The sequence below is a fragment of the Nocardia lijiangensis NBRC 108240 genome (genome assembly GCF_001613045.1).
Taxonomy (GTDB): Bacteria; Actinomycetota; Actinomycetes; order Mycobacteriales; family Mycobacteriaceae; genus Nocardia; species Nocardia lijiangensis.
Map to the genome: position 1 here is coordinate 1 of NZ_BDBP01000083.1, position 47598 is coordinate 47598.

Here is a 47598-nt window from a genome sequence, read left to right on the forward strand (position 1 = left end):
GCCCACCACGCGCCCGCCCGCGTCGCGCAGCGGCGCCGCCACCGACGCTCGCTCGAAGGAGAACTCGGCGACGTCCTCGGCGTAGCCCTGCGCACGCACCCGCGCGATCTCGGCCTGCACCGCGCGCGGCGTCGTCACGGTGCGCCGGGTGTAGGCGGGCAGCGGTGCGCCCGTGATGCGTTCGGTCAGGCCCGGGGTGTAGGCCAGCAGCACCTTGCCGAGCGCGGTCGCGTGCAGCGGAAGTTCGATGCCGACGCGGAGGGTCTGCTCGGTGTCGTCGGGACGGAACACGTGGTGCACGATCGACACGCCCTCACCGCGCAGTGCTCCGATCCGCACCGATTCGCCGGAGCGCGCGGCCAGCGTGTCGGCCCAGTTCATCGCGTAGGAGCGCAACACGTTGGTGTCCAGCCGGGCGGCGGCGAGCCCGAGCGCCGTGGCGCCGATCAAGTATTTGCCGGTGCTGTCGTCCTGCTCGATGTAGCCGACCCGCTGCAGGGTGCGCAGCAGGCCGTGCGCCGTCGCCTTGGGCAGGCCGAGCGCGCCTGCGAGTTCGGCGACGCCGACGCCGAAGGGCGCCTCGGCCACCACGCGCAGGATCGCGGCGGCCCGTTCGATCGACTGAATCGGTCCCGGCACGAGGTCGACTCTACTGCGGAGGACTTGAAACGTTCGACAATGTCGAACGAGCACCGTTGTCCCGGCATCGCCCGCTGCTTACCTTCGGCATGGCGTACCGGTCGCCGCGTGCACCGGGCAACGGACAAATGGAGATACGCATGCCAGACCTCATCGGTGCGGTCGACCAGGGCACCACGAGCACCCGCTTCATGGTCTTCGACCACGCGGGCGCCGTCGTTGCCCAGCACCAGCTCGAACACGAGCAGATCCTGCCGCGGCCGGGCTGGGTCGAACACAACCCGGTCGAGATCTGGGAACGCACCTCGGCCGTCATCCAGACGGCGCTCAACGCGCACGGCCTGCGCGCCGCCGACCTGGCCGCGATCGGCGTGACCAACCAGCGCGAGACCACCGTCGTCTGGGACCGGCGCACCGGACGGCCGTACCACAACGCCATCGTCTGGCAGGACACGCGCACCGACCGGATCGCCGCCGAGCTGGAATCCCGTGCGGGCGAACTGATCCGGCACCGCACCGGGCTGCCGCCCGCCACCTACTTCGCGGGCGGCAAGATCCGGTGGCTGCTGGACAACGTCGACGGTCTGCGCGCCGCGGCCGAGCGCGGCGAGGCCCTGTTCGGCACCATCGACAGCTGGCTGCTGTGGAACCTCACCGGCGGCGTCCACGGCGGCGTGCACGTCACCGACGTGACCAATGCCAGCCGCACCATGCTGATGAACCTGGAAACGCTCGACTGGGACGACGAGCTGCTCGCCGTGTTCGACATTCCGCGGGCCATGCTGCCGTCCATCCGCCCCTCCTCGGAGCCCGAGGGCTACGGCCGCACCACCGCGCACGGCCCGCTGGCGGGCGAGGTCGCGGTCGCCGCGGCCGTCGGCGATCAACAGGCGGCGATGATCGGGCAGGTGTGCCTGTCGGCGGGGGAGGCCAAGAACACCTACGGCACCGGCAATTTCCTCCTGCTCAACACCGGGGGCACGCCGGTGCGGTCGAAGAACGGGCTGCTCACCACCGTCTGCTACCAGTTCGCCGGACAGGACCCGGTGTACGCGCTGGAGGGCTCCATCGCCGTCACCGGCTCGGCGGTGCAGTGGCTGCGCGACCAGCTCGGCATCATCCAGGGCGCGTCGCAGAGCGAGACGCTGGCGGGCGAGGTCGCCGACAACGGGGGCGTCTACTTCGTCCCGGCGTTCTCCGGTCTGTTCGCGCCGCACTGGCGCTCCGACGCGCGCGGCGCGATCGTCGGGCTGACCAGGTACGCCACCAACGCGCACATCGCAAGGGCCACCCTGGAGGCGATCTGCTACCAGACCCGCGATGTCGCCGACGCGATGTTCAAGGACTCGGGGGTGGCGCTGGAGGTACTGAAGGTGGACGGGGGAGTCACCGCCAACAACCTCTGCATGCAGATCCAAGCCGATGTGCTCGGCGTTCCGGTGAGCCGTCCTGTGGTGTCGGAGACCACGGCGCTCGGCGCCGCCTACGCCGCGGGCCTGGCCGTCGGATTCTGGGGCGGCACCGAGGAATTGCGGCAGAACTGGCGCGAATCCGCGCGCTGGCAACCGGACTGGACCGAGGAGCAGCGGTCCGCCGGATACGAGGGCTGGCGCAAGGCCATCGGCCGCACTCTCGACTGGGTGCCGACGCATTGATCGGCCCCGACGCACCGACTACTGCGCACGCGCGCACCACTTTTCGAACACAGAAGGAGACCGAGATGGTCGACCGTTCTCTCACCGCCCCGGTCGCGATGGGCCCGGCAGAGCGCGCCCGCGCGCTGGACGCCATGGCGAGCACCGAACTGGACGTGCTGGTCGTCGGCGCGGGCGTGGTCGGCGCGGGCGCCGCGCTCGACGCGGTGACCCGTGGACTCAGCGTCGGCTTGGTGGAGGCGCGCGACTACGCCTCCGGCACCTCCAGCCGATCGTCGAAGCTGGTCCACGGCGGCCTGCGTTACCTCAAGCAGCTCAACTTCGCGCTGGTCTTCGAGGCGCTGCGGGAGCGTTCGCTGATTCTGGAGACCTTGGCGCCGCACCTGGCCAAGCCGGTGGAGTTCGTCTATCCGCTGGAGCGTCCCGGCCTGGACCGGGTCTGGGTGGGCGCGGGCGTCGGCGTGTACGACGTGCTGGGCGCGGGACGCGGTGTGCCGCAGCATCATCGGCATCTGAGCAAGCGGGCCACGCTGGCGCGTTTCCCCGGGGCCAAGCGCGGCGCTGTGCGCGGCGGCGTGAGCTTCTACGAGGGCCAGCTCGACGACGCACGCCACACCATGATGCTGGCACGCACCGCCGCGAGCCACGGCGCGCTGGTCGCCTCCAGCGCCAAGGTGGTCGACTTCCTGCGCGAGGACGGCCGGATCGTCGGCGCGCTGGTGCACGACCTGGAGAGCGGCAGGCACATCCCGGTCCGCGCCAAGCGCACGGTCAACGCGGCCGGGCCGTGGACCGACGAGATCCAGGAGATGCTCGGCGGGACGGGCGACTTCCGGATCCGCACCTCCAAGGGCGTGCACATCGTCGTCCCGCGCGACCGGATCGACTCCGATACCGGCCTGATCACCGAGACCGAGAAGAGCCTGCTGTTCGTGATCCCGTGCCCGTGGAGCGAGGACCACTGGGTCATCGGCACCACCGACACCGACTGGGATCACGACCTGGCCCACCCCGCCGCCACCCGCGCCGACATCGATTACATTCTCGCCCAGGTGAATCGGCTGCTGGAGCAGCCGATCGACCACGACGACATCGTCGGCGTCTACGCCGGGCTGCGGCCCCTGCTCGCGGGCGCTTCCGAAGAGACGAGCGGGCTCTCGCGTGAGCACACCGTGGCGACGCCGGTGCCCGGTTTGGTGATCGTCGCGGGCGGCAAGTACACCACCTACCGGGTGATGGCCAAGGACGCCATCGACGCGGCCGTCGCGGGTCTGCCGGGACGGGTGGCTCGGTCCTGCACCGAGCGGGTGCCGCTGGTCGGCGCCCACGGGTACCGCGAGCTCTCGCTCTCCCGCGCCCGCTTGGCCGACGAGTTCGGCGTCGACCTCGCGACCGTGGAGCATCTGCTCGGCCGCTACGGCAGCGCCGTCGCGGAACTGCGCGAGCTCATCCTCGCGCAGCCGGAACTCGGTGCCCGGCTGGGCAATTCCCGCTACCTGCGTGCCGAGATCGTCTACGCGGTCACCCACGAGGGCGCCCTGCACCTCGACGACATCCTCACCCGCCGCACCCGCCTGTCGGTGGAGACCGGCGATCGCGGCGTCCTGGTCGCGACCGAGGTCGCGCGCCTGGTCGCTCCGTACCTCGGCTGGGACGCGGAGCGAGTCGAGCGCGAGATCGAGGCCTACCGGGTCCGCGTCGAGGCCGAGCTGCGCGCCAACGAGCAGCCCGACGACCGGACGGCCGACGTGGTCCGGCTCAGCGCGCCGGACTCGCGCGGGATCGCGGGGGCGCCGGAAGAGGATCGGGTGTCGGTGTAGTCGACCGTCCGCGGCCGTGCCGGGTGAAGTTCGTCGCACCCGGCGAAACGGGTCGAAGATGATTCGACCGGACGGCCGCGGTTGCCCGCTCTTCCGTGGATTGCGCGTGCATTGCGGTCAATCTGAGAATCATCTTCATAAATCTAGATCTGATCTCGCAGAATTTTCATACTAGGACCTGTGACGATCCCTTTCGATAGGGATTCGCTCTGGCTCGAACGCCTACGAGACGACAGGAGTGCTGATGAAAATCGGGATCCCCCGCGAGGTCAAGAATCACGAATACCGGGTGGCGTGCACGCCCGCCGGTGTGCGTGAGCTTGTCGCTCGCGGACATGAGGTGTTCCTCGAAGCAGGGGCGGGCGCCGGATCGGCGTTCGAGGACGCGGCCTACGGCTACGTCGGCGCGCGCGTGCTGGCGACGGCCGACGAGGTCTGGGGCACCGCGGATCTGGTGCTGAAGGTGAAAGAGCCAGTGGCCGAGGAGTATTCGCGGATGCGTGCCGGGCAGGTGCTGTTCACCTACCTGCATCTGGCCGCGTCCAAGGAGTGCACCGACGCACTGCTGGAATCCGGTGTCACCTCGCTCGCCTACGAGACGGTGACCGGCCGGGACGGCAGCCTGCCGCTGCTGGCCCCGATGAGCGAGGTCGCGGGCAGGCTCGCGCCGCAGGCGGGTGCGTACCACCTGATGCGCAGCGAGGGCGGTCGCGGCGTGCTGATGGGCGGGGTGCCCGGGGTACGGCCCGCGAAGGTCGTGGTGCTCGGCGCGGGGGTGGCGGGCCGCAATGCCATCGCCGTCGCGGTCGGGATGCGCGCGGACGTCACCGTGCTCGACCTGAACATCGACCGGTTGCGCGAGGTGGACGCGCAGTACCACGGCCACGTGCGCACCGTCGTCTCCAACGCGCTCGAGGTCGAGAACCTGGTGCGCGAGGCGGACCTGGTGATCGGCGCGGTGCTGGTGCCGGGAGCCAAGGCCCCCAAGCTCATTTCGCACGATCTGGTCGAACAGCTCAAGCCGGGTTCGGTGCTGGTCGACATCGCCATCGACCAGGGCGGCTGCTTCGCCGATTCCCGCCCGACCACCCATGCCGAACCCACCTACCGGGTGCACGATTCGGTGTTCTACTGCGTCGCGAACATGCCCGGCGCGGTGCCGAACACGTCCACGGTGGCGCTCACCAACGTCACCCTCCCGTACGTCATCGATCTGGCCGAGCGTGGCTGGCGCGACGCGGTCGCCGCCGATCCCGGTCTGGCCGCGGGGCTGAGCACCCACGAGGGCATGCTGCTGTCCGAATCCGTCGCCGCCGCACACGGTTACACCGCAGAGCGGCTCGTCGCCGCGTAAGAGGCGAACGGCGCGAGCAGCACGTTCGGCCGCCCGGCCGCTGTACTCAGCGGCCGGGCACCGGCGTCTGCGGACGCAGATGCTCGAAGATGAGGATCGTCTCCGTCGAGGACACCGCGGGGTGTGCGCTCAGATGCTCCAGCACGAAAGCGCGCAGCTCGTCGGTGCTCGCGGTGGCGACGTGGATGAGGTAGTCGTCGGCGCCCGCGATGAAGTACACATTGAGCACCTCCTGCAGCGCCGCGAGCCGCTTACCGAACTCGGCGAGATACTTGCGGGAATTCCCGTGCAGCCGTACCGCGATCATCGCCTGCAAGCCGCGCCCGAGCGCGGTCGGATCGATGTCGGCGTGGAAGCCGCGGATCACGCCGCGCTCCACCAGCGCCCGTACCCGCCCCAGGCAGGTCGAGGGCGCGATACCGGCCGCGGCGGCCAGCGCGTTGTTGGTGATGCGGCCGTCGCGCGCCAACTGGTCGAGCAGGACGCGGTCGACGTCGTCGAGGACGACCGGCGTGCGGGCCTTGCGTGGTGGGGCCTGCGGTGGTGGGGCCTGCGGTGGTGGTACGGGTGAATCCTTACTGGTCACTTGCTCACGGTAGCGAATTCGATTCGATCCGAGGGTCGTTCCTCCGAATAATCCTCGATCGAATTCTGGGCGCGGGACTGACGTTGCGCACGCTCGCGCCGGTCGACGTGGCGGGCTCGAATCGCAGAATTACGGGCCGGTCGGTTCGATTCGAGCGATAATGGCTAGCGCTTTGTGAGAAGGCGGAGAAGCTCTCTACTCCACAATGGAGGGTCTCTTGCGAATTCTTGTGGTGGCCAGTGCGTTCAACAGCCTCACCCAGCGTATCCACGCAGAACTGCGAGCCCGCGACCATCACGTCGGCGTCGAACTGGCGCTCGGCGACGAGCCGTTGCGCGCGGGGGTGGCGGCCTTCCGGCCGGACGTGATCCTCGCTCCGATGCTCACCACCGCGATCTCGAAGGACATCTGGTCCGCGTACCCCGTTCTCATCGTGCACCCCGGGCCGAAGGGTGACCGCGGGCCTTCCTCCCTCGATTGGGCCATTCACGACGGCGAACGCGAATGGGGTGTCACCGTGCTCCAGGCGGTCGAGGAGCTGGACGCCGGACCCGTCTGGGCTTCGGTGCCGTTCACCGTCGCGCCCTGCGGCAAGAGCGAGCTCTATCGCACCGAGGTCGCCGATGCCGCCGTGCGGGCCGTGCTGCTCGCGCTCGACCGGTTCGCCTGCGGTTTCGAGCCGGAACCGCTGGACTACCGCCGCCCCGACGTTTGGGGACGGCTTCGGCCCTATCACGATCAGCACCACCGCCGGATCGACTGGGCGGCCGACGACACGGCTGCCGTGCTGCGGAAGCTGCGCGCCGCCGATTCGCAACCGGGCGTCCTGGACGAGCTGTACGGGTGCGAGTTCTACCTGCACGGTGGCCACGGCGAGGATCGGCTGCGCGGCGCCCCCGGCACGGTCATCGCCCGTCGTGACGGCGCGATCTGCCTGGCCACCGTCGATGGCGCGGTGTGGGTGCCGCAGCTGCGTCCCCGCCGGAAGGCAGGCGGCCCGCCGACGTTCAAACTGCCCGCGACCGATGCGCTCGGCTCGCGGTTGCCCGCCTCGATTCCGGAAATATCGGTCACCCCCAAGGCGGCCGCCTTCCGCAACACTTGGTCGGAGCTGCGCTATCGCGAAGACGGCGCCGTCGGCCACCTCGAGTTCCGCTTTCCCGGCGGCGCGATGAGTACCCGCCAATGCCGCTCACTGCTGTCGGCCTACCGGCAGGCTTGTGCCCGACCGATCGATGTGCTCGTGCTCGGCCCGGCACGGGACACCTTCTCCAACGGCATCCACCTGAACGTGATCGAGGCTGCCGAGGACCCGGCCGCGGAGTCCTTGCTCAATATCAACGCGATGAACGACCTGGTGGAGGCGATACTCACCACCACGGACAAGCTGGTGATCTCGGCGCTGGCGGGAAACGCGGCGGCGGGTGGGGTGATGCTGGCACTGGCCGCGGACGAGGTGTGGTGTCGTGCGGCCGTGGTGCTGAATCCGCACTATCGGCTGATGGGCCTGCACGGTTCGGAGTACTGGACCTATCTGCTGCCCCGGCGCGTCGGCGCGACCGAGGCGGAGCGCCTGACCCGCGCGGCGCTCCCGGTCGGAGCGGGGAGCGCCGCGGCACTCGGACTGGTGGACCGCGTCGTACCGGGCAACGCCGAGATCTTCTGGGACTCGACACGACGCGAGGCGGCCCGACTGGCGGGCAGTACGGAGCTGGCGCAGCGCCTCGTGGCGAAGAAGCAACGCCGCGCCCTCGACGAGATGACCAAACCACTCGACGCCTATCGCGCCGAGGAGCTGGCCCGGATGCACCGCAACTTCTTCGCTCCGGGCGAGCCCTACCACGAGCTGCGGCGGGGCTTCGTCCGCAAGGTAGCTCCGACGAAGACCCCGCCGCATCTGCACGGCTGACCCACCTGTGGCAGCGTGCCGCGCACACCGGGACGGACTACGTCCGCGCGTGCTCACTGGCCGCGGGCGGTGCGGTCTGCTGGAGCTTGGAGTGGGTGCGCGAGTACCCGATGTAGATCACCAGGCCGATCACCAGCCAGGTCCCGAAGCGCGCCCAGGTCTCCCACGGCAGCGACAGGATCAGCCACACCGAGAACACCACGCCGACGATCGGGACGACCGGCATGAACGGCAGCCGGAAGGTGCGCGGCACCTCGGGCCGGGTGTAGCGGAAGACCAGCACCGCCACGCAGACCACCACGAACGCGCTGAGGATGCCGATGTTGGTGAGCTCGGCGACCAGGTCGATCGGCAGCAGTCCCGCGAGGACGGCCGAGCCGACGCCGACGATCCACGTCACGCGGGTCGGCACCTTGCGCTCGGGATGGGTCTTGGCGAACCATTCCGGCAGCAGACCGTCGCGGCTCATCGAGTACCACACCCGGGTCACGCCGAGCATGAAGGTGAGCACCACGGTGATGATGCCGACGATGGCGCCGACCGCGATGATATTGGCGATGCCCGGCATGCCGACGGACTCGAAGGCGGTGGAAAAGCCGCTCTCCGGGTCGATTTCGGTGTACTTCTGCATGCCGGTGAGCACCAGGGTGCACAGCACGTAGAGCACCATGGCGATGGCCAGCGAGTAGAGAATCGCCTTGGGCAGGTGCTTCTTGCCGTCGACCGACTCCTCGGCCGCGGTGCTCATCGCGTCGTAGCCGAACACGGCGAAGAACACGGTGGCCGCGCCGGTCATCACCGCGCCGGTGCCGTACGGGAAGTACGGGGTGTAGTTCGCGCTGTCGATCTGGAAGACGCCGAGCACGATGATCAGCAGCACGAGGGCGACCTTGATGCCGACGGCCACCGTCTCGAACCGGCCGACGCTGCGGATGCCGCGGGACAGCACCCACGCCGTGCCGAGGCAGAACACCATCGCGAACAAGTCGACCACGTGACCCTCACCGGTCCCGGACGCGCCGAGCATCCAGTTCGGCAGCGTGACGCCCACCTGATCGAGCAGGAACCCGAAGTATCCGGAGACGCCGATCGCGACGACCGCGGCGACGGCGATGTACTCCAGCAGCAGATCCCATCCGATGAACCAGCCGACGAACTCGCCGAGCGAGACGTAGCCGTAGGTGTAAGCCGACCCGGCCTTGGGCACCATGCCGGCGAACTCGGCGTAACACAGCGCCGCCGCCGCGCTGGCCAGACCCGCGACCAGGAAGGACAGCAGCACGGCCGGGCCGGTGGTCTTGTTGGCGACGCTGCCCGCGAGGGTGAAGATGCCCGCGCCGATGATGCCGCCGACGCCGATCGCGGTCAGCTGCCACACGCCGAGGTGTTTGGCCAACCGTTCGTCGCTCGGCGTCTCGTCCTCGACTTCGACGAGGGGTTTGCGGCGCAACATCTGGTGGCGCAACTCCGCGATGGACATGCGGCTTCCTTTCTCCGCTGCGTCCGGCGCACGCCCCGGATCGCGGGGCGTGCGCCGTAACGCAGATCACACTGGTGGCTGTCAGCTAATCGGACCACGAATGCGGTGTGATCGGCGAGTTGGATAAATATTGTTCGGCCCGAGTTGGCCGATCGGACAATGCCGGGCGGGCTGTGGCGCCTTCAGCGCCGGTTGGCAGGAGCGAGCGCGCGCAGGAAGAACGCCAGGTTGGCGGGCCTTTCGGCGAGCCTGCGCATGAAGTAGCCGTACCACTGGTCGCCGTAGGGCACATAGACCCGGATCTGGCGCCGGTCCGCGGCGAGGCGGCGCTGCTCGACGTCGCGGATGCCGTAGAGCATCTGGAACTCGAACTCGTCCGCCTTGCGCCCGGCCTCGTCGGCGTAGCGCTGTGCCGCCTCGATCATCGCCGGATCGTGGGTGGCCACCATCGGATAGCCCGCGCCGTCCATCAGGATGCGCAGGCACCGCAGGTACGCGGCGTCCACCTCCGCGGCCTGCTGGTACGCCACCGACTCCGGCTCCCGGTAGGCCCCCTTGCACAGCCGGATCCGGGAACCCGGCCCCGCGAACTCCCGGCAGTCGGCCTCGGTGCGCCGCAGGTAGGCCTGCATCACGGTGCCGGTGCCGGGGAAGTCCGCGCGCAGCTCCCGCACGATCGACAGCGTCGAGTCGGTGGTGGTGTGGTCCTCGGCGTCGACGGTGACCGCGACACCCGCCGCGGCCGCGGCCGCGCAGATCTCGCGGGCGTGGTCGAGGGCGATCAGGTGCCCGTCGTGCGGCAGGGATTGGCCGAGCGCCGAGAGTTTCAGCGAAACCTCCAGCGGCCGAACGGTTCCCGGCTCCACCGCGGCGGGCAGCTCGCCCAGCGCCGCGAGCAACTCCCGGTAGTGCGCGACGGTGTTGCGCGCCTGAGCCGGGTCGGTGGTGTCCTCGCCCAGATAGTCGATGGTGACGAACCGGCCGGAGTCTCGCAGCGCGCTCGCGGCGGTGATGGCCTGCGGTTCGGCCGACCCGGCCACGAACCGGTCGACCAGCGCGCGGGTGGCGCGCATCCGCGTGACGCCGCGTTCCAGCCGCGGCGAGCGGGCGGCCGCGAGCAGTGCGGGCCGCAGCAGTCCGGCGGGCATCACCGCACCTCCGTTCCGGTACCGGGCGTCGGAGCCTGGTGCGGGTAGCGGTGGTCGGTGGGCGGCACGAAGGTCTCCTTGATGGTGCGGGCCGAGGTCCAGCGCAGCAGGTTCTGCGGGGACCCCGCCTTGTCGTTGGTGCCCGACGCGCGGCCTCCGCCGAACGGTTGCTGGCCGACCACGGCGCCGGTGGGTTTGTCGTTGACGTAGAAGTTGCCCGCGGCGAAGCGCAGCCGGTCGGTGGCCGTGGCGACGGCGGCGCGGTCGTCGGCGACGATCGAACCCGTGAGGCCGTAGGCCGCGCCCTTGTCTACGAGTTCCATTGCCGCGTCGAAGGATCCGGGCCTCGCGTCGTCGTAGACGTGCACGGCCAGGATCGGTCCGAAGTACTCGGTGCGGAACGCCTCGTCGGTCGGATCGTCACCGAGCAGCACCGTCGGCTCGACGAAATAGCCGACGCTGTCGTCGGTTCGCCCGCCCGCCGCGATGGTCAGCCCCGCCGTCGCCTTCGCGCGGGCGATGGCGGCGGCGTTCTTGTCGAAGGCGCGACGGTCGATGAGCGCGCCGCCGAAATGGCCGAAATCGGTGACGTCGCCGTAGGTCAGCGCGCCGACCCGGTCGACGAAATCGGCGCCCATCTTCGCCCACACCGAGGCCGGGACGAACGCGCGCGAGGCGGCCGAGCACTTCTGGCCCTGGTAGTCGAACGCGCCGCGGATCAGCGCGGTGGTGAGCACGTCCGGATCGGCCGAGCTGTGGGCGAGCACGAAGTCCTTGCCGCCGGTCTCGCCGACCAGGCGCGGATATCCGTGGTAGCGGTCGAGATTCGTCGCCACGGTGCGCCACAGGTGCCGGAAGGTCGCGGTGGATCCGGTGAAATGCACGCCGGCGAGGCGCGCGTCGGCCAGCGCCACCTCCGAGACCTCCGGGCCCGCCCCGTGCACCAGGTTGATCACGCCGGGCGGCAGCCCGGCCGCTTCCAGGAGTTTCATGGTCCAGTACGCGGCCACCGCCTGGGTCGGCGCGGGCTTCCACAGCACGGTGTTGCCCATCAGCGCGGGCGCGGTGGGCAGATTGCCCGCGATGGCGGTGAAGTTGAACGGGGTGATCGCGTAGACGAAACCCTCCAGCGGCCGGTAGTCCAGCCGATTCCAGACGCCGGGCGTGGAGATCGGCTGCTCGGCCAGGATCTGGCGCGCGAAATGCACATTGAAGCGCCAGAAGTCCACCAACTCGCACGGTGTGTCGATCTCGGCCTGGTAGGCCGTCTTGGATTGGCCGAGCATCGTTGCGGCGGCGAGGGTTTCGCGCCACGGCCCGGCGAGCAGGTCGGCGGCGCGCAAGAACACCGCGGCCCGGTCCTCGAACGACAGCGCACGCCAGCCCGGCGCAGCCGCGGTGGCGGCTTCGATGGCGTCCTGCACGTCGCGGGGTTCGGCGAAGGTGAGGGTGCCGAGCACCGCGGCGTGCCGATGCGGTTGCACCACTTCGACGACCGGGCCCGCCGTCCGGCGGTGTCTGCCGCCGATGACGTGGTGCACCTCGGTCGGTATTGCCGCGAGTCGGGCCAGTTCGGCGCGCAGTCGCTCCCGTTCGGGTGTGCCGGGGGCGAAGCTGCCGACGGGTTCGTTGGCGGGCGTGGGTGTGGTCGCGATGGCGTCCATGGATCCTCCTGCCTGGTCGGAGCTGGTCAGCGCAGTCAACTCCGCGAAAGCTCAGCGCGGGATCGGCCGAGGGGACAAAGATGGACCCGAGTTGTTGTCCGATCGGCCGAAGCCGAGCCGAACGTAAGGTGTGAGCGTGGTCACCGAGGAACCGAGCCGCCCGGAGGGCGTGCCGCTGCGCGAGCTGCTCGACGCGCTCGACAGCGCCGTCATCGATCTGGTCGAGGCGCCCGACGGGGACGCGGTCGCGATTGGCTCGGTGGCGCTGCTGGACGGCGACGACCTTGCCGAGGCGCCCGCGGCGCCGGTGGACATGTCGCTGCTGGTCGGCGTGCGGGAGCCGGTGGTGCGGCGCTGGCTGGGTGAGCTTGCCGCCCGTCCTGCCGAACAGCGCCCGCGCGTGGTGCTGCTCAAGTCGAGCGCCGAATCCGCCGCGGTGCGCGGGGCCGCCCGCCGGTCGCGGGTCGCGGTGGTCGTGGTGCACCGCAGGGCTCGCTGGGACACGGTGCTGGCGCTGGTGCGCCGCGTGCTCGACCGGGCGGGCCGCGGCGGGCCGAGCGACGACCCGCTCGACACCGATCTGTTCGGGCTGGCTCAGATCGTCGCGCAGAACGCGGGCGGCATGGTCTCTATCGAGGATCCCCATTCGCACGTGCTCGCCTATTCGGCCTCCGACGAATCGGCCGACGAGCTGCGCATCCTGTCGATCCTCGGTCGCGAGGGCCCGCGCGACTACCTGCGGGTGCTCCAGGACTGGGGCGTGTTCGACCGGCTGCGCCGCAGCGACGAGGTGATCGACCTGCCGGCGCACGAGGAGCTGAACATCAAGCGCCGCTTGGTCGTCGGCATTCACGCGACGGCCGCCGACGGCGGGTCGCGCACGCTCGGCTCGATCTGGTTGCAACAGGGGGACCGGCCGTTCAAGCCGGACGCCGCGGAGGTGCTGCGCGGCGCGGCCGCCGTCGCCGCGCGGATCATCGCGCGCGCCTTGGATGCGCCATCTACCGAAACGCTTTTGCTCCAAAGACTTTTCGGTGTACATGGCGAGGGTGTCGACATTCCGTCCGTGGCGGGCGCGCTGCGCATCCCGGTGCGCGGACCGGCGGCCGTCGTCGGATTCGCCTTGAATGCGCCTGCGGGCGCGCAGCATTCGGCGCTCGGCAGTGTGATCCGGCTGCACGCGAGCTCGTTTCGGCCCGACTCGATCGCGACCGTGCTCGGCGACCGCATCTACGTGCTGTTGCCCGGGTACCGGTCCGCGTCCTCGGTCACCGCGTGGACGAGGCAGCTGGTGGACCAGCTGGAAGCCAGGCGCGGCGCGGTCCTGCGCGCGGGCATCGCCATTCCGGTCGCCGATCTCACCCAGGTGGCCGCCGCCCGCGCCGAGGTCGATCGGGTGCTGGACAGCACCGCGACCACCTTTCCGCGCGGCCGGGTGACCACCCTCGCCGAATCCCGCACCGCCGTGCTGCTCGGGGAGATCCTCGATCTGCTCGCCGCCCGCGACGAACTGCACGATCCCCGCCTGCGGGTGCTGTTCGACTACGACCGCGATCACGGGTCGCGACTCGGCGAGAGCCTCGAGGGCTATCTGCGCGAGCACGGCGACGTGCGCCGTGCCGCCGCCGCTTTGCGGGTGCACCCGAACACGTTGCGCTACCGGCTGCGCCGCGCGGAGGCCCTCACCGGTATCGGCCTGGCCGATCCCGCGGACCGCTTGCTGCTCGAACTCCAGCTCGCGCTGCACCGGCGCGGACATCGTCCGGCCTAGTCGGCACGCCGGTTTCTGCGCGGGTGCAGTCCCGCCGCGGTCGCCGCTTCGGCGAGCACCTGCTCCAGCATCGCCGGGGTCAAACGCCCGGTGAAGGTGTTCTGCTGGCTGACGTGGTAGCAGCCGAACAGCTCCAGTTCCGCGCGGCCTTCGACGGCAGGCGCCAGCGTGTAGTGCACGCCGTGCCCGAACTTCGGGCGCGGGCGCGGCACCACCCACCCCGCCTCGGCGAGCGCGGGCAGCGCCGCCTGCCACCCGAACGCGCCGAGCACCACGACGGCACGCACGGTCGGCGCCAGCAGACCGAGCTCGAGGTCCAGCCAGCCGCGGCACCGGTCGCGTTCGTCGGGAGCAGGTTTGTTGTCGGGCGGTGCGCAATGCACGGGCGCGGTGACGCGGGCGCCGAGCAGTTCCAGTCCGTCGCCGCGGCGCACGGAGGTCGGCTGGTTGGCGAGGCCGACAGCGTGCATGGCGGCGTAGAGCACGTCCCCGCTGCGGTCGCCGGTGAACATGCGCCCGGTGCGGTTGCCGCCGTGCGCGGCGGGGGCGAGCCCGATGATCAGCAGCCGGGCGTCTGCCGGGCCGAAGCCGGGAACCGGTCGGCCCCAGTAGGTTTCGTCGCGGAAGGCGGCGCGCTTCTCGCGTGCGACCTGTTCCCGCCATGCCACGAGGCGAGGGCAGGCGAAGCAATCGGCGACGGAGGCGTCGAGCTCGGCGAGGGTGCGGCACATGGGTACCACTCGATCACGACCGTCGCTCGGCCGTGGTGGAACAGGCCCGGTGCCGGGTGCCATGCCTGCAGGATAGGTCCGCCCGGATGGTAGCGACCGGTTAGCCCGTCTCGACTCGATCACGAACAGAATGGTTGCCACCCCGCGGGAAACGACGGTACGTTGCGAGGGAGCGGGAGGTCGATTTCCCGTGGTCGCACCGGCGTCGGCGACGTGAGGTGTACGAGTGTGAACCGTGAGCAATTCCGGCGCCGTCTCGTCCGGCACCGTCCGTGATCCCGTTGGCGCACACCGTGCGCCGTGACGCAGCGAGGTGGTCATGACCGAGGGTTGGCCGAGTTCGATGAGTTCCTTCGACGACATCTTCCAGCGGTTCTTCGGTTCGGGAATGATGTCCCACCCACCCGTGCAGCGCACCGATCTCGGGCGTCTGATGACCGACAACGCGAAGCTGCTGATCGGCACCGCGCGCGAGGCGGCCCGGGAGTGGGGCAATCACGAGGTCACCCCCGAGCACCTGCTGTACGCGGCCACCGAGGCCGAACCCGGCCGCAGCATCATCGCCGAACTCGGCCACGATCCCGACAAGGTTGCCAACCAGATGCGGGACGCCACCGACACCGGCGAGCCCGCCGCGGATGCCGACGAACCGGTGACCCTGAGCCCGGCCGCCAAGCTCGCCCTGCGAGCGGCGCAGCGCCGCGCGGCCGAAGCGGGCAGCAGCTACATCGGACCCGAGCACGTCCTGCTCGGCATCGCGTCCCTCACCGACAGCCCGGCGGCCCACGTGCTGCTGTCCGGCGCGAAGGCCGCCCCCACCGGCCGACCGGCGAAGAGCGGGACGCCGACGCTCGACGAATACAGCCGCGACCTGACCGCGGACGCGCGGGCGGGCAAGCTGGATCCGGTGGTCGGCCGCGCCGAGGAGATCGAGCAGACGGTCGAGATCCTGTCCCGGCGCCGCAAGAACAACCCGGTGCTGATCGGTGATCCCGGCGTCGGCAAGACCGCCATCGTGGAGGGCTTGGCCCAGCGGATCGTGAACGGTGACGTGCCGAGCACGCTCGCCGACCGCCGCGTGGTCGCCCTCGACGTCGGTTCGCTCGTGGCGGGCAGCAAGTACCGCGGCGAGTTCGAGGAGCGGCTGACCAAGATCCTGGACGAGGTGCGCGGGCACTCCGGCGAACTGGTGGTGTTCATCGACGAACTGCACACCATCGTCGGCGCGGGCGCCGGCTCGGAGGGCTCGATGGACGCGGGCAACCTGCTCAAACCAGCGCTGGCGCGCGGCGATCTGCACGCGATCGGCGCGACCACCATCGACGAGTACCGCCGCCATATCGAGAAGGACGCCGCACTGGAACGGCGGTTCCAGCCGGTCCTGGTGTCGGAGCCCTCGGTCGCCGACACCATCGAGATCCTGCGCGGCCTGGTCGACGTGTACGAGGAACACCACCAGGTGCGGTATCAGGACGAGGCGCTCGTCGCCGCGGCCGAACTGTCGGACCGCTACCTCACCGACCGGTTCATGCCGGACAAGGCGATCGACCTCCTCGACCAGGCGGGCGCGCGGGTGCGGCTGCGCACCCGCACCCCCGACGCGGACCTGCGTTCCCGGGAGGAGGAGCTGGCCAGGCTGCGCCGCGAGAAGGACGCCGCGGTGGCCGCCGAGGACTACGAGAAGGCCAACGAGCTCAAGGTGCAGATCTCGGCGGCCGGGGAACGCGTCGAGGAATCCGAGCACGGCGAGGAGCCGGAGGTGACGGTCACCGACATCGCCGAGGTGGTCTCGCGCCAGACCGGCATCCCGGTCGCCGACCTCACCGTCGAAGAACGCGAGCGGCTGCTGAAGCTCGAGGAAGTGCTGCACAAACGGGTGATCGGCCAGAACGAGGCGATCGTCGCGGTCGCCGAAGCGGTGCGCAGGGCCAGAGCCGGGCTGAAGGACCCGGACCGGCCCATCGGGTCGTTCCTGTTCCTCGGACCGACGGGCGTCGGCAAGACCGAACTCGCGAAAGCCTTGGCCGAGGCCGTCTTCGGTGACGAGGACCGGCTGATCCGCTTCGACATGAGCGAGTTCCAGGAGAAGCACACGGTCTCGCGCCTGGTGGGCGCGCCGCCCGGATACATCGGCTACGACGACGCGGCCCAGCTCACCGACCGGGTGCGCAGGCAACCGTATTCGGTGATCCTGTTCGACGAGGTGGAGAAGGCGCACCCGGACGTGTTCAACGTGCTGCTGCAACTGCTCGACGACGGCCGGGTCACCGACAGCAAGGGCCGCACCGTCGATTTCAAGAACACCATCGTCATCATGACCAGCAATATCGGGTCCGACCTGATCCTCTCCGCGCCCGAAGGCGACATCGACTTGATCACGCCGCAGCTGATGGATCGGCTGAGCGCGCACTTCCGTCCGGAGTTCCTCAACCGGATCGACGAGACCATCGTGTTCCACCGCCTCGACCGGCAGGAACTGCGCAACATCGTCGATCTGGTGCTGGACGGCACCCGCCGCCTGCTGCACGCCCAGGACATCGTGCTCGATATCACGGCCCCCGCCGTGGACTGGCTCGCCGAGCACGGCTACCAGCCCGAGTACGGCGCCCGTCCGCTGCGCCGCACGGTGCAGAAAGAGCTCGACAACAAGCTGTCGCGCCTGCTGCTGGACGGCAAGCTCGGCCCGGGTGACGCGGTGCACGTCGACGCCGACGACAGCGGGTTGATCCTCGGCTCGATCGAGCACCGAGGCGGGCACACCATCGAAGCCGGAGTCTGAGCGATGTTCTCTTCCGTGCGGTACTATCGCGACGCCTCTCCGGACATAGTCGGTGAGGCGGTGGAAACCGCTGGGGGAGTGGGGTATTGGGCGACTACGAGCCGATGGCGGCGCACGTGAATTCCCGCGAGGATCTGCTGCGCCGGATCAGGGACGCGCTGGTCGAGCTACCCGACGACGAACGGGTGGTGCCGGTGCCGCGCGCCAACGCCCGCCAGACCGCGGGCCCCGAGCGCGGCGAGCTGGCCGAGCTGGTCGATCTCTTCGCCGCGCGGTTGGCCGGCCACGGCGCGCAGCTGCGCCGGACAACCGGCTCGGCCATCCCGGATCAGGTGGCCGCCGCGCTGCGCGAGCACGGCGCGCGCTCGGCGATCGCGCCCGACGGATTGCCCGGCGAATGGCTGGCCTGGTGGGCGGCCGAGGAAGGTCATCGCATCGTGCCCGACAGTCCGCTGGCGACGTCCAGCGAGCTGGAGCAGGTCGACGCGGTGGTCACCACCTGCGCGGCCGCGGCGGCCGATCCCGGCATCCTGGTGCTCGACGGCGGCGAGGGACAGAGCCGCAGGCCCGCGACGCTGGCGCCCGACTGCCACGTCTGCGTGGTGCGGGTCCAACAGATCCAGCCGTCGTTGCCGGAGGTGATGGACCGGCTCGACCCGCGCCGCCAGACCATTCTGGTCGGCGGCCCGTCGGCCGACGCCGATGCCGTGACACCCGGCGTGCACGGACCGCGCAGGCTGATCGTGCTCGTCGTGGAGTGAACCGGGACCTGGCGGAAGGACGCGGACGTGGGTGAATTCCGGACCAAGCGGATCTATGACGACCCGAGCGACGACGACGGCCGCCGCGTGCTCGTCGACCGGCTCTGGCCGCGCGGCGTCAGCAAAGAGCGGGCTCGAATCGATCTGTGGGACAAGGAGATCACCCCCTCGAACGATTTGCGCACCTGGTTTCACCACGATTCCGCTGCCGATTTCGCCGAGTTCGCCCGGCGCTACGAGGCCGAACTATCCGGGGAGCAGCAGCGGCGCGGTCTCCGGGAACTGCGCGAGCTCGCGGCCGAGCATCCTGTCACCCTGGTGACCGCGGCGAAGGATCCGGAGCACAGTCACGTCGCGGTGTTGCTGGATCAGCTGCGCGACGAGTGACGCCGGTCGTCTTCGCGCGCGATCGCTCGGTGTCTCCGCGCTCGCTGACTCGGCGCCCGATCACTCCGCGTGGTTCGGTGGCGTCGGATCGTTGAGCGTGGTTCGGTGGGGTCGGATCACTCCGCGTGGTTCCGTGGCGTCGGATCGTTCAGTGCGGTTCCGTGGCGCCCGATTGCTCACCGAAGTTCCGCGGCCCCGGTGACCTCGTCGCCCTCGACGTGCGGTCGCGCGCCGAGTCCGGTGTGGATGATCCGCCGCGCGGCGATGTTGTCCGGTGTGGTGACGGCGGTGACGCGGCGCGCACCGGACCGAGCGGCGAGCTCGCGCAACCGCGCCGCGACGCGACCGCCGATGCCTTGCCCGCGGTGCGAGCGGCCGATCCATATGCCCGCCTCGACCTCCTCGCCGTGCGGTTCGAGCCGCGCGGCGCCGACGACCCGCCCCCCGACCGTGATAACGAAGGTGCGTTCGTTCGGGCAGGTGGGGTGCAGCGCGCGGTCGCGGTGAAAGGCGAGGAACGCCTCCTTGCGTCGTGCGGTCCAGCCCGGCGGACCCGCTACCGGCGCCATGACCTCGAGCGGGTCGGCGTCGGCGACCGCCGCGTCGAGCAGCAGCGAGAGGTTGTCCTCGCTGAGCTCGCTCAGCTCGACGACCGGTTCGGCGCGCTCGCGCAGGACGGCGTCGACGCGATCGAGATGGGTCGGCGACCAGAAAGCGGCCCAGTCGGCGGCCTGGCCGAGTGTGCGGCGAATCGCCAGCACCCGATCGATGAGAACGACCAGATCGGTGAGCGCCCGCTCGCTCTCGGCGCGGTCCACGAAGCCCATGTGGATGGCGGAGTCACGCACCGTGACGATCCGCGCGAGCAGCGCCTCCGGCAGGTGCACGTCGGCGGGTGTGGCGCGGTTGAGCACCTGCACCGCCTCGAGCCCGCCCACCGTCCACAGGTCGGGTAGCGGCCGGTCCGGATCCTCCGGTCGCCCGGCCAGCGTCAGCGTCGTCTCGAGACCCGCAGGCTGGCCGCGCACGAGGTGAATGTCGATCGCGGCGAGCACGGCCTTGAGCAATGCCTCGGCGCACGCGCCGATCGAGACGGCTTGATCGATCAGCGCGAGTGGTTCGCACGCCCCGGTGCAGGCCAGCGCTCGGCGCGCGTGCGCACGCGCGAGCTCCTCCAGCGCGGCGGGCAGCCGCTCGTAGTCGACCGCGCCGAAAGCGGTGGGCCACTTGCGAAGTGCCATCGGTCGGCTCCCGAAGATCGTCGGTGCGGATGTCGGGTTGTAGATTGCCACACCGCACCCGGACCGGCCCGGGCTTTCCACGGGCCCACAGACCATTTCGACGCCGCACAGCGCCACTGTCGCTGTGCGGCGTGTGGTCGTTGTGTGGAACCGCCCGGCCGCGTGGGTCAGGTGGGGGTGGAGGGTTGTGAGGTGAGGCCGAGCAGGACCGACTGGACTTCGCGCAGACGGTCGACGTCATTGCGGATGCCCGCGGCGGTGTCGGTGTAGAGGAACGCCTCGCCCAAGCGAACGAGCGTGTACGCCAACAGCTCTCGCTCCAGGGGCGGGCGGTAGCCGTCCTCCTCCTCGACGCGGGCGATGAGTTCGGCCACGGCCGCGACCGCGCGCGGCTGGACCGGCCCGTCGCTGGCGGTGAGGATGCGCAGGCCCGAGATCGGTTCGTTCTCGAAGTAGCGCCGGAAGGGCTCGTTCACCGTCTCCCAGCGGGCGACGCGGTCGAGCACGTCGAGGATGCGCGCCGCGCCACGGGTCCGCCGCTTGGCGTCGGCGCGAATGATCATCTGCTCGTATTCCTGGAGCAGCATGGCGCCGAGCAGACCGTCCCGCGAGCCGAACCAGCGGTAGACCGAGGCACGGCTGAGCCCTAGTTCGGCGGCGATGGCCTGCACGTCCACGCGTTCACCGGCCAGGAAGGCGCGGCGGGTGAGCTCGATGACCTGTTCGCGGGTAGCCGAAGCCGGGCGTCCGGGGGAGCGAGTGGCGGCGGGCCGCGGGGGAGTGGTCACCGGGTGAATCGTACAGCCGATGACTGGGGCGGATGTTCCCATTGGAGACGCAGTGGCTGAGTTGTATTTTATGGATGTCCCTCGAATCGGACCACCCTCGAGTCAGGAGAACCATGAGCGCCCCGACTTCTCGCACGGCCATCGTCACCGGTTCCGCCCGCGGCATCGGCGCCGCCACCGCCCGCAGGCTCGCCGCGGACGGCTTCGCGGTCGCGGTCCTCGATCTGGACGAGGCGGCGTGCAAGCCCGTCGTCGAGGAGATCGAGGCCGCGGGCGGCAAGGCGCTCGCGGTGGGCGTCGACGTCTCCGACGAGCAGTCCGCCGGGGCCGCGGTGCAGCGCGTCGCCGACGAGCTCGGCGCGCCGACGGTGCTGGTGAACAACGCTGGCATCACTCGCGACAACCTGCTGTTCAAGATGAGCGTCGCCGACTGGGACTCGGTGCTGAACGTGCACCTGCGCGGCTCTTTCCTGATGAGCCGTGCCACGCAGAAGTACATGACCGAGGCCAAGTGGGGGCGCATCGTCAACCTGTCGAGCACCTCCGCGCTCGGCAACCGCGGCCAGGCCAACTACTCCGCGGCCAAGGCGGGCATGCAGGGCTTCACCAAGACGCTGGCCATCGAGCTCGGCAAGTTCGGCGTGACGGTCAACGCCATCGCCCCCGGCTTCATCGAGACCGACATGACCGCGGCCACCGCCGAGCGGCTCGGCGTGAGCTTCGAGCAGTTCCGCGAGGCGGCCGCCAAGCAGATCCCGGTCGGGCGCACCGGCAGGCCGGAGGACATCGCCAACACCGTCTCCTTCCTGGTCGGTGAAGGCGCCGGATTCGTCTCCGGACAGGTCATCTACGTGGCGGGCGGACCCACCGACTGACCCACGGGGCCGCCGGGGCGCACACGGCCACCATGATCGCCGGATGGCTCAATCCGTCGCCGTGGGAGCGATACCATCGGGAGGGGTCGGCGTCCCGGAAGGGGTACAGGATGAGCGTTGACCGGACAACTCTTCGGCGGCCGATTCGCGCCATCGTGGCGGCGAGCGCCTGTGCGGGCGCCGCCGCGATCGCCCTGGCCGCCGCGCCCGCGGCGGGCGCCACGGCGACCGGGGTCGGTGTTCTGCCCGATCTCGGCTACGGCCTCGCGACCAACTACGGCACCGGCTGCAGTTACACGATCGAGGCCTTCCTCACCGACGCCGTCTCACCGGTGTCCTTCTACGACAACGGTATTCCGCTCGCTACGGTGCGGCCGACCGGCGGCGTCGCACTGCTGAAGTGGGTGCCCGCGACGCCGGGCAGGCACACGATCAGCGTGGTGCAGGCGCCCGACGAGATCGTCACCGCGGACTACGCGGTGTCCGTCGGCACCGGCGTGCACGTCGGTCACGGGTGTGTGGTGTTCAACGGTTGATCCGCGGTGGCGCGCGGCCGGCGGGGCCGCGCCGCCGTCCGGGGGCGGTTCGCGTCACGGAGGATCGAGATGACGACCCAGCGCAGACTCGAGGTCGGATCGGAGTTCGGGCCGTACCGGCTGGTCCGGCTGATCGGTCGCGGCGGCATGGGCGAGGTGTTCGAGGCCTACGACACCGGCAAGGACCGCGTCGTCGCCATCAAGGTGCTGCCCGAGCGGCTCGCCGAAGACCCCGTCTACCGCGAGCGGTTCCGGCGGGAATCGCACGTCGCGGCGCGGCTCAAGGAACCGCACGTCATCCCGATCCACGACTACGGGGAGATCGACGGGCACCTCTACATCGACATGCGTTTGGTCGAGGGCGAGAACCTGCGCGCGGTGCTCCGCGAACGAGCGCCGCTGGCCCCTGCCGCGGCGGTCGAACTGATCAGGCAGGTGGCGGCCGCCCTGGACGCCGCGCACGCCGACGCGCTGGTGCACCGTGACATCAAGCCCGACAACATCCTGACGACGCCCGACGGTTTCGCCTATCTCGTCGACTTCGGCATCGCGCACTCCAGCACCGCCGAGGGCTTGACCGCCGACGGTTCGGCGATCGGTTCGTTCCACTACATGTCGCCGGAGCGGTTCACCTCACGCGTGGTGACCCAGGCCGCGGACATCTACGCCCTCGGCTGTGTGCTCTACGAATGCCTCACCGGCGCCCGGCCCTTCCCTGCCGACACCGACGGCGAGGTCATGCGCGCGCACATGGTCGATCCGCCGCCGCGGCCGAGCAAGCTCCGCCCGGAGATCTCGGCGGCGATGGACGCGGTGATCGCCAGGGCGCTGGCGAAGGATCCCGCCGCACGCTTCGGCAGCGCGGGGGAGTTCGCGGCCGCCGCGCAGGAGGCGCTGGACGGGCCGACAGGGCCGGCGCTACAGGACCTGCCGACGTGGGAGGCGGCGACCGGTGAGGACACCGTCACCAGCGTGGAATCCTCTGTGCCGCAGGGGACTACCGCGCGGGTCGGATCGGAGCCTCCGGGTGGGGGACCACCATCCGCGCCGCGAATCCTGCCTCTTGCCGGGGACGGCGGCGGAGCACGGTCGCCCGAGCCGCCGCAGCGGAATTTCCGGCGGACCGCGCGCAGATTGGCCGTACCCGGCCTCATCGCCGCCGTAATACTGGCGGCGGCAACGGTTCTCGTTGCCTGGGTGGCGTCGAGCAGACCTGCCGACGGAGTCGCGGTTCCCGATAGCGCCGCCCTGAACCCGGCGGACGTGGACCTGGTGGCCAGCGCGGGCTTGATCGGCTACAAGCGCGCCAATTGCGTACACCGCGAACCGGACGCCACCACCACGGCGATCGTGTTGTGCGACGCCAACGACCGGACCGGTGCCCCCACCGCCCGCCTCTTCCGGTTCCGCACCCTCGACGGGCTGCGGGAGTACTACCGGAATTTCGTCGTCGACGCCTACGACTCCACGAACTGTCCGAACGATCCGCCCGGCGCCGACGGCCCCCTCGTGGTGGACGGCGAGCCCGCGGGGCGGGATGCGTGCCTGACCAGTCGCCTCGACGACCCGGCGACGCCCAAGCCGGTGCTCGCCGTCGCCGACGAGGACCAGCTCGCGCTGGGGATCTACATCTGGGCGGACCCGAGCGACCAGCCGGCGCGCGATTACGTTGCGTCGCACCATCTCTACCATTTCCTGCCGCAGGAGAAGGCGGTCGACCCGGACTTCTTCACCCCCGCGGACCGGCGCCTCCTCGATCACCTGACCGGTGATTTCGGGCCATCGACCTGCAAGCACATGAACCTCCCCGCAGGGAGTGCGGCGGAGGCGGCGATCCACTGCGCGGCCCGCCGCGGCGACCCCGCTCCCACCTTCTTCGGTTTTCCGGACCACCGGACGATGAGCCTCGGATATCAAGCGGGGCTGGGTCAGGTGTCAGGACACGCGTGCGGTGGCGGCGGCGCGGACGAGGTGTGGCGCAAGGCCTCCGGCCCCGTCGGCCGCTTCTTCTGCTACACCGACGAGTCCGCCGCGTTCGGCGCACGGCCCTGCCTGCTGGCGGTACACGACGAATTCCGGCTCATGATCGATGTGTGCGCGCTGCCCAAGGACGATCCGGACAACGGCGTGAAGTCGGAGGCCGACCTGCTGGGTTGGTTCCGCAGCAATTTCGGCTAGCGCCACCAGGTTTCCGGTCGACCGAGTGATCTGGACTCGGCATACGCCGACCGCGTTCGGCTTGAACAGACACCCGCCCGCCGCGCCGATGGCTGTCGGCGCGGCGGACGGGCGTCCGCGTGATCGGCTCAGCTCCCCGCGGTGGGGACGAGCGCGGCGAGTGCGACCGCTGCCTCGGGGTGCCGGGCCACCAGTGCCGCGGCCTCGGTGTGCGGCGTGGCGGCCGGACGCTGCCACTCGCCGCTGTGGCCGAGCAGTGCGCCGAGCGCGTCGCAGGTCGCCGGGTGGGCGAACAGCAGATCCGAGGCCGGTCCGCCCGCCACCGGGAGGGTGGGTGCGGCTGCGGGTTGCGGTGTGCCCGTCCAGGGTGGGCTCCAGCGGTCCACCGCCGCAAGACCGGACGGGAAGGTGCGGCCCGCCTCCCTGGTGAGCGCCGGAATCAGTTCGCCTGCCTGGCCGCGCAGGGTGGTGATCAGCTTCGGCAGCCAGGGCAGCAGGATGCTGTCCGGCAACCGGCCGAAGGCCTTCGACAACAGCTCCACCACAAAGGGTTTCACGGCGGGCACCGGATCCATGGCCTGCACGAAACCGATCAGATACTGCGGGAAGGCGGGGACCACGAGCGGGTTGGCCAGCATGTCGTCGCAGCGGGTGCGCAGCTCCGGCAGGGTGAGCAGGCCGAGTTGCAGGCGCGTCGCCCACAGCAGCGCGACCTTCGCCGGGGCCTCCGGATGCGACTGCAACACCGCCAGCTCGAGCTGGGTGTGGTCGCAGCCGAGGGAGAGCGCCAGGTTCTCCATGCCGAACAGGAAGCCGAGCATGGCGGCGACCGGCCGTACGCCGGTGTTCTCATCGGTGAACGCGGTGGGCAGCAACGTGCAGTAGTGCGCGTAGCCCGCGGTGACGAACCGCCCACACCACTCCGGGAGACCGTCTTCGGTCGAGCGGAAGTAGTTGAGCAGCAGCCGGATTCGCCGCAGCACCTCCGGCGCGTCGTCCACCGAACGCTCCGCGGCGAGCAGTTCGACGGCGCGGTGACCCAGTTCGTCGGCCAGGCGCGGCGAATTCAGGTACAGCAGGGCGTCTTCCACCGCCGCAAGCGCCACCGCGGCCGTCGCGTCGGCGGCGGACACCGCCATGCGCAGCCGTTGCTCGAGCACCTGCTCGATGGTGACGCCCTCGTAGCCGAGCTCGACCAGGGCCCGCTGGTGCTTGCCGATCGCCAGGTCCCAGCTCTCCTGGATGGAGCTCTCACCCAGCGTGCGGGACCCCATGATCGGCCGCACCGCGTCCGACGGCAGCAGTCTGCGCAGGATCCACAGCAGATCCGAGCACGGCCGCAGGTGCGGCTCGGCCCGCAGGTCGAGCAGCGAGCGCTGCACGGTGCGCTTGCTGGTGTCGATGCCCAGCGGCGCCAGCCGGTCGAGCACGTCGCGGGCGAGCGGCGGCAACGCCGCGTAGCCCACCTGGCCGATGCGGTCGCCGCCGAGCAGGATCTCGCACAGCTTCTGCACGTCGCGACGGCCCGGCACATGGTCCTTCTCGATGCACGTGATCGCCGCGTCCTGGAAGTCGTACGGCGTCGGGCGGGCGCGATTGCGCATGCCCGCCAACAGGATCGAGGTCTCGAACACCGCGATCGCGTCGGCGGTGCTCGCCAGGTAGCCGTTGCGCCGGGCCAGCCGGACGATGTCGACCGACCAGTCGAGCAGCTCGGCCTCGTCGAGCGAGTCCAGCCGCGGCGGGGTGGACAGGAACCCCGTCAGCTGGTCGGCCACCGAAGCGGTGGTCACGATGGGCGGCGTGCGCTTGCTCGTCTTCTTGCTCGCGGATTTCTGGCCCGTGAGCTGGAACGGCTTGACACCGCCCTTCCGCAACCCCTTCGACCAGGTCGCCGCCGCGATCGACACCGACCCCGAGGCCAGCCCGAACTGCTCCTCGATGGCCGAGTGGCTGGACGGGATGAGCCCGTACTGCCAGGTGGTGTTCGACCGCGGCGTGATCTCGTAGGGCGCGGCGACGGCGGGCAGGCCGAACTGCTCGACCCGGCTGGCCGCGTGGAACGCCCCGCACACGTACAGGCAGTCGGCGGGGTCGGCGCCGGTCGCGTCCAGGTGTTCGCGCATCCGCGTCCACATGTAGCGCTCGCGGTTCTCGTCCTCCTCGACGCCGGTGCTGCGCAGGCGGCGGAACAGGCTGCCGATCAGCACCATGACCTGGCGGTAGGTGTCGTAATCGGCGCCTGCGAGCGGTTGTTCGACGTACTGGTCCCACCACTCCGACCAGTGCCGCACCTTGCCGTGGTGCAGCAGATGCTCCTCCAGTTCGGCGAAATGTGGTCGCAGATCACCGATGTCGATGCCGACGGCATCGCCGTGCAGCGCGCCGCCCTCGGCGGGCTCCGCCGTTTCCCCGGCGGGTGCGTCACCCTCCGGTGTGCCGCCGTTCGGCGCCCATTGGAAGACGTGGTCGGTAGAGCGGTCCACGAGCACGAGTTCGACGCCGGGAGTGTCGAGCGCGTAGGAGATGGCCTGGTATTCCGCGGACGCCTCGGTGATCGGCGCGACCACCGACAGCGGCGCCCAGGCGGCCGGGAACCCGTCGAGTTCACCGGCCCACGCCTGCACCGCGACCGGCAGCTTGCAGTTGCGCAGCTCGTCCAGGATCGGCCGCAGGTCCTCGCACAGCTCCAGATAGACGACCTTGGGTCGCTTCTCGTGCAGCCGCCGCACCATCGCCAGCCCCGAGGCGGGCGAATGATGGCAGACCGGGAAGATCTCGAGCTCGACCGCCAACGCGCGATCGACATCGTCGACGATGCCCGCCAGGATTTCCGCGACCGCGCCGGGCTCGGCCGCGAATTGTGCTGCGGCCCCGGCCAATTGCTCGCGCAGCGCGCCGAACGGACCGGTCACGAGAGCCTCGCGATCGCCGACCGGCCGCCCTCCAGGAACTCCGACCAGTCCCCGCCCGCGTTCTTGCTGCGCGGTTCGACCACGCCGTGCCAGAACTTGTTGAGGATGGCCAGATCCTCCGGCGCCCGCCGCGCCAGCGAGCCGACCAGCGAACCGGCGAGGGTGTCCGCCCGCAGAGTGCGGTCACCGAAGAACTGGCTGTGCAGGATGGCGTCCTCCAGCACGCCGATCTGCTCGGCGGTCGACAGCGCGGACTCCAGCTTTTCGTCGTCGCTGGTCGCGGCGGCGGCCGCGGATCGGAGATCGGCGAAGCTGTCGAGCAGGATGTCGAGCAGCGTGGGCGGCAGCTCCAGCTCGATCTGATGCCTGCGCAACAGTTCCGCGGTGCGGAAACGCACGATCTCGGCCTCGCTGCGCTTGTTGGTCACCACGGGGATGCGCACGAAATTGAAGCGCCGCTTGAGCGCCGAGGAGAGATCGTTCACGCCGCGGTCGCGGCTGTTGGCGGTGGCGATGATGGAGAAGCCCGGCTTGGCGAACACGACGTTGTCGTCGTCGAGTTCGGGGATGGAGACGTACTTCTCGGACAGGATCGAGATGAGCGCGTCCTGCACGTCGCTGGTGGAGCGGGTCAGCTCCTCGAAGCGACCGATCACGCCCTGCTCCATCGCGGTCATGATCGGAGACGGGATCATCGACTCCCTGGACTGCCCCTTGGCGATCACCATGGAGATGTTCCAGGAGTACTTGATGTGATCCTCCGTGGTGCCCGCGGTGCCCTGGACCACGAGCGTGGAATTCCGGCTGATGGCCGCGGAGAGCAGTTCGGCGAGCCAGCTCTTGCCGGTGCCGGGATCGCCGATCAGCAGCAGCCCGCGGTCGGAGGCCAGCGTGACGATGCTGCGCTCGACGAAACTGCGGTCGCCGAACCACTTCTGGTCGATCTGCCGGTCCAAGCCGTCGGCGCGCTCGGAGCCGAGGATGAACAGCCGCACCATCTTCGGGCTCAGCCGCCAGGCGAAAGGCTTGGGTCCGTCGTCGATCGACTCCAGCCAGTCCAGTTCCTCGGCGTACTTCAGTTCGGCGGGGGCGCGCAGCGCGGTGTCGGTCATGGTGTGAGGTCTCCTAGTCGAGAAAGTTCTTGAGTTCGAACACGAGTTTCTGGATGCGGCCCGAGATCACCGGCGTGCCCATGGCCTTGAAGCGTTCCCGGAACCAGGGATTCACGCTCTGGTGCCCGGAGCTGTTCACCGAGCCGACCGGGATGAGCTTCACGCCGTTGCGATGCACGGCCTGCATGCTCTCGTACAGCGGCTGGGAGCGGTCGAACTCGTAGAAGTCCGAGATCCACACCAGCACGGTGTTGGCCGGGTCGACGATCTTCGGCTGGGCCATCGCCATGGCGACGGGGCCGTCGTTGCCGCCGCCGAGGTTGGTGCGCAGCAGCACCTCGAAGGGGTCGTGCACCCACGGCGTCAGGTCGATGGCGCGGGTGTCGTAGGCGATCAGGTGCACGTCGACCTTGGGCAGTCCGGCGAAGATCGAGGCGAGGATGGTGCAGTTCACCATCGAATCCACCATAGAACCGGACTGGTCGACCACCACGATCATCCGCGCGGGCACGGTGCGCTTGGCGGTCTGCCGGTAGAACAGCCGATCCACGTAGAGCCGCTCGTCCTCCGGGTTCCAGTTGGTGAGGTTCTTCCAGATCGTGCGGTCCACATCCAGATTGCGCAGGATGCGCTTCGGCGGCACCGAGCGATCGATGGTGCCCGCGGTGGTCTGCTGCACCTGGGTGCGCAGCACCTCGGCGACCTGCTCCACGTAGCGGCGGATGAGCGATTTGGCGTTGGCCAGCGCGACGCCGGACAGATTCGCCTTGTCGCGCAACAGCTGTTCGAGCAGCGACATACTCGGTGTCAGCTGCGACGCCAGCGCGGGATCGGCGAGCACCTCGCGCAGCCGCATCCGCGAGACCAGGTCGGCCTCGAGATCGGCGAGCACGCCGCGCACGTCGGCGCCGCCCTCCGCGCCGAGCATGCGCCGCAACCAGCCCGCATCGCGCTGCCAGCACGCGAGCTGGTTCGCGCTGACCGTGCCGCCGCCGGTCGCGAAGACGTTCAGCAACAGCTTGGATATCAGGGCGGCCGAACGCACCTCGTCCGTGCCGATGATCGCATCGGCGCCTGTGCCGTCGGGAACAGGCTGCGCGCCGGCTTCGATTGCGTCCGGGTGCGGCTCGTCCGTGCCCTTGTCTCCGGTCAGCGATTCGGCGTCCGGCACGTGGACACCGAGCCCGTCGAATTCGGTCTCCAGCTCCGGAAAGCGTTGCACGACATTGTCGATCGAGACGCCCGGATCGAGCAGCGCCGCCGGCAGGCCGAGATCGTCGACGATCGCGACGCTCGAAGTCTCCAGCGCGGGCTGCTGCTCGCTGTCGAAAATGCCCGCCAGCAGCCGCCAGTAGAGGATCTGCCGTCGAGTCTCGTTGCTGTCGGTCATTTTCTCAGCAGCCGTCCCGCTCGTTCCCTGAGCACCGCGACCGCGTCGCCCGACTTCGCCTGTGCCTTGACAACTTTCGGGTCCGTCGGCCCGCAGGCCCAGTCGCCGCCGTGCACGTCGACCTCCACGCCCTTGGTCTTCTTGCGCACCGCGAGCGGTCGCAGCGACCACCCTCCGGCGTCCCAGCGCAGCAGGCCGAGGCACGTCGAGGAGCCGGTCACCGCGGCGGGTGTGAGCGGCCCGCAGGTAGGCAGTCGGTCCAGTTCGAGGGCGAGCCGGTGCCCGTCCAGCTCGAGCGCGCCGTCCTTGACCTTGTAGTCCTCCACCAGGACGGGCTCGCTCAGGTGCACGGGATCGCGATCGAGCGGGGGAACGGCCGGAGCGAGCGCGCCCGACAGTCCCACCCGCGCCGTGGCGAACGGATCGGCGCTCGCGCCGAGACGGGCCGACTCGTCGTGCCAGATCAGGTCGCCGCCCGCGGTCATCGGCATGCCGTCGATATCGAGGCTGAGCCGCTCGGTGATCGCTTTCATCAGCTGCGGATGGTCGGTGAACAGCTGCCAGATCGCGGGGCCGACGATCGTGTCGACCTTGGCCGCGGCGATGCCGACCCGCACCCGGCGCGTCTCGCCCGCCGCGGTCTCCAGCAGCGCGTACAGCTGGACCTGCACCGCGGTGCCGTGCTCGTGCACGTCGATGCCCAGCGGCAGCAGCCGGCCGGACACCGCCGTCGTCTCCGCGAATCCGCCGGTGCGCCACGACAACAGGAGCGCGCGGGCCCACAGATCCGCCCAGCGGCGCGCGGGCAGGCGATCCAGCGTCGCCACCGGACAGCTGGCGCGCAGCTCGGCCGTCAGGCCATCGAGCAGGACGGCGAGCCTGCGCAGGGCAGGCTCGGCCAGCAGCGCCTCGACCGTCTGATCGGCGGCGGAGACGAGGTCGTGGTCGACGCCGCGCCATCCCGTGATGGCCACCTCCTGCAGCCAGGAGCGGCTGCCCACCGCCAGGTTGTGCGGTGTGTGCGGGGATTCGGGCTGTTCCCAGGCGGCGCGCTCGCGCCCCAGGGCCGTGTCGACCCGGTCGAGCAGCGCGTCGTGCACGGCGCCGAGCAGCGCGGCCCGGCCGCCCGCCAGCGCCGACAGCTCCTCAGGGCCGATCGAGCCCGCGCTCAGTTTCGCGACCGCCTCGGCGATCGCGGACCCCAGCGGGGACCCACCGGTCGCGGCGGCGAGATTCGCCAGCGCGGCCGTGTGTTCGTCGGTGAGCCGCGCGAATCCATTGACCAGTGCGGTGTCCAATCCGGCCACCACGTCGAGTGCGTCCGCCACCCCTGGCAGCGGCTCGAGCAGTTCTGCCACATGCACGCCGAGCATCAGCGGCTCACCCCCGTCGCGGGGAACCACTGCAGTTCGGGGATCGGCGCGGTGGCGCCCGGCAGCTCCAGATACGCCAGATGGCGCAGAAATCGGCTGAACACGACGGCCGCGGGCGCGGGCTCGTGCGAGCAGTTCAGCGCGTGGTACAGGCTCGTGCCTTCGATCTCGACCCCCAGATAGCGGGCCACCCGTTCGAGGCCGTACTGCACGACCGCCTCGTCGAGCAGCGCGTCGATATGCTTGCACGGATAGGCCCCACGCAGGCCGCCGCACGGCCGATTGTTGTTGGTACTGCAGCTGAGTCCGTGCGTCTTCGCCGCCACCGACGAGACGTACACCCGCGCGATATCCGATCCGCTCGACACCACGCCCTGCAACCGCCCGTCCGCCATCTCGACGAAGGGCACCTTGGCCAGCTTGCGCGGCGCCACGACGGGCAGCGTCTGTACCACCGCCGCCCGCTCCCACTCGCGGTCACCCGAGTCCATCGCGTTCCCTCCCGTTTCTCTCCATGACCGAAAACCTACGCGAGCCCACTGACAAGTTCGCGGCCCGGTTGTCGATCTTGATAAAGACGACAAACGCTGTCGCGCAGGGTCTTTCGGAATCGGTGATGTTGTCGGTACCGGCTGCTAACCTCCCGCTGGGCGATGCTGCGCGCGGCCCGCTGCACCATGCGCGGGAGCGCGCCGGGACGGTTCCACCGCGCCCCGCCGCGACAGCTCGACTCAGCTGGCGGCGCGTCGGCGTCCCCGGCTCCGGCGCGGCCGTGGTATCGAGGACGGATGACACCGACGCGCTCTTCCTACGACGTTGTGGTGGTCGGCGGCGGCCACAACGGCTTGGTCGCCGCCGCCTATCTGGCGCGGGCAGGGCGCTCGGTGCTGCTGCTCGAACGGCAATCGCACACGGGCGGCGCGGCGGTGTCGGAACGCCTCTTCTCCGGCGTCGATGCACGGGTGTCGCGGTACTCGTATCTGGTGAGCCTGTTGCCCGCGAGCATCGTGCGGGACCTGGATCTGCGGTTCCACACCCGCCGCAGGCGGATCTCGTCCTACACCCCGGTGGGTGACACAGGGCTACTCGTCGACACCGGATCCGAGGCGCGCACCAGGGCGAGTTTCGAACGGCTGACCGGCTCGGATCGGGACTTCGAAGCGTGGCAGCGGTTCTACGCGCGCACCGGCCGGATGGCGCAGCGGGTATTCCCCACCCTGACCGAGCCGCTGCCGACGCGGACCGAGTTGCGCAGGATCGTCGCGGACGACGCGCTCTGGGAGGAACTGTTCGAGCGGCCGCTCGGGGAGACGATCGAAGCGACCTTCGCCGACGACACCGTCCGCGGCGTCGTGCTCACCGACGCGCTGATCGGCACGTTCACCCACGCCCACGATCCCACGCTGAAGCAGAACCGCTGCTTCCTCTATCACGTGATCGGCGGCGGCACCGGCGACTGGGACGTCCCGGTGGGCGGCATGGGCGCGCTCACCGACGCACTGGCCGACGCGGCCCGCGCTGCGGGGGCCGAACTGATCACCGGGTGCGCGGTGACCGGTGTCGACAGCGACGGCGTCGCGGCGCAGGTGCGCTATGAAGGCGGCACGGTCGGCGCGCGACACGTCCTGGTGAATGCCGCGCCGCACGAGCTGGCACGCCTGCTCGGCGCGCCGGACGAGCCGAAACCCGAAGGCTCCCAACTGAAAGTGAACATGGTGCTGCGGCGCCTGCCACGCCTGCGGGACACCACGACCGATCCCGCCGAGGCCTTCGCGGGCACCTTCCACATCGCCGAATCGTATGCCGCGCTGGAACAGTCCTATCGGGAGGCGGAGGCCGGACGGATCCCTTCGGCGCCGCCGTCCGAAATCTACTGCCACACCCTGACCGATCCCTCGATCCTGTCCGACGACGCCGCGGCCCGCGGTATGCACACCCTCACGCTCTTCGGTTTGCACACTCCCGCAAGGCTTTTCCACGACGATCCCGAGGCGGCTCGCATCGCAGCCGGGAAAGGCGTGCTCGCGCAACTGGATCGGGTGCTGGCCGAGCCGATCGCCGAGTGCCTCGCCGAGGACGCCGACGGCGCGCCCTGCCTGGAGGTGAAGTCTCCGCTCGATCTGGAGCGCGAGGTCGGATTGCCCGGAGGCCATATCTTCCACCGCGATCTGGCGTTTCCCTATCGCGAGGACGACAGCGCGACGGATCCTGCCGAACGCTGGGGCGTCGCGACCGGTGTGCGCAATGTCTTCCTGTGCGGTGCGGGCGCGGTGCGCGGCGGCGGCGTCAGCGGCATTCCCGGCCACAATGCCGCGCGGGCCGTGCTCGAGTCGTGAACCGTCCGCCGGATATTTTTCAGCGACTCCCGGTGGCTGTAGACAGTCTTCGTCCCGTGGACGACATCAGCGAACTATCGGATACCGCAACACGATCGGCTGTACAGTCTCCGCGACTCGCCGATTTTCGTCCAGGAGCCTCCATGGCAGACAAGCGCCCCATCCGTACCGATATCCCGCACTCGGCGCGAATCTGGAACTACTGGCTGGGCGGCCGCGACTACTACGAGGCGGATCGGATGGCGGGCGAAGCCGGTGTCGCGGGGTATCCCGAAATCAAGGCCATGGCGATCCAGTCGCGGCAGTTCCTGATCCGCGCCGTGCAGTACCTGGCCGCCGACGCGGGCATCCGCCAGTTCCTCGACATCGGCACCGGACTGCCGACCATGCAGAACACCCACGAGGTGGCCCAAGCCGCCGCCCCCGATTCCAGGATCGTGTACGTGGACAACGATCCGCTCGTCCTCGCGCACGCCAGGGCGCTGCTGGTCAACACCACCGACGAGGGCGTGACCACCTACCTGGAGGCGGATTTCCATCAGCCCGACGTGATCCTCGCCGACGCGCGCAACGTGCTGAACTTCAGCAAACCGATCGCGGTCCTGTTCATCGGCGTGCTCGGACACGCGCGCAGCTACGGCGAGGTGCGGCGCGTGGTCGACGCCATGATGGACGGTGTGCCCTCGGGCAGCTACCTGGCGCTCAACGACGGCGCCACCGACGACCGGGCGTACGTGCGGATGTGCGAGAACTACGCCAAAACCGGTGGGGTTCCGTACAACCCGCGCAGCTCCGCCGAGATCACCGGGATCTTCGAGGGACTGGAGCTGGTCGAACCCGGGGTGGTGCCGATCAATCATTGGCGCACCGACGAGGCTGCCCACGGCATCCGCGGCACCTCGGCGTGGGGTGGTGTCGGCCGGAAGCCGTGAGCGCAGGCATCTTCACGAAATCTCCACCGCGCCACCCGGAGATCGGCGCATCGTGCTCCTAGGGTGGCCTACATGGTGATCGAGCAGCTCGAATCGAACGAATTCACCCGGTGGACAAGGGAATTCGAGGCGAAAGCGCGTGCGAGGGCGGCGGCGGGCGACCCGGACTGGAGTCGCGGAGCCCGGCTGCACCCGGCGATCACGCGCAGCGTGCAGCGGTTCCAGGTCGGGGAGAGCGGCGACGGCGCCGACCTCATTGCCAAAGCCGAACGCGCCGGGGACCCGGTGTACACGGCGGCGGTCCGGTTGTTCGTCGACGAGGAACGCAACCATGCCCGGCTGCTCGCCCAGCTGCTGCGCGCGGCAGGGCAGCCGACCATCGCGCGGCACTGGACCGACGCCGTGTTCGTATGGCTGCGCCGGGCGCTGGGCCTGCGACTCGAACTGATGGTGCTGATGGTGGCCGAAATCGTTGCGCTGCAGTACTACCGAGCCCTCCGTGACGGCACCGACGATCCGCTGACCACGCGGGTCGCCGCCCTGATTCTCGACGACGAACGCAGGCACGTCCCCTTTCACACCCAGCGACTCCGCGCGGCCTTCGCGGGCACCCGTCTTCCCGCCCGGCTGGCGGCCCGCGCCTTCTGGTGGATCATCCTGACCGGCGCCACCCTCGTCGTCGCACACGACCACGGCCGCGCACTGCGCGAACTTGGCTGCTCCCGAACCGAATTCGTGCGCGCGACGCTCGGTCTCTTCGCGACGATCGGGCCGACGGCCCTCCGCGGCCGATACTGATCACGACGAATCGGAGTCGTTCGCGGGCTTTTCGACAATCGCGTGCGCTGGATTCACCCGGGCCGCCTCATGAGCGCGGGCGGTCTCGAGGGTGACGTTCATCTGTACGGATCGTCCCGATTCGAGATCTTTCACCTGCATGTGCACGAGCCTGTTCGCGTCGATGTCGACGGACACCTCGATCTCGGCGACGCCCCGCGGCTGGGGCGTCAGCCCGCCCAGCTCCAGCACCCCGATTCTCCGATTTCGTGACGCGAGGCGGCTTTCCCCTTCGAACAGCTGCACTTGGACGTGCCGTTGATCGTCGACAGCGGTCGTGAAGTTCAGTGATCGCTTGGTGGGCGCGGTGGTGTTGCGCTCGATGATCGGCACGATGCGTCCGTTGACATCCGCCACGCCGACGGTCGACGGGCTGACGTCCAGCAACAGCGTGTCTTTCACCTGCCCGATCAGCACGGCCGCCTGGAGCGTCGCACCCAGCACGACGCCGTCGGGAATCACTTCCCTGCGCGGCTGCCGACCCGTGACGTCCTGAACAAGGCCGACGATCGCGGGCATCCGGGTGGCTCCGCCGACGAGCGCGATCTGGTGCAGCCGCGCCGTCGTGAGGTACGCATCGCGCACCGCGCGTTGGATCAGCGTCCGGCACCGGTCGATCAGGTCCCGCGTCAGCTCTTCGAATTCCGTTCTGGTCACGGGCAATTCCAGGTCGATCGGTCCATTCGGGCCGACGCAGATCGTGGGCAGCGAGATCTCCGTGGACATCCGCGCGGACAGCTCGATCTTGGCTCGCTCGGCCGCTTCGCGAAGCCGTGCCATCGCTGCCTGGTCCGCCGACAGGTCGATCCCGTGTTGCCTGCGGAACCGTCCGACGGCGTGATCGACGAGCCGATCGTCCCAATCCACCCCGCCGAGCCGGTTGTCACCCCCGGTGGCGAGCACCTCGACCACGCCGTCGCTGATCTCGAGGACAGAGACATCCAGTGTGCCCCCGCCCAGATCGAACACCATGATCGTTTGTTCGGTCTCCGCATTCGCACCGTAGGCCAGCGCCGCCGCGGTGGGTTCGTTCAGCAAACGCATCACGTTCAGCCCGGCGAGGGCGGCGGCCTCGACAGTGGCGCCTCGTTGGATCAGGTCGAAGTGCGCCGGGATCGTGATGACGACGTCGCGCACCGCGGCACCGATGAATCGTTCGGCAGCCAGCCGTAATTCGGTGAGCAGTGTCGCGGCGACGCCGACGGGAGTATAGGTGCGGCCGAACGCGCGAAAGCGCTCGTCGGTGCCGAGCGCCAGCTTGACGCGGGAGAACGTGCTCGCGGGGTTGATCGTCGCCCGCCGCCGCGCTTCCTCCCCGACGATCCAGTTCCCGGTCTCGGTCACGGCGGCCACACTCGGCATCGTCCGCTCACCGATCGCGGTGAGCGCGACCCGGACGTCGTCGTCGAGGAACACCGCGATGGCGGAGTTGGTGGTGCCGAAGTCGATGCCCACCGCATACCTGGTTCGCGGACGATCACCGCCCGGCGGCCGCGACACGCCCCGCTCGGCACCGACGGGCAGTTCCCCGAGTCCCCGCGAAAACCACAGCTGCTGAGCAAGTTTCGCCACCGCCGGATCGGGATCCGACACCAGCGCGGTCAGATCCACCCGCGCCGCATCCCGGACCTCGGGCCGCCAGCTGCCCAGCAGGTTCTCCAGTTCGTGCAGCGCGCCGATCCGCTGCCACGCCAGCTTGCTGCGCAGCGCATCCCGGATGTCGCCCGGCACGTGCCGCGGCCGGGCGGCGACATTGCGGGCGAGGTACAGCGCGCCCTGGACGCTGGCGACGCTGCGCGTGGGGGTCTGGTTCGGGGCGCGGCGGCGCACGGCCTCGTGCACATAGCCGTACAGGTCGTCGATGCTGATCCAGCCGTCACCGTCGAGATCCGCATCCCCGGAACGCAATCCGTGCACGACCGCGCTGGTGAACACGGACGGTTCCGCCGCGGCGCGGCTCGTCGCCTCGGATTCGTGACTGAACTGCAGCGAGGTCGACGCCGTGATGACCACGCGCCCGCGGCCGGAGAACGGCTCACGCACGTCGACGGATTCGGCGGCCGAGCGCGTGCGCAGGCCGCGGGAGAACGCGCCGCTGTAGCAACAGTCGAGCATCAGCACGGTCTTGTTCGAGCGGCTTCCCTCGATCTGGTCGCTGATGAAGGTCGAGTCGATGCCGGTCGAGGCGACGTAGGTCTTCTCGGTGTCGGTGCCGACCAGGTAGAGGCGGTTGTGCCTGTCCTTCTGGCCGTGGCACGAGATGTGCAGCAGCAGTAGATCATCGCCGCCCGCGCCGCGGAAGAAGGTCTCGATCGCCTTGCGGCACTGCGCGGCCGTGCCGTCGCGCAGCACCTGCACCTCGAATCCGGCGATATCCGGGTCGGCGAGAACCGCCTGGAGTTCCGCCGCGTCGCGCTCCGCCCCGGGCAGTTCGGCGTAGGCCGGATCGTCGTAGTGCTGGTTGGCGATGATCAGGCTACGGTTGACCATCGTCGGCCGCTCGACGCCCAGCGAGGAACCGCTCGACGAGCGCGCGTTCCTCTTCCGTTGCGACACTGCTGATTTCGAGCTCGTCCTCGCCGAGTTTGATGCGGATCGAGCCGCGTTCGCGACGCACCAGCCAGCTCTTGGCGACTTCGGTCGCCATCTGCAACACGGCGGGGGAGGAGACGGTGGCGACGATGGAGGCCACGGTGGTCACGTCACCGGCGCGCGTGCCCGCCGGGGCCGTGCCGATCACCGGGCGATCGAGATCCTCCAGGCCGAGCTCGAGTAGTTCGGCGAGCAGCAGGTTGCTGTCCTCGCTGAGCAGCTCCGGGTCGGCGCCGTCGTCGACGAGACAGAATTCGACCTGTTCGCGCATCGAGATCCCCCCGGGTGTGTTGTCGCTGCGACCTTTTCGGGACCCTCAATATAGGCGGTTTCGCGGGGGCCGACCGGATTATTCGGTGCGGCCGCCGATTCGGTGGGTGAGGGCGTCGGCGGCGGCGCGGACGCGGGCGGCCAGCGGGGTCCAGTCGGCGTCGCAGGGATCGTGCGGGCAGTGGTGGCGCAGGGTGACGCTGATGGCGGCGATGGGGTGGTGGGCGTGGTCGAAGACGGGGTAGGCGACCGATGCGAAACCGGGGGTGACGTGGCCGTCTTCGCAGGCCCAGCCGCGGCGGCGCTCGTCGGCCAGCACGCTGCGCAGCGCGGCGAGGCCGGCCGGGCCGCGGTCGGTGCGGGTCACGAAGGATGCCACGGTGGGGAACAGGGCGCGCACGTGTGCGGCGGGGAGATGGGCGAGGATGGCGCGGCCCGAGGCGGTGAGGTGCGCGGGCAGCCGGACGCCGACGTCGGTGACGAGGGTCTCCGGACGCGCCGGGCGTTCCTTGATCAGGTACAGCAGTTCGTTGCCGTGCAGCACCCCGAGGTGCGCGTTGTGCCCGACCTGTTCGACGAGTTCGCGCAGCAGCGGCCCGGCGAGGCGCTCGAGCGGGTCGTGCCGGAGGTAGGCGGCGCCGAGTTCGAACGCGGCGATGCCGAGACCGTAGCGGCGCTCGGCGGGCAGGTGGGTGACGAAGCGGGCCTGAGTCAGCTCGGCGAGCAGGTGGTAGGTGGACGAGCGAGGCAGGCCGAGTTCGCGGGCGATGGTGGCCGCCGACACCGGACCGGGCCTGCTCGCGAGTAGCCGCAGCACCGCGAGTCCGCGGCGCAGTGCGGGGATGTCGCTGCTCGCGCCCACCGGTGCCTCCTCGGTATGTCTGGGATATCAGACCGAATCCGGCGTGGCCTCATTCTCCACCGGCCCTCGCGGTTGTGGAATGGAAGCCATGGCGGATATTGCGTCACAGGTGGAGATCGATGGGCCGCTGACCAGGGCACAGGTCGTCGCGGTCGCGCGCGACGGCGTCCAGGTCCGGTTGAGCGCCGCCGCCGAGCGGCGCCTGATCGCCGCCCGCCAGCATGTCGACGCCTTGGCCGAGGCGCCGACGCCGACCTACGGCGTCTCCACCGGATTCGGTGCGCTGGCCGTTCGCCACATCCCACCGCGGCGCCGCGCCGCGCTGCAACGCTCGCTGATCCGCTCCCATGCCGCGGGCGCGGGCCCCGCCGTGGAGCGGGAGGTCGTGCGCGCACAGATGGTCCTGCGTCTGCGCACCCTCGCCTCGGGGTACACCGGAGCCCAGCCGGGGACCGCGCACGCGCTGGCCGCCGTGCTCAATGCGGGCATCACGCCCGAGGTGCACGAATTCGGCTCGCTCGGCTGCTCCGGCGATCTCGCGCCGCTGGCGGCGGTGGCGCTCGCGCTCATGGGCGAAGGCACGGTGACCGATGCCGCGGGGCGCCCGATGGCAGCCGGAAAAGCGTTGCGCGCCAGCGGAATAACGCCTGTCGTCCTCGCGGAGAAGGAGGGGCTCGCCCTCACCAACGGCACCGACGGCATGCTGGGCATGTTGGTGCTCGCGCTCGCCGACCTGCACCGGCTGCTCGACGTCGCCGACCTCACCGCCGCCATGAGCGTCGAGGCGCTGCTCGGCACCGATCGCGTCTTCGCCGCCGATCTGCAAGCCTTGCGGCCCCATCCGGGTCAGGCGTACGCGGCGGCGCGGATGCGGGCCGCGCTGGCCGGGTCCGAGATCGTGGCCAGTCACCGGGATTGTCATCGGGTACAGGACGCCTATTCGCTGCGGTGCGCGCCGCAGGTGCACGGCGCGGCGCGCGACACCGTGGCCCACGCGGAGACGGTGGCCGACCGCGAGCTGGCCGCTGCCATCGACAATCCGGTCGTGCTGGCCGACGGGCGCCTGGAATCCAACGGCAACTTCCACGGCGCGCCGCTGGCCTACGTGCTCGACTTCCTCGCCATCCCGGTCGCCGATGTCGCGAGCATGGCCGAACGGCGCACCGACCGCATGCTGGATGTCGCTCGCTCACATGGACTTCCGGCATTCCTGGCCGAGGATCCCGGCGTCGATTCCGGGCACATGATCGCCCAGTACACCCAGGCGGCCCTCGTCAGTGAACTGAAGCGGATCGCCGTCCCGGCCTCGGTGGATTCCATCCCGAGCAGCGCGATGCAGGAGGACCACGTGTCCATGGGCTGGTCGGCCGCGCGCAAACTCCGCGCGGCGGTGGACGGGCTCACCACCGTGCTCGCGGTGGAGTACCTCACCGCCGCCCGCGCCCTCGAGTTGCGCGCCCCGCTGCGCCCGGCGACCGCTACCGCCGCCGCGGTCGCGCTGTTGCGCACGAGGGTGGAGGGACCGGGACCGGATCGGCATCTGGCCCCCGAGATCGCGGCCGCCGCGGACCTGATCCGCGACGGTGCGCTGCTGCGCGCGGTCGCACCGCACCTGGCCGCGGAGCAGGCACCCGACGAACGGAGGCAGCCGTGACAGCGGAGCATCCCACCGTGCGGGCGGCGCGCGGCACCCGGCTTACGGCCCGCACCTGGCAGACCGAGGCCGCGCTGCGCATGTTGCACAACAACCTCGACCCCGAGGTCGCCGAACGCCCGGATGACCTGGTGGTCTACGGCGGCACCGGAAAAGCGGCGAGGGATTGGGCCAGTTTCGACGCGATCAGCCGCACACTGACCACGCTCGCGCCGGACGAGACGCTGCTCGTCCAGTCGGGCAAACCGGTCGGCGTGCTGCGGACTCACGAGTGGGCGCCGCGGGTGCTGATCGCGAATTCGAACCTGGTGGGGGACTGGGCGACATGGCCGGAGTTCCGCAGGCTCGAGGCGCTCGGGCTGACCATGTACGGGCAGATGACCGCGGGCTCCTGGATCTACATCGGCACCCAGGGCATTCTGCAGGGCACCTACGAGACTTTCGCCGCCATCGCGGACAAGCGGTTCGGCGGCACCCTCGCCGGCACGCTGACGCTCAGCGCAGGCCTCGGCGGGATGGGCGGCGCGCAACCTTTGGCGGTCACCATGAACGGCGGCGCCGCGCTCATCGTCGAATGCGATCCGAAGCGGGCGCGACGGCGGCTGCGCGACCGCTACCTGGACGAGATCGCCGACGACGTCGACGACGCGATCCGCCGGGTCACCGCGGCGCGCGCGGAGCGAAAGGCATTGTCGGTCGGCCTGATCGGTAACGCGGCGGAGGTGCTGCCGCGACTGGCCGCGGCGGACCTGCCCGCCTACATCGTCACCGACCAGACCTCGGCGCACGACCCGCTGTCCTACCTGCCGCGCGGTGTCGACCTGGCCGACTGGTCCGGCTACGCGGCCCGCAAACCCGACGAATTCACCGAGCGCGCCAGGGAATCCATGGCCGAACACGTCGACGCCATGGTGCGCTTCCTGGACCGCGGCGCCGAGGTGTTCGACTACGGCAACTCGCTGCGCGGCGAGGCCCAGCTCGGCGGCTGCGCCAGGGCGTTCGACTATCCGGGTTTCGTGCCCGCCTACATCCGGCCGCTGTTCTGCGCGGGCAAGGGTCCGTTCCGGTGGGTGGCGCTGTCCGGCGACCCGTCCGACATCGCCGCGACCGATCGCGCGATCCTCGACCTGTTCCCGCACAACGAATCCCTGCGCCGGTGGATCGCTCTGGCCGGTGAGCGCGTGGCATTCCAAGGGCTGCCCGCGCGGATCTGCTGGCTCGGCTACGGCGAGCGGCACTTGGCGGGGTTGCGTTTCAACGAGATGGTCGCAAGCGGCGAGCTGCGGGCGCCGGTCGTGATCGGCCGCGACCATCTCGATTCCGGCAGCGTCGCCTCGCCCTATCGCGAAACCGAGGCGATGGCCGACGGTTCCGACGCCATCGCGGACTGGCCGCTGCTGAACGCCCTGGTGAACACCGCGTCCGGGGCCAGTTGGGTGTCGATCCACCACGGTGGCGGCGTCGGCATCGGGCGCTCGATTCACGCCGGGCAGGTGTGCGTGGCGGACGGTACCGAGCTGGCGGGTCAGAAGCTCGAGCGCGTGCTCACCAACGATCCGGCGATGGGTGTGCTGCGGCATGCGGATGCGGGGTACGAGCGCGCCCAGTCCTTCGCGGAAGCAGAAGGTCTCCGAATTCCTCTGCGGGAGAACTGAGCCGGGTCCGTCGCGGAGCGGCTGCGAATTCCCTTGCGGAAGAGCTGGGTCCGGTCCGTCGTGGTGGCGGAGGGGGCCGCGAATTCCCTTGCGGAGAGCTGAGTCGGTTCGGCGTCGTGGCGGACGGGACGCGAGTTCTCCTGCGGGAGAAGTGCGTCGGCTTCAATGGCGGCAGGAAGAGTTCAGCGCGCGGGGAACCGGAGGATGCGGTCGTCGCCGGGGCGCACGTCGCCGCGGCCGTCGGTGTTCGAGGTGGTCACCCACAGCGCTCCGTCCGGCGCCACCGCGACGGTGCGCAGGCGGCCGTAGCGCTCCTCGAATATCGCTCGCGGTACACCTGCCGATCCGTTCACCAGCGGTACGGTCCACAGTCTTTCGCCGCGCAGTGCGGCAGCGTAGAGGGTGTCGCCCGCGATGGCGATACCGGACGGGGACGCCTCGGCGGTGGTCCAGGTGACGACGGGATCGACGTACCCGCGCCCCGCACCGCCACCGCCCTCGACCGCGGGCCACCCGTAGTCGCGGTTCGGTTCGACGAGATTGATCTCGTCGAGGCGATTCTGGCCGAACTCGGCGGCGAACAGCCGTCCCGCCCGATCCCAGGCGAGACCCTGCACGTTCCGGTGGCCCAGGCTGTACACCGGAGAGTCCGGATTCGGGTTGCCCGGCGCGGGCCTGCCGTCCGGCGTCAGGCGCAAGATCTTGCCGTTCGGCGAGGCCGGATCCGGTGCCAGCGTGCTCTGCGCCGCGTCGCCGGTCCCGACGTAGAGCATGCCGTCGGGACCGAACGCGATCCGTCCGCCGTTGTGGTTGCCCGCCTTGGCGATTCCCTCGAAGACGACCTCCGGCGGGCCGTCGAGCCGGAACCGCACGATCCGGTTGTCCGCGCTCGCGGTGAAATAGGCGTACACGTAGCCGTCTTCGGCGTGCTCCGGCGACACCGCCAGACCGAGCAGCCCGCCCTCGCCGCGGGCGACGACCCCGGGCACCTGATACACCGTTTCCGGCGGCCGTCCCGGCGCGACGCGCAGAATCTTTCCGGTGTCGCGCTCGGCGACCAGCGCCGCACCATCGGGCAGGAACGCCAACCCCCACGGCACATCGATCCCCTGCGCCACCTCCTCGGGCGCCCCGAGGTCGGGCACGCCCGACGGACTGCTCGCCACGGTGCTCGTCACGACCGGCGCCGATGTCGCGTCGGTTTCGGTACGGTCCACGCCGCAGGCGCCGACCATCGAGAGCGCGAGCAGCGCGGCCGAGGCGGCCGCTCTCCCTTTCACCCGCACAGGTCCCATGATCGTTGCTCCCTGTTCGCCCGACGTCCTCGAGTTCGACGACCGAATCCGAGTCCACTCTCCGCTGCTGAGCGCCCGCGCCCGAGCCCGGATCCCTCGGTACTCGTACCGCCCTTCTCGATCATGCCTTGCGTCCGTACCGGGAGAAACCTGCCGGTCCGCCACCTCGCGAGTTCGGTCGGATCACCGGCGCCGGTCCGGGGTCCACGGACTGATCCGCGCGGCAGCGGGAAGCGGTATCCGTCGCGAGCGAAATCCTCGGCCCGCTGTTTCACCGGGCGGCGCGGCCGGTCGCGGCGTGATTTACCGCCGCAGGGCCCGGTATGCACTGGCCAGGGCACATAGGTAGCTCGATGTACCGGCGTCGCCGTCGGAGATTCGACCACGGGATTTCGAGACGGGCTGTAAAATTCTCCGCGGGCAGAGATCGGTACAGCGTTCGAGACGTGAAGGCGCGCAACAGTAATTGATTCGGATCGCAGGGCTGATAGCCCCGGGGATCTTCGTACCGGATTGCGTGGACACTACGAGCAGGGGCGCCGCATGATCCGCGTACGGCCGAGTTCATAGAATAGCCATCGCTGCACCGCGGGACCACCGCACCCAGGAAACCCGATTGCCGATCGGCAGGCCTGTGATTTCCGCCCGAGGGCGTCATCAGCCGGATCGTCGAAAGTTCTGGTAATAGCACCGAATCATGCTATGTAGCAGAAAGATTCGATCGTTCTCTTGGTTCGGGCTCTCGCTTCGTTCCGGGCAACCGACGGCACGCTCCAGGAATGTCCCAGCAGGAAATCCCTCGGACGGAAAAGAATCGAAAGGAATGGATATGTCACAGGCTCACCAGGATCGGCTGCGACTACTTTCTTCCGATCAGGAAACCGACGTCGATGCGGTCGTGCGCGACCTGCTCACCGGAGATGCCGCGGGCGTCCCGGCCGACCTCGTCGACGACATCGCCGCGGTCCGCACCCAGTGTCGCCTCGGCACCGAGAAGATTCCCGGTGCGGGCGGCGTGCTACTCGACGCCTTCGCCGCTTGGCCGCTCACCGGCGGCCCGCACCCGCTGATCATCCTGCCCGCCGGACTCGACCCCTCCGGGTGGAAAATGTACGGCGGCGCCATCATCAGGTTGTTGATGCGCCGCTACGCCGTCGTCGCCTACACCGAACGGGGTCTGCCGGGTTCCGAAGGCGAGCTGACGGTGGCAGGGCCCGAGGACATCGCGGACGGGCGCAAGGTCGTCGACTGGGCTCTCGCCAACAGCCGGCTCGACGCCGATCAGGACGCGATCGGCATGCTCGGCATCTCCTACGGTTCCGGCATCAGCCAGCTGGTCGCCAATGCGGACCGGCGGGTCAAAGCGGTCGTCGCCCTCAGCACGTGGGCGGACCTCGGCGAGGCGCTCTACGACAACCAGACCCGGCACATCATGGCCGCGGAAGCCCTCGCCGCGATCAGCGACCGGCCGAGCGACGAACTGGTGAAGGTCCTCGACGACTTCCGGAAGAACACCAATATCGAGGGGGTGCTGGAGTGGACGAAACCGCGCTCGCCCGCGCACCTGAATTCGGCCGGACGGCAATCTGTGCCAACCTTTTTCACCAGTTACTGGCACGAGACCATATTTCCGCAGAACCAGCTGCTCGACTACTTCGATCGCTACACCGGCCCCAAGCGCCTGGACCTCGCTATCGGTGACCACGGCGCCGTCGAGATTCCCGGACTCACCCTGGGCGTCTACACCCGGACCACGGAAGCCGCTTACGACTGGCTGGACCACCACCTGCGCGGGGTGGACAACGGCATCGATCGCGACGGCGTCGTGCACACCGAGACCATGGACACCTTCGTCGTGAAGGCGGCCGCGGACCTCAAATCCTGGTCGAAGTCGATGCTGCGCTACTACCTGACCGCCCCCAGCGGCGGATCCACCGACGGCACGTTGACCGCGGTTCCGACGCCGGAATACAGCCAGAGCATTCAGGCGGGCACCGAACAGGTCCAGGCGGCGAGCACGCTGGTGTTCGACGGTTTCCTCGAGCGACTCCTCATGCCCAAGCGTCAGCTGCTCGACGACGTCGACCGCAGCGCCGCCGCGGTCTGGACCACCGAGTCGCTCCCCAGGCCCCAGCGCATCGCAGGCGCCCCCGAAGTGCAGGTCACCGTCACCCCGTCCGGCAAGACGGTCACCGTGATCGCCTATCTGCTCGACCTCAACCCCTTCACCGGAAAAATGAGGGTCATCACCCATGCCGCTGTCACGGTGAAGAATGCGGAGGCCGGTCGCCCGGAGGCGGTGAACGTCCGATTGCAGGCCGCCGACTACTGGATCCCCGCCGGTCACAAGCTGACGATGATCGTCGACACCAAGGATCACCTGTACGGCGACGAAACCGTCGCGGGCAGCACCGTCACGCTGTCCGACGAGCGCGGTCCGGCTTACGTGGACCTACCCATGTCGTCCTGACCGCCGCGCCCACGGGGCGGCCCGGCAAGGCTGGAGCGCGCCCGGTTCGCGGCATCGCGACAAGCTGTGTGCACCACGCTGCGGTGTGGTGCACACAGCTTGTGTATGGACGCCGAAAGTCGTTGCGGTGGAGCCGTTCACAGTCCGCCGAGGGCGGCGAGGACTTCGAAAGCGGCGTCGCCGCTGGGCCAGAGGAGATCCATCTCGGCGCGGACGGCGGGTGCGAGGACGGGGTCTTGGAGGGCGAGTCCGTTGCCGAAGATCAGGACGTTGGCGCCTGCATCGGCCAAGCGCAGCAAGGGCTTGGTAGCCACGCCTGCACCGAGGACGGCGTCGAGGCCCTCGCCGAGGAAATAGAACCGCCAGAGCGGGCCGAGGTCGCCGCCGTAGACCACCTTGGTGACGTCGACGATGCGGAATCCTTCGATGGCGATGGCGTCGACGAGCCGGAAGTAGTCGGCTCCGTTCGCGAGGGTGCCGCGCAGCGCTGCCACCGAGAGCGAGAGGTCGATGCTGAGGTGCGCGTTGTAGCCCGCCATCGCGATCCGTGCGGGGGACAGCCCGCACTGTTTCGTCAAGCCGAAGTAGTGTGCCCAGTGCGGTTCCGTTGCGCCGCCGCTGAATTCGGCGTGCAGATTGCGCAAGAAGCGGGACAGCAGGTCGAGGCTGATCCGGTGCGACCAGTCCGGGTCGTCGAAGGCGGCCTCGTTGCGCTGCAACGGCATCACCGCCGCCTGTTCGATGGCGTCGAGCCCGAGCGCGAACACGCCTCGGAGGTCTCGGTGCTCGACGAGGATCTCGATGATCCTGCGGTGGTTGCCGACCGCGCGTTCCAGCCGTTGCAGTGCGGTGCCGGTCAGTGTGGTCGTATCGGAGAGTTCGACGATGGTGTCCACCTCGGCGGCGGACAATGGTGTGCCGCAAGCGATGTCGGGGTCGGCGGCGGGCGCGGGCGGTGCGATCACGCCCGCCAGCGCGACGAGCAGCGCGAGTGTGATCGCCAGAATCCATGCGGTGCGCGCGGGACTGTTCGGGTGCGGGACACGCGTGCCTGCCGAATTCATCGTGGCTCCGTTGGTAATGTCTCGGGGCGGGGGTGCTCCGGGTACTCGTCGAAAGATCGTGTGCCCGTGTGAAATCGCCGCGGCGACCTTCGATCGGGAGGCGCCTCTGAGGGCGGGCCAAGCCTAACCGACGCGACTCGACGCGGCCGGTTACGGCGTCAGCCGCGGTGCAATGTGCCCGCGATGGTGCCGCCGAATACGCCCGGCGTGCTGTAGGACAGCGAACCGTCCGGCTGCAGCCGCACCGTCGAGGTGGTGCCCTCGTCGGCGCAATTGGAAGGGCTGTCGGCGGTGAGCCGCGCGACGAAGGTGAGCTGATTCTCCGTCGCGGCGGTGAGTCGCTCGATCCGTGCGCAGCGCTGCCGCGACACCTTGCCGGTGTTGGCCGAGGTGGCCACCTCCTGGCCGACTTTGCCGTCCGCGACGGTCAATTCGATGTCGAAGCCGACCAAGCCGTCCGCGGCGGCGCCGCGCCAGGTGCCGACGAAGGCCTTCGGCACGCTCGTCACGGCCGCGCCCGCTGCGGTGGCGGACGGGCC

The 47598-nt window shown here is 69.8% G+C and carries 35 protein-coding genes and 1 pseudogene; 17 read left to right on the plus strand and 19 right to left on the minus strand.

The annotated features are described in order from the left end of the window. Positions 1–639, minus strand: a 639-nt coding sequence (locus NL1_RS27460; RefSeq protein ID WP_067845140.1) for an IclR family transcriptional regulator, incomplete at its 3' end; no start/stop codon positions are given. A gap of 140 nt (positions 640–779) precedes the next feature. Between NL1_RS27460 and glpK the strand changes: the two genes are divergently transcribed. The 3 genes from glpK to ald all read left to right on the plus strand — a co-directional run bounded on the left by glpK (position 780) and on the right by ald (position 5468). Then, positions 780–2294 carry a glycerol kinase GlpK gene (gene glpK, locus NL1_RS27465; protein ID WP_067845198.1) on the plus strand — a complete coding sequence of 505 codons (1515 nt, stop codon included), beginning with the start codon at positions 780–782 and terminating at the stop codon, positions 2292–2294. Positions 2295–2359: 65 nt separating this feature from the next. Then, the gene (locus NL1_RS27470; protein WP_156095080.1) at positions 2360–4114 is read left to right on the plus strand and encodes a glycerol-3-phosphate dehydrogenase/oxidase; all 1755 of its coding nucleotides are present in this window, start codon (positions 2360–2362) and stop codon (positions 4112–4114) included. A gap of 244 nt (positions 4115–4358) precedes the next feature. After that, complete coding sequence (ald, locus tag NL1_RS27475; protein WP_067845202.1) at positions 4359–5468, plus strand: alanine dehydrogenase; 1110 nt, start codon at positions 4359–4361, stop codon at positions 5466–5468. Positions 5469–5514: 46 nt separating this feature from the next. Here ald and NL1_RS27480 read toward each other — a convergent pair whose 3' ends face one another. Next, entirely contained in the window at positions 5515–6054 is a 540-nt protein-coding gene (locus NL1_RS27480; protein WP_067845141.1) for an Lrp/AsnC family transcriptional regulator, read from the minus strand. Between the two features lie 217 nt (positions 6055–6271). Between NL1_RS27480 and NL1_RS27485 the strand changes: the two genes are divergently transcribed. Next, positions 6272–7963 carry a hydrogenase maturation protein gene (locus tag NL1_RS27485; protein ID WP_067845204.1) on the plus strand — a complete coding sequence of 564 codons (1692 nt, stop codon included), beginning with the start codon at positions 6272–6274 and terminating at the stop codon, positions 7961–7963. A gap of 37 nt (positions 7964–8000) precedes the next feature. Here the strand turns inward: NL1_RS27485 and NL1_RS27490 are convergent, their stop codons facing one another. From NL1_RS27490 to pruA, 3 genes are all read right to left on the minus strand, one after another. Next, a complete protein-coding gene (locus tag NL1_RS27490; protein ID WP_067845143.1) occupies positions 8001–9443 on the minus strand; it encodes an amino acid permease in 1443 nt (480 codons plus the stop codon). A 182-nt stretch (positions 9444–9625) separates the two neighbouring features. Further along, positions 9626–10591 carry a proline dehydrogenase family protein gene (locus tag NL1_RS27495; protein WP_067845144.1) on the minus strand — a complete coding sequence of 322 codons (966 nt, stop codon included), beginning with the start codon at positions 10589–10591 and terminating at the stop codon, positions 9626–9628. Then, on the minus strand, positions 10591–12255 hold the full coding sequence (gene pruA / locus NL1_RS27500; RefSeq protein ID WP_067845146.1) for an L-glutamate gamma-semialdehyde dehydrogenase: 1665 nt from the start codon (positions 12253–12255) through the stop codon (positions 10591–10593). Before pruA ends, NL1_RS27495 begins: the two co-directional genes overlap by 1 nt. Positions 12256–12391: 136 nt before the next feature. Between pruA and NL1_RS27505 the strand changes: the two genes are divergently transcribed. After that, positions 12392–14026, plus strand: a complete 1635-nt coding sequence (locus NL1_RS27505) for a PucR family transcriptional regulator (protein ID WP_245673567.1) — start codon at positions 12392–12394, stop codon at positions 14024–14026. Here the strand turns inward: NL1_RS27505 and NL1_RS27510 are convergent. After that, complete coding sequence (locus NL1_RS27510; protein ID WP_067845148.1) at positions 14023–14757, minus strand: uracil-DNA glycosylase; 735 nt, start codon at positions 14755–14757, stop codon at positions 14023–14025. The genes NL1_RS27505 and NL1_RS27510 overlap by 4 nt on opposite strands. 319 nt (positions 14758–15076) lie before the next feature. Between NL1_RS27510 and NL1_RS27515 the strand changes: the two genes are divergently transcribed. From NL1_RS27515 to NL1_RS27525, 3 genes are all read left to right on the plus strand, one after another. Continuing rightward, positions 15077–17536, plus strand: coding sequence for an ATP-dependent Clp protease ATP-binding subunit (locus tag NL1_RS27515; RefSeq protein ID WP_067845150.1), 2460 nt, complete (start codon positions 15077–15079; stop codon positions 17534–17536). Between the two features lie 86 nt (positions 17537–17622). Continuing rightward, entirely contained in the window at positions 17623–18297 is a 675-nt protein-coding gene (locus NL1_RS27520; RefSeq protein WP_218024492.1) for a LutC/YkgG family protein, read from the plus strand. A 27-nt stretch (positions 18298–18324) separates the two neighbouring features. Beyond that, positions 18325–18684, plus strand: coding sequence for a DUF488 domain-containing protein (locus tag NL1_RS27525; RefSeq protein ID WP_067845152.1), 360 nt, complete (start codon positions 18325–18327; stop codon positions 18682–18684). 176 nt (positions 18685–18860) lie between these two features. Here the strand turns inward: NL1_RS27525 and NL1_RS39705 are convergent, their stop codons facing one another. Further along, the gene (locus NL1_RS39705) at positions 18861–19925 is read right to left on the minus strand and encodes a GNAT family N-acetyltransferase (RefSeq protein WP_245673569.1); all 1065 of its coding nucleotides are present in this window, start codon (positions 19923–19925) and stop codon (positions 18861–18863) included. Positions 19926–20092: 167 nt separating this feature from the next. After that, positions 20093–20713 (minus strand): TetR/AcrR family transcriptional regulator, encoded by a 621-nt coding sequence (locus tag NL1_RS27535; RefSeq protein WP_067845154.1) that lies wholly within the window; start codon positions 20711–20713, stop codon positions 20093–20095. 113 nt (positions 20714–20826) lie between these two features. Between NL1_RS27535 and fabG the strand changes: the two genes are divergently transcribed. The 3 genes from fabG (at position 20827) to NL1_RS27550 (ending at position 24302) form a co-directional block, all read left to right on the plus strand. Then, the gene (gene fabG / locus NL1_RS27540) at positions 20827–21588 is read left to right on the plus strand and encodes a 3-oxoacyl-ACP reductase FabG (RefSeq protein WP_067845162.1); all 762 of its coding nucleotides are present in this window, start codon (positions 20827–20829) and stop codon (positions 21586–21588) included. A gap of 110 nt (positions 21589–21698) precedes the next feature. Continuing rightward, positions 21699–22124 (plus strand): hypothetical protein, encoded by a 426-nt coding sequence (locus NL1_RS27545; protein WP_156095081.1) that lies wholly within the window; start codon positions 21699–21701, stop codon positions 22122–22124. Positions 22125–22193: 69 nt separating this feature from the next. Beyond that, positions 22194–24302, plus strand: a complete 2109-nt coding sequence (locus NL1_RS27550; protein ID WP_067845167.1) for a serine/threonine-protein kinase — start codon at positions 22194–22196, stop codon at positions 24300–24302. Between the two features lie 128 nt (positions 24303–24430). Here NL1_RS27550 and NL1_RS27555 read toward each other — a convergent pair whose 3' ends face one another. Genes NL1_RS27555 through NL1_RS27575 form a run of 5 tightly spaced genes read right to left on the minus strand, consistent with a single transcriptional unit; the run spans position 24431 to position 31583 of the window. Further along, on the minus strand, positions 24431–27217 hold the full coding sequence (locus tag NL1_RS27555) for a DUF5682 family protein (protein ID WP_067845169.1): 2787 nt from the start codon (positions 27215–27217) through the stop codon (positions 24431–24433). Next, a complete protein-coding gene (locus NL1_RS27560; RefSeq protein ID WP_067845171.1) occupies positions 27214–28329 on the minus strand; it encodes an ATP-binding protein in 1116 nt (371 codons plus the stop codon). Before NL1_RS27560 ends, NL1_RS27555 begins: the two co-directional genes overlap by 4 nt. A 13-nt stretch (positions 28330–28342) precedes the next feature. After that, entirely contained in the window at positions 28343–29719 is a 1377-nt protein-coding gene (locus NL1_RS27565; protein WP_067845173.1) for a VWA domain-containing protein, read from the minus strand. Further along, complete coding sequence (locus NL1_RS27570) at positions 29716–31092, minus strand: hypothetical protein (RefSeq protein WP_067845210.1); 1377 nt, start codon at positions 31090–31092, stop codon at positions 29716–29718. Before NL1_RS27570 ends, NL1_RS27565 begins: the two co-directional genes overlap by 4 nt. Then, on the minus strand, positions 31092–31583 hold the full coding sequence (locus NL1_RS27575) for a hypothetical protein (protein WP_067845175.1): 492 nt from the start codon (positions 31581–31583) through the stop codon (positions 31092–31094). The genes NL1_RS27570 and NL1_RS27575 overlap by 1 nt, the downstream gene beginning before the upstream one ends. Positions 31584–31880: 297 nt before the next feature. Between NL1_RS27575 and NL1_RS27580 the strand changes: the two genes are divergently transcribed. From NL1_RS27580 to NL1_RS27590, 3 genes are all read left to right on the plus strand, one after another. Next, on the plus strand, positions 31881–33428 hold the full coding sequence (locus NL1_RS27580) for a phytoene desaturase family protein (protein WP_067845176.1): 1548 nt from the start codon (positions 31881–31883) through the stop codon (positions 33426–33428). Between the two features lie 143 nt (positions 33429–33571). Further along, on the plus strand, positions 33572–34360 hold the full coding sequence (locus tag NL1_RS27585) for an SAM-dependent methyltransferase (protein WP_067845182.1): 789 nt from the start codon (positions 33572–33574) through the stop codon (positions 34358–34360). A gap of 72 nt (positions 34361–34432) precedes the next feature. Beyond that, positions 34433–35158: a ferritin-like domain-containing protein gene (locus NL1_RS27590; protein WP_067845212.1), complete on the plus strand. Its 726-nt coding sequence runs from the start codon at positions 34433–34435 to the stop codon at positions 35156–35158. Here NL1_RS27590 and NL1_RS27595 read toward each other — a convergent pair whose 3' ends face one another. The 3 genes from NL1_RS27595 to NL1_RS27605 all read right to left on the minus strand — a co-directional run bounded on the left by NL1_RS27595 (position 35159) and on the right by NL1_RS27605 (position 38921). Beyond that, complete coding sequence (locus NL1_RS27595; protein ID WP_067845184.1) at positions 35159–37687, minus strand: caspase, EACC1-associated type; 2529 nt, start codon at positions 37685–37687, stop codon at positions 35159–35161. Further along, entirely contained in the window at positions 37674–38060 is a 387-nt protein-coding gene (locus tag NL1_RS27600; RefSeq protein WP_067845186.1) for a hypothetical protein, read from the minus strand. Before NL1_RS27600 ends, NL1_RS27595 begins: the two co-directional genes overlap by 14 nt. A gap of 78 nt (positions 38061–38138) precedes the next feature. Next, entirely contained in the window at positions 38139–38921 is a 783-nt protein-coding gene (locus NL1_RS27605) for an IclR family transcriptional regulator (RefSeq protein ID WP_067845188.1), read from the minus strand. An 88-nt stretch (positions 38922–39009) separates the two neighbouring features. On the opposite strand from NL1_RS27605, the gene hutH reads away from it, so the two are divergent. Together hutH and hutU are read left to right on the plus strand one after the other, a co-directional pair. Beyond that, the gene (gene hutH / locus NL1_RS27610; RefSeq protein ID WP_067845214.1) at positions 39010–40575 is read left to right on the plus strand and encodes a histidine ammonia-lyase; all 1566 of its coding nucleotides are present in this window, start codon (positions 39010–39012) and stop codon (positions 40573–40575) included. A 17-nt stretch (positions 40576–40592) separates the two neighbouring features. Then, positions 40593–42230 (plus strand): urocanate hydratase, encoded by a 1638-nt coding sequence (hutU, locus tag NL1_RS27615; protein ID WP_373862601.1) that lies wholly within the window; start codon positions 40593–40595, stop codon positions 42228–42230. Between the two features lie 182 nt (positions 42231–42412). On the opposite strand, the gene NL1_RS27620 is transcribed toward hutU, so the two are convergent. Continuing rightward, a complete protein-coding gene (locus NL1_RS27620; protein WP_169813613.1) occupies positions 42413–43525 on the minus strand; it encodes a PQQ-dependent sugar dehydrogenase in 1113 nt (370 codons plus the stop codon). A gap of 829 nt (positions 43526–44354) precedes the next feature. Here NL1_RS27620 and NL1_RS27625 point away from each other — a divergent pair. Next, positions 44355–45995 carry a CocE/NonD family hydrolase gene (locus NL1_RS27625; protein WP_162272774.1) on the plus strand — a complete coding sequence of 547 codons (1641 nt, stop codon included), beginning with the start codon at positions 44355–44357 and terminating at the stop codon, positions 45993–45995. Between the two features lie 137 nt (positions 45996–46132). On the opposite strand, the gene NL1_RS27630 is transcribed toward NL1_RS27625, so the two are convergent. Next, entirely contained in the window at positions 46133–47059 is a 927-nt protein-coding gene (locus NL1_RS27630; protein ID WP_067845194.1) for a DUF5995 family protein, read from the minus strand. A 158-nt stretch (positions 47060–47217) separates the two neighbouring features. Beyond that, positions 47218–47598 (minus strand): annotated as a pseudogene (locus tag NL1_RS38275) (serine/threonine-protein kinase); the annotation flags it as partial.

What these genes read in the sequence shown, in the direction of transcription:
- glpK (WP_067845198.1), top strand. Translation starts at nt 780, where the DNA reads ATGCCAGACCTCATCGGTGCGGTCGACCAGGGCACCACGAGCACCCGC.
- NL1_RS27470 (WP_156095080.1), top strand. Translation starts at nt 2,360, where the DNA reads ATGGTCGACCGTTCTCTCACCGCCCCGGTCGCGATGGGCCCGGCAGAG.
- ald (WP_067845202.1), top strand. Translation starts at nt 4,359, where the DNA reads ATGAAAATCGGGATCCCCCGCGAGGTCAAGAATCACGAATACCGGGTG.
- NL1_RS27490 (WP_067845143.1), bottom strand. Translation starts at nt 9,443, where the DNA reads ATGTCCATCGCGGAGTTGCGCCACCAGATGTTGCGCCGCAAACCCCTC.
- NL1_RS27495 (WP_067845144.1), bottom strand. Translation starts at nt 10,591, where the DNA reads ATGCCCGCCGGACTGCTGCGGCCCGCACTGCTCGCGGCCGCCCGCTCG.
- pruA (WP_067845146.1), bottom strand. Translation starts at nt 12,255, where the DNA reads ATGGACGCCATCGCGACCACACCCACGCCCGCCAACGAACCCGTCGGC.
- NL1_RS27510 (WP_067845148.1), bottom strand. Translation starts at nt 14,757, where the DNA reads ATGTGCCGCACCCTCGCCGAGCTCGACGCCTCCGTCGCCGATTGCTTC.
- NL1_RS27515 (WP_067845150.1), top strand. Translation starts at nt 15,077, where the DNA reads ATGACCGAGGGTTGGCCGAGTTCGATGAGTTCCTTCGACGACATCTTC.
- NL1_RS39705 (WP_245673569.1), bottom strand. Translation starts at nt 19,925, where the DNA reads ATGGCACTTCGCAAGTGGCCCACCGCTTTCGGCGCGGTCGACTACGAG.
- fabG (WP_067845162.1), top strand. Translation starts at nt 20,827, where the DNA reads ATGAGCGCCCCGACTTCTCGCACGGCCATCGTCACCGGTTCCGCCCGC.
- NL1_RS27545 (WP_156095081.1), top strand. Translation starts at nt 21,699, where the DNA reads ATGAGCGTTGACCGGACAACTCTTCGGCGGCCGATTCGCGCCATCGTG.
- NL1_RS27550 (WP_067845167.1), top strand. Translation starts at nt 22,194, where the DNA reads ATGACGACCCAGCGCAGACTCGAGGTCGGATCGGAGTTCGGGCCGTAC.
- NL1_RS27560 (WP_067845171.1), bottom strand. Translation starts at nt 28,329, where the DNA reads ATGACCGACACCGCGCTGCGCGCCCCCGCCGAACTGAAGTACGCCGAG.
- NL1_RS27565 (WP_067845173.1), bottom strand. Translation starts at nt 29,719, where the DNA reads ATGACCGACAGCAACGAGACTCGACGGCAGATCCTCTACTGGCGGCTG.
- NL1_RS27570 (WP_067845210.1), bottom strand. Translation starts at nt 31,092, where the DNA reads ATGCTCGGCGTGCATGTGGCAGAACTGCTCGAGCCGCTGCCAGGGGTG.
- NL1_RS27575 (WP_067845175.1), bottom strand. Translation starts at nt 31,583, where the DNA reads ATGGACTCGGGTGACCGCGAGTGGGAGCGGGCGGCGGTGGTACAGACG.
- NL1_RS27580 (WP_067845176.1), top strand. Translation starts at nt 31,881, where the DNA reads ATGACACCGACGCGCTCTTCCTACGACGTTGTGGTGGTCGGCGGCGGC.
- NL1_RS27585 (WP_067845182.1), top strand. Translation starts at nt 33,572, where the DNA reads ATGGCAGACAAGCGCCCCATCCGTACCGATATCCCGCACTCGGCGCGA.
- NL1_RS27590 (WP_067845212.1), top strand. Translation starts at nt 34,433, where the DNA reads ATGGTGATCGAGCAGCTCGAATCGAACGAATTCACCCGGTGGACAAGG.
- NL1_RS27595 (WP_067845184.1), bottom strand. Translation starts at nt 37,687, where the DNA reads ATGGTCAACCGTAGCCTGATCATCGCCAACCAGCACTACGACGATCCG.
- NL1_RS27600 (WP_067845186.1), bottom strand. Translation starts at nt 38,060, where the DNA reads ATGCGCGAACAGGTCGAATTCTGTCTCGTCGACGACGGCGCCGACCCG.
- hutH (WP_067845214.1), top strand. Translation starts at nt 39,010, where the DNA reads ATGGCGGATATTGCGTCACAGGTGGAGATCGATGGGCCGCTGACCAGG.
- NL1_RS27620 (WP_169813613.1), bottom strand. Translation starts at nt 43,525, where the DNA reads ATGGGACCTGTGCGGGTGAAAGGGAGAGCGGCCGCCTCGGCCGCGCTG.
- NL1_RS27625 (WP_162272774.1), top strand. Translation starts at nt 44,355, where the DNA reads ATGTCACAGGCTCACCAGGATCGGCTGCGACTACTTTCTTCCGATCAG.
- NL1_RS27630 (WP_067845194.1), bottom strand. Translation starts at nt 47,059, where the DNA reads ATGAATTCGGCAGGCACGCGTGTCCCGCACCCGAACAGTCCCGCGCGC.